This is a genomic window from Kitasatospora sp. NPDC087861, assembly GCF_044742585.1.
Classification (GTDB): domain Bacteria; phylum Actinomycetota; class Actinomycetes; order Streptomycetales; family Streptomycetaceae; genus Kitasatospora.
This window is the reverse complement of the sequence record NZ_JBIUUS010000008.1, coordinates 1-57,671: the sequence shown is the minus strand read 5'-3', so window position 1 is coordinate 57,671 and position 57,671 is coordinate 1. Positions and strand designations below refer to the sequence as shown.

The 57,671-nt window shown below is 70.6% G+C and carries 43 protein-coding genes (1 of these 43 running past the window's edge); 15 read left to right on the top strand and 28 right to left on the bottom strand.

Annotated features, from left to right (window positions below; translation table 11 throughout):
- Positions 1-1,711, bottom strand: partial view of a DUF4157 domain-containing protein gene (locus ACIOJE_RS14020; RefSeq protein WP_400776135.1) — the 5' portion only. 479 nt of this gene lie to the left of the window's left edge; the window shows 1,711 of its 2,190 coding nt (coding positions 1-1,711); the start codon lies at positions 1,709-1,711; the stop codon falls past the left edge of the window.
- 334 nt (positions 1,712-2,045) lie between these two features.
- On the opposite strand from ACIOJE_RS14020, the gene ACIOJE_RS14015 reads away from it, so the two are divergent.
- A complete protein-coding gene (locus tag ACIOJE_RS14015; RefSeq protein ID WP_280680414.1) occupies positions 2,046-4,541 on the top strand; it encodes an ABC transporter permease in 2,496 nt (831 codons plus the stop codon).
- 197 nt (positions 4,542-4,738) lie between these two features.
- Here the strand turns inward: ACIOJE_RS14015 and ACIOJE_RS14010 are convergent, their stop codons facing one another.
- Both ACIOJE_RS14010 and ACIOJE_RS14005 read right to left on the bottom strand, forming a co-directional pair.
- Positions 4,739-5,416, bottom strand: a complete 678-nt coding sequence (locus tag ACIOJE_RS14010) for an NUDIX domain-containing protein (protein ID WP_400776133.1) — start codon at positions 5,414-5,416, stop codon at positions 4,739-4,741.
- Positions 5,413-5,802: a DUF4406 domain-containing protein gene (locus ACIOJE_RS14005; protein WP_280680412.1), complete on the bottom strand. Its 390-nt coding sequence runs from the start codon at positions 5,800-5,802 to the stop codon at positions 5,413-5,415. Before ACIOJE_RS14005 ends, ACIOJE_RS14010 begins: the two co-directional genes overlap by 4 nt.
- Positions 5,803-5,851: 49 nt before the next feature.
- On the opposite strand from ACIOJE_RS14005, the gene ACIOJE_RS14000 reads away from it, so the two are divergent.
- Positions 5,852-6,610: a DeoR/GlpR family DNA-binding transcription regulator gene (locus tag ACIOJE_RS14000; RefSeq protein ID WP_400776130.1), complete on the top strand. Its 759-nt coding sequence runs from the start codon at positions 5,852-5,854 to the stop codon at positions 6,608-6,610.
- A 144-nt stretch (positions 6,611-6,754) separates the two neighbouring features.
- Here ACIOJE_RS14000 and ACIOJE_RS13995 read toward each other — a convergent pair whose 3' ends face one another.
- The 6 genes from ACIOJE_RS13995 to ACIOJE_RS13970 all read right to left on the bottom strand — a co-directional run bounded on the left by ACIOJE_RS13995 (position 6,755) and on the right by ACIOJE_RS13970 (position 15,356).
- Positions 6,755-7,939, bottom strand: a complete 1,185-nt coding sequence (locus ACIOJE_RS13995) for an MFS transporter (protein ID WP_400776127.1) — start codon at positions 7,937-7,939, stop codon at positions 6,755-6,757.
- Between the two features lie 303 nt (positions 7,940-8,242).
- The gene (locus tag ACIOJE_RS13990; protein ID WP_280680409.1) at positions 8,243-9,283 is read right to left on the bottom strand and encodes an ABC transporter permease; all 1,041 of its coding nucleotides are present in this window, start codon (positions 9,281-9,283) and stop codon (positions 8,243-8,245) included.
- Entirely contained in the window at positions 9,280-10,875 is a 1,596-nt protein-coding gene (locus tag ACIOJE_RS13985; RefSeq protein WP_400776125.1) for a sugar ABC transporter ATP-binding protein, read from the bottom strand. Before ACIOJE_RS13985 ends, ACIOJE_RS13990 begins: the two co-directional genes overlap by 4 nt.
- Before the next feature lie 47 nt (positions 10,876-10,922).
- Positions 10,923-11,837: a substrate-binding domain-containing protein gene (locus ACIOJE_RS13980; RefSeq protein WP_400776123.1), complete on the bottom strand. Its 915-nt coding sequence runs from the start codon at positions 11,835-11,837 to the stop codon at positions 10,923-10,925.
- A gap of 404 nt (positions 11,838-12,241) precedes the next feature.
- The gene (locus ACIOJE_RS13975; protein ID WP_280680406.1) at positions 12,242-13,048 is read right to left on the bottom strand and encodes a DeoR/GlpR family DNA-binding transcription regulator; all 807 of its coding nucleotides are present in this window, start codon (positions 13,046-13,048) and stop codon (positions 12,242-12,244) included.
- Between the two features lie 214 nt (positions 13,049-13,262).
- A complete protein-coding gene (locus ACIOJE_RS13970) occupies positions 13,263-15,356 on the bottom strand; it encodes an alpha-galactosidase (RefSeq protein ID WP_400776121.1) in 2,094 nt (697 codons plus the stop codon).
- 318 nt (positions 15,357-15,674) lie between these two features.
- Between ACIOJE_RS13970 and ACIOJE_RS13965 the strand changes: the two genes are divergently transcribed.
- The 4 genes from ACIOJE_RS13965 (at position 15,675) to ACIOJE_RS13950 (ending at position 21,942) form a co-directional block, all read left to right on the top strand.
- Positions 15,675-16,706, top strand: a complete 1,032-nt coding sequence (locus ACIOJE_RS13965) for a substrate-binding domain-containing protein (RefSeq protein ID WP_400776119.1) — start codon at positions 15,675-15,677, stop codon at positions 16,704-16,706.
- A gap of 419 nt (positions 16,707-17,125) precedes the next feature.
- Complete coding sequence (locus tag ACIOJE_RS13960; RefSeq protein WP_400776117.1) at positions 17,126-19,219, top strand: alpha-galactosidase; 2,094 nt, start codon at positions 17,126-17,128, stop codon at positions 19,217-19,219.
- A gap of 293 nt (positions 19,220-19,512) precedes the next feature.
- Positions 19,513-20,184: a TetR/AcrR family transcriptional regulator gene (locus ACIOJE_RS13955; protein WP_400776115.1), complete on the top strand. Its 672-nt coding sequence runs from the start codon at positions 19,513-19,515 to the stop codon at positions 20,182-20,184.
- Between the two features lie 318 nt (positions 20,185-20,502).
- Positions 20,503-21,942, top strand: a complete 1,440-nt coding sequence (locus ACIOJE_RS13950; protein WP_400776113.1) for an NAD(P)-binding protein — start codon at positions 20,503-20,505, stop codon at positions 21,940-21,942.
- A gap of 199 nt (positions 21,943-22,141) precedes the next feature.
- On the opposite strand, the gene ACIOJE_RS13945 is transcribed toward ACIOJE_RS13950, so the two are convergent.
- The gene (locus ACIOJE_RS13945; RefSeq protein WP_400776111.1) at positions 22,142-24,814 is read right to left on the bottom strand and encodes a glycosyl hydrolase; all 2,673 of its coding nucleotides are present in this window, start codon (positions 24,812-24,814) and stop codon (positions 22,142-22,144) included.
- 310 nt (positions 24,815-25,124) lie between these two features.
- Between ACIOJE_RS13945 and ACIOJE_RS13940 the strand changes: the two genes are divergently transcribed.
- Together ACIOJE_RS13940 and ACIOJE_RS13935 are read left to right on the top strand one after the other, a co-directional pair.
- Complete coding sequence (locus ACIOJE_RS13940) at positions 25,125-25,559, top strand: hypothetical protein (protein WP_400776108.1); 435 nt, start codon at positions 25,125-25,127, stop codon at positions 25,557-25,559.
- Positions 25,560-25,570: 11 nt separating this feature from the next.
- Complete coding sequence (locus ACIOJE_RS13935) at positions 25,571-25,993, top strand: hypothetical protein (RefSeq protein WP_400776106.1); 423 nt, start codon at positions 25,571-25,573, stop codon at positions 25,991-25,993.
- A gap of 111 nt (positions 25,994-26,104) precedes the next feature.
- Here ACIOJE_RS13935 and ACIOJE_RS13930 read toward each other — a convergent pair whose 3' ends face one another.
- The 6 genes from ACIOJE_RS13930 to ACIOJE_RS13905 all read right to left on the bottom strand — a co-directional run bounded on the left by ACIOJE_RS13930 (position 26,105) and on the right by ACIOJE_RS13905 (position 34,396).
- On the bottom strand, positions 26,105-27,859 hold the full coding sequence (locus tag ACIOJE_RS13930) for a beta-galactosidase family protein (RefSeq protein WP_400776103.1): 1,755 nt from the start codon (positions 27,857-27,859) through the stop codon (positions 26,105-26,107).
- Positions 27,860-27,896: 37 nt separating this feature from the next.
- Entirely contained in the window at positions 27,897-29,858 is a 1,962-nt protein-coding gene (locus ACIOJE_RS13925; protein WP_400776100.1) for a glycoside hydrolase family 5 protein, read from the bottom strand.
- A 96-nt stretch (positions 29,859-29,954) separates the two neighbouring features.
- Positions 29,955-30,800, bottom strand: a complete 846-nt coding sequence (locus ACIOJE_RS13920; protein ID WP_400776098.1) for a carbohydrate ABC transporter permease — start codon at positions 30,798-30,800, stop codon at positions 29,955-29,957.
- Positions 30,801-30,805: 5 nt separating this feature from the next.
- The gene (locus ACIOJE_RS13915; RefSeq protein ID WP_400776096.1) at positions 30,806-31,792 is read right to left on the bottom strand and encodes a carbohydrate ABC transporter permease; all 987 of its coding nucleotides are present in this window, start codon (positions 31,790-31,792) and stop codon (positions 30,806-30,808) included.
- Positions 31,792-33,063, bottom strand: coding sequence for a sugar ABC transporter substrate-binding protein (locus ACIOJE_RS13910; RefSeq protein WP_280680395.1), 1,272 nt, complete (start codon positions 33,061-33,063; stop codon positions 31,792-31,794). The genes ACIOJE_RS13915 and ACIOJE_RS13910 overlap by 1 nt, the downstream gene beginning before the upstream one ends.
- A 175-nt stretch (positions 33,064-33,238) precedes the next feature.
- Positions 33,239-34,396 carry an ROK family protein gene (locus tag ACIOJE_RS13905; RefSeq protein WP_400776093.1) on the bottom strand — a complete coding sequence of 386 codons (1,158 nt, stop codon included), beginning with the start codon at positions 34,394-34,396 and terminating at the stop codon, positions 33,239-33,241.
- 171 nt (positions 34,397-34,567) lie between these two features.
- On the opposite strand from ACIOJE_RS13905, the gene ACIOJE_RS13900 reads away from it, so the two are divergent.
- Positions 34,568-36,685: an alpha-galactosidase gene (locus ACIOJE_RS13900; protein WP_400776091.1), complete on the top strand. Its 2,118-nt coding sequence runs from the start codon at positions 34,568-34,570 to the stop codon at positions 36,683-36,685.
- Between the two features lie 139 nt (positions 36,686-36,824).
- On the opposite strand, the gene ACIOJE_RS13895 is transcribed toward ACIOJE_RS13900, so the two are convergent.
- A complete protein-coding gene (locus tag ACIOJE_RS13895; protein WP_400776088.1) occupies positions 36,825-37,208 on the bottom strand; it encodes a DUF6300 family protein in 384 nt (127 codons plus the stop codon).
- A complete protein-coding gene (dnaE, locus tag ACIOJE_RS13890; RefSeq protein WP_400776084.1) occupies positions 37,205-40,807 on the bottom strand; it encodes a DNA polymerase III subunit alpha in 3,603 nt (1,200 codons plus the stop codon). Before dnaE ends, ACIOJE_RS13895 begins: the two co-directional genes overlap by 4 nt.
- A gap of 657 nt (positions 40,808-41,464) precedes the next feature.
- On the opposite strand from dnaE, the gene ACIOJE_RS13885 reads away from it, so the two are divergent.
- Both ACIOJE_RS13885 and ACIOJE_RS13880 read left to right on the top strand, forming a co-directional pair.
- Positions 41,465-42,112, top strand: coding sequence for a response regulator transcription factor (locus ACIOJE_RS13885; RefSeq protein ID WP_280680390.1), 648 nt, complete (start codon positions 41,465-41,467; stop codon positions 42,110-42,112).
- 419 nt (positions 42,113-42,531) lie between these two features.
- A complete protein-coding gene (locus tag ACIOJE_RS13880) occupies positions 42,532-42,990 on the top strand; it encodes a hypothetical protein (RefSeq protein WP_400776080.1) in 459 nt (152 codons plus the stop codon).
- Here ACIOJE_RS13880 and ACIOJE_RS13875 read toward each other — a convergent pair.
- From ACIOJE_RS13875 to ACIOJE_RS13865, 3 genes are all read right to left on the bottom strand, one after another.
- Complete coding sequence (locus tag ACIOJE_RS13875) at positions 42,984-43,745, bottom strand: alpha/beta fold hydrolase (RefSeq protein ID WP_400776077.1); 762 nt, start codon at positions 43,743-43,745, stop codon at positions 42,984-42,986. The genes ACIOJE_RS13880 and ACIOJE_RS13875 overlap by 7 nt on opposite strands.
- Before the next feature lie 121 nt (positions 43,746-43,866).
- Positions 43,867-44,973 (bottom strand): phenazine antibiotic biosynthesis protein, encoded by a 1,107-nt coding sequence (locus ACIOJE_RS13870; RefSeq protein ID WP_280680387.1) that lies wholly within the window; start codon positions 44,971-44,973, stop codon positions 43,867-43,869.
- Positions 44,970-46,142 carry a CaiB/BaiF CoA transferase family protein gene (locus ACIOJE_RS13865; RefSeq protein ID WP_400776074.1) on the bottom strand — a complete coding sequence of 391 codons (1,173 nt, stop codon included), beginning with the start codon at positions 46,140-46,142 and terminating at the stop codon, positions 44,970-44,972. The genes ACIOJE_RS13870 and ACIOJE_RS13865 overlap by 4 nt, the downstream gene beginning before the upstream one ends.
- 206 nt (positions 46,143-46,348) lie before the next feature.
- Here ACIOJE_RS13865 and ACIOJE_RS13860 point away from each other — a divergent pair, with 206 nt between their 5' ends.
- Genes ACIOJE_RS13860 through ACIOJE_RS13850 form a run of 3 tightly spaced genes read left to right on the top strand, consistent with a single transcriptional unit; the run spans position 46,349 to position 49,354 of the window.
- The gene (locus ACIOJE_RS13860) at positions 46,349-47,110 is read left to right on the top strand and encodes a class I SAM-dependent methyltransferase (protein WP_280680385.1); all 762 of its coding nucleotides are present in this window, start codon (positions 46,349-46,351) and stop codon (positions 47,108-47,110) included.
- 22 nt (positions 47,111-47,132) lie between these two features.
- Entirely contained in the window at positions 47,133-48,557 is a 1,425-nt protein-coding gene (locus ACIOJE_RS13855; protein ID WP_400776070.1) for a carboxylesterase family protein, read from the top strand.
- The gene (locus ACIOJE_RS13850) at positions 48,554-49,354 is read left to right on the top strand and encodes a tyrosine-protein phosphatase (protein ID WP_400776068.1); all 801 of its coding nucleotides are present in this window, start codon (positions 48,554-48,556) and stop codon (positions 49,352-49,354) included. The genes ACIOJE_RS13855 and ACIOJE_RS13850 overlap by 4 nt, the downstream gene beginning before the upstream one ends.
- Before the next feature lie 67 nt (positions 49,355-49,421).
- Here the strand turns inward: ACIOJE_RS13850 and ACIOJE_RS13845 are convergent, their stop codons facing one another.
- From ACIOJE_RS13845 to ACIOJE_RS13835, 3 genes are read right to left on the bottom strand one after another with little or no spacing between them, the layout of a single operon-like run.
- Entirely contained in the window at positions 49,422-50,369 is a 948-nt protein-coding gene (locus ACIOJE_RS13845) for an LLM class flavin-dependent oxidoreductase (protein ID WP_400776065.1), read from the bottom strand.
- On the bottom strand, positions 50,366-51,631 hold the full coding sequence (locus ACIOJE_RS13840) for an LLM class flavin-dependent oxidoreductase (RefSeq protein WP_400776062.1): 1,266 nt from the start codon (positions 51,629-51,631) through the stop codon (positions 50,366-50,368). The genes ACIOJE_RS13845 and ACIOJE_RS13840 overlap by 4 nt, the downstream gene beginning before the upstream one ends.
- A 29-nt stretch (positions 51,632-51,660) precedes the next feature.
- A complete protein-coding gene (locus tag ACIOJE_RS13835) occupies positions 51,661-52,929 on the bottom strand; it encodes a cytochrome P450 (RefSeq protein ID WP_280680380.1) in 1,269 nt (422 codons plus the stop codon).
- A gap of 187 nt (positions 52,930-53,116) precedes the next feature.
- Between ACIOJE_RS13835 and ACIOJE_RS13830 the strand changes: the two genes are divergently transcribed.
- Entirely contained in the window at positions 53,117-53,962 is an 846-nt protein-coding gene (locus tag ACIOJE_RS13830; RefSeq protein ID WP_280680379.1) for a methyltransferase domain-containing protein, read from the top strand.
- Positions 53,963-53,976: 14 nt separating this feature from the next.
- Here ACIOJE_RS13830 and ACIOJE_RS13825 read toward each other — a convergent pair whose 3' ends face one another.
- From ACIOJE_RS13825 to ACIOJE_RS13810, 4 genes are read right to left on the bottom strand one after another with little or no spacing between them, the layout of a single operon-like run.
- Positions 53,977-55,026 carry an aldo/keto reductase gene (locus ACIOJE_RS13825; RefSeq protein WP_280680378.1) on the bottom strand — a complete coding sequence of 350 codons (1,050 nt, stop codon included), beginning with the start codon at positions 55,024-55,026 and terminating at the stop codon, positions 53,977-53,979.
- Between the two features lie 10 nt (positions 55,027-55,036).
- Positions 55,037-55,909 (bottom strand): aminoglycoside phosphotransferase, encoded by an 873-nt coding sequence (locus tag ACIOJE_RS13820; RefSeq protein WP_280680376.1) that lies wholly within the window; start codon positions 55,907-55,909, stop codon positions 55,037-55,039.
- A gap of 4 nt (positions 55,910-55,913) precedes the next feature.
- A complete protein-coding gene (locus tag ACIOJE_RS13815) occupies positions 55,914-56,108 on the bottom strand; it encodes a ferredoxin (protein WP_400776057.1) in 195 nt (64 codons plus the stop codon).
- 23 nt (positions 56,109-56,131) lie between these two features.
- Positions 56,132-57,337: a cytochrome P450 gene (locus ACIOJE_RS13810; protein WP_400776054.1), complete on the bottom strand. Its 1,206-nt coding sequence runs from the start codon at positions 57,335-57,337 to the stop codon at positions 56,132-56,134.
- Positions 57,338-57,671: the final 334 nt, after the last annotated feature.

Here is a 57,671-nt window from a genome sequence, read left to right as displayed (position 1 = left end):
GCAGCAGCGTGAAGTTGTGGGCGAAGGACGTGCGGGACATCAGACCGCCCGCGATCGACTTCGAGTTCGACCTGGGCCCCAGTTTGCTGCCGTACACCAGGTAGCTGCCGACCAGCGTGGTCAGTCCGACCAGCGCGGCCGTGGGCTCACCGCCGGTGACCTCCTTGCCGAGGCCCTTGGCCTGCTTCTCGGCCTGCCGGCGGACGCGGTCGACCTCGACGAGGGTGTCCACGTGCAGGTCCCCGCCGGCCTCCTTCCGCCGGTCGAAGGCGGAGCCCGAGGTGTGCCAGGGGCGCTTGGCCGGCACGCTGAGGTACTTCAGCAGCCGGGGCAGCTCGTCGAGCTTGAAACCGCCGGTCATCTGCGGCGCGTAGACGATCTCACCGCGCAGCGGGAACACCATGATCCCGGGGTCCGCCGTGAAGCCCCCGAGCTCCACTTCCTGGAGCGGGAAGGACTCCTGGTCCTTCCTGGCGTCCAGGGCCGCCGAGACCCGGGTGATCTCGCCCATCACCTGGAGGAGTTCGTCCTTCGTGGTGAGTGGTTCGGTCACCCATTCCAGGGCCGAGCCGCCCGTCGGGCTGACGTCCGAGGTGAGCTTGTAGTCCGCACCCCGGCCGACGACACCCATCTTGGGGACGTCACGGCCGCGGATGGGGGTCTCCCGGATCTCGCCGTTCGCCATCAGCGGGTAGGCGGCGTCCTCCACGCGCTTCGCGTACTCGGTGGGCTTCTCCTGCTGCGCCCGCTCCAGCCGTGCCCGGCCCGCGGCGGTGGCCGCGAACCGAGGGGCGTCGGTCGGCCGCGTCCGCGGCAGGGCCGTGAGCCACTCGTTCTGGAGCTCGTCGGGGGTCCTGGTCAGTTCGGTCTGGTCCAGGAGATCGCCGTATTGCTTGCGGGCCATGTTCATGAGGATCTTCGCACCGAGGAGGCCGTCACGCCGTGCGACCTCGTCCTGGTACGCCTGCTCGTCCTCGTCGGTGAGGTTGTCGTGGTCGCGCACCCGCCACTGCGACTCGAACTCGAAGCCGACGCGCCGTTGGATCGCGGCGCCCGGCCCGGCGCCGTCGTGCTCCTCGCCGTCGGCGGCGCAGCGTTGGACGCTCTCGCCGCGGGCGACCCGGGCGCCGATGTCGGCCGCCTCGCGCTCCCACCTGTCGTCGGGGTCGCTGAGGCCGGCGGGGGCGCCGCGCTGGGTGGTGTGGTGGATCTCGTGGGCCATCGTCTCGACGTCGCGCAGGACGCTCGCGCTCTGGACGACGATGTTGTCGCCGACGGTGTACGCCTTGGCGTTGATGCCCGCGGCGGCCTGCTCGTCGACCGAGACCCTGACGTGGTCGAGCTTGGTGCCGAAGGCGTTCTCCATGGTCCGGCGCACATCGCCCGGCAGCCGATGGCCGCCGCGCCCGGCCGATCTCGCGGCCTCCCGCACGGCGTCGGCCCCGCCCGCCTCGCCGCCCCCGGAGCGCTGCACGGCGCCGTGGCCGGGGTCGGCGCCGTGCCCGTGCCGCTCGCGCTCGACCATGCGCGCGACGGCCGCGTTCCCGATCGACCCTTGCAGGGCACCCGGCGCACCCGCCCGCAGCGGCCTGCCGCGTCCGGCGGCGGCCGTGCCGGCCGTCCGCGTGCCGGTCGTCCGACCGGCACCGCGGGGCTCGGCCCGTTCGCGGTCGCAACCGGTGTTCCGTTGGGACTCGGTGATCTGCCGCATGAAGGATCCGTTCGAACGAGATCTCTTGCATCGCCTTGGGAGTTGGGAGCGACCATGCCGCAGGAAGCGTCGCGACGGAAGAGCGCAGCGGGCAGACGGCGGCGCAATCCGGGCTGCCCGATCGGGCAGCCCGACGGCCCGGGACGGCGTGGCGGCCGGCTCGTTCGATCAGGGTCGTCATACATCCGGAGGAGGAGGGCGGATCGGGTGCGTACTACTGCAGGCCGAGCCGGGAACCCGACTGCGCGCCGACGGGAATCGCTCCTTCCGTTCCTAGGCTGACGAGCAGTCCTGACGGTGCGTATCCGATCAGGAGACGTGAACGCGAGGAACGATGACGACATACAGGTACACCGTGGCCGAGCTGCGCGGGCAGCTACGACAGCTGCTCCTCACCGGCCTGGCCGTCGCGGTCGGCGTGGCGTTCCTGATCGCGTCGGTCAGCGGAAGCGGTGCCCTGGTCGACTCCTACAGCCAGACGGCCGCCGCCGAGGTGGGCCCCGGGGATCTCCAGGCGGTCCCGGCCACCGAGGGCCGGTCCGTGCCGAAGCCCCTCAGCGACGCCACCGCCGCCCGCGCGCGCCAGGTGCCCGGCGTGGCGGCCGCATCGCTGCGGCTGGTCGGCCAGGGCGGTGTCCTCACCCCGGCCGGGCGCCCGCTCGACGACGCCGCCGTGGTCAGCTCGATCGCCGCCGACCCCGCCCTGCGCTGGCAGCTGCTGAAGGACGGCCGGTGGCCGGGCGCACCCGGCGAGGTGCTGCTCGACGCCGACACCGCCCGGCGGATCGACGCCCGCCCCGGCAGCAGCGTCCGGCTGGCCCGGGCCGACGGAAGCACCGACGACGCCGTCCTCGTCGGCACCCTGGACGGCCGGGGCGCGCCCGGCTTCGCCGGCCGTCCCGTCATCGGCGTCCCGGCCGACCGGGTGGACCGGTACGCGACCCGGATCACCGGCACCCAGCTCGACCTCCGGCTCGCCCCCGGCGCCTCCCGCACCCGGACCGCCGAGGCCCTGCGCCAGGCGCTCGACGGGCAGGCCGAGGTCCGCACCAGGGACGCCTCGGTCGCCGAGGCGACCAGGCAGAGCCGGACCGTCTACGGGGTCGTGCTGATCGCCGCGCTGTCCTTCGTACTCATCGCGCTCGCCGTCGCCCGGATGGTCGTCAGCAACACCTTCTCGGTCGTCCTCGCCCAGCGCACCCGCCAGCTCGCCCTGCTGCGCTGCATCGGCGCCGACCGCGCGCAGGTGCGACGGGTGATCCGCCGTCAGGGCCTGCTGCTGGGCACCGGCGCCTCCGCCGCCGGGGTGCTGCTCGGTACGGCGCTGTGCGCGGCGGGTACCGCGCTGGCGGGCCTGGCGGACCTCGGACCGGTGCACATCTCGCTCACCCCGGCTCCGGCCACCTGCGCGCTGGCCGCGCTGTTCGGCGTCCTGCTCACCGTCCTGGCCGTACGCGGCCCGGCGAAGGCCGCCTCGGCGGTGCCGCCGATCGCCGCGCTCGGCGGCGCGCACCAGGCCGCCGACCGGCCGAAGCGCCTGGGCAAGGCGGTGTTCTCCGGGCTGCTGCTGGTGTTCGGCGGCGCCATGCTGGCCGCCGGGGCCCTGGCCGGGCCGCCGCTGTCCCTGCTCGCCGCCACGATCGGTGCCATCGCCAGCTTCTTCGGCGTGCTGCGCCTGAGCCATCGGCTGCTGCCGCCGATCGTCGGCGTCCTCGGGGTGCCCGCACGGCGGCTCTGCGGGACGGCGGGGCGGCTGGCGACGCAGCAGCTGCGGCTCAACCCCGGGCGGACCGGCGCGACCGGTGCGGCGCTGCTGCTCGGGGTCACGGTGATGGTCAGCGCGGTCACCGCGTTGGGGATCACCGGCAACTCGCTGGTGCCGCTGGTCTCGGCCCGGCAGCCGGCCGTTTTCTCGGTGGCCGCCGAGGAGGGACCGGTGCCTGCCGGGGCGCTCGGCGCACTGGCCGGCGAGCGCCGGCTCCGGGTCACGCCCGTCCGCTCGGCCACGGTGGAGGTCGACGGCCGGAGCACGCTCGTGGTCACCGCCGATCCCGCAGCGCTCAACCCCGCCGCCGAAGGCGTGGCGCGAGCGCGCGGGCTGTCGGACGGCGCGGCGCTGAACGGGCTCGGCGGCGATCCGGGCGAGCACCGGGTGACGTCGGCCGGGCGCCCCGCAGGCGTGTTGCGGTTCGAGGACGGCCGCAGTGGGCTTCCGTTCGCCCTGCAGTCGGGGGCCGTGCTGTACGTGACGCCGACGACCCTGGACCGGCTGGCGCCGGACGCGGCCGTCACCACGGCGTGGGTCGGCCCTGCGGAGGGCACCGACCGGCTCGCCGCCCGGCAGCTGATGGACCGGGCACTGGCCGGCTACTCCCAGGTCAAGGTCACCGATACGACGGTGCAGGCCCAGACGCTGCGCTCGTTGCTCGACCGGATGATGCTGATCACGATGGCGCTGCTGAGCTTCTCCGTCGCCATCGCGGGGATCGGGGTGGCGGCCACGCTGATGCTCGGGGTCAGCGAACGGGCGCGGGAGATCGGGATGTTGCGCGCGATCGGTCTGTCCGGGCAGCAACTGCGACGGATGCTCACCCTGGAGGCCCTGCTGCTCTCGCTGGCGGGGGCGCTGGTCGGGACGGTGCTCGGGCTCGGGTACGGGTGGGTCGCGGCGCGGTCGGTGACCTCGACGGCGGGCACGGTGGGCGGGCCGCCGCTCCTCCCGGTGGCCGGCGTGCTGGCGCTGACCGTGCTGATCGGGCTGGGCGCGGCCGTACTGCCGGCCCGACGGGTACGGCGGATGACCATCGTGGCCGCGATGCGGACGGCGTAGCCCCGAGATGATCCGCACCCACCTGGCCAGGGCGTGTCCGCGCCGATCACCGGGACTCGCCGCGAGTACACCTCGCAGCGCATCGGGCCGCCGAACAGCAGGCGCTCGCCTTCGGAGACCGGCACGTGGTCCGCGTTCGCGGTGGGTGACGGAGCTCAGGGGCGTGCCCAAGGCAGGGCCGACCGAGGGCGGCGGTGTCAGCCTGTGCCGGCGGCGCGGGCGAAGGGTCCGTCCAGGGCAGCCCATTGCAGGAGCAGGATCGTTTTGCCGTCGGCGATGCGTCCGTCGCGAATCATGGCGAGAGCCTCCGTGAAGGGCAGTTCGAGTACTTCGATGTCCTCGCCCTCCTCCGCAAGACCGCCACCGGTTCCGGTGCGGTCGGCCGGGGCGTAGGGGGCGGCATAGAAGTGCAGGCGCTCGGTGACCGAGCCGGGGCTCATATAGGCGTCGACGACGTGGGCGATCGGGCCGAGCGTGACGCCGAGTTCCTCGGCGGCCTCGCGCCGGATGGCGGCGAGCGGGTCGTCGCCGTCGAGCAGTCCGGCGGCGGCCTCGACGAGCATGCCGTCCGGGTGGTCGTTGACGTAGGCCGGGTAGCGGAACTGACGGGTGAGTAGCACGCGGCCGCGCTCGGCGTCGTACGGCAGGACGACCGCGCCGTTGCCGCGGTCGTACGTCTCACGCTGCTGGGTTTCCCAACGCCCGTCGCGGCGGCGGTAGTCGAAGGTCGTGCGACGCAGGACGTGCCAGCCCTGGGAGGTGAGCTCCACGTCGCGGACCACGATGTCGGGGTTGCGGTCCAGGCCGCGACCGTCCCGGTCGAGGCCGGTGCGGCCGCGGTGGTCAGGGGTGTCGATGCCGGGGCGGGCCATCACGAGGCCGTGCCTTCCTTCGGGTTGCGGCGCGGGATCTCGGCCACGTCGTGGTAGACGGGCAGGCCGCGACGGCGGGCCGTGGCAACGTCCTGGTCGGCTCCGGTGGAGTCGCCGGGGAGCCGGAGCACGGCGTCGCAGTGGGCGAGCAGGCGCTCGGCGGTCGGGTAGAGCACCTGGTCGGCGAGTGGGTCCGTGGGGCCCGCGCCGGCCGAGCGCAGGACGGGCAGGGCCACCCACTCCCCGATCACGGGCACGTGGCCGGCGGCGAAGACCGGCCACGCTGCCGCTTCGAGGCGGGCAAGGTTGGCGGCCATGGCCCGCGGGTCGCCGCCGGTGCCGGAACGGTAGGGCCCGGCGATGAGGATGAGCATCGGTTTGTCGGTCATGGCGCGCTACGATACATGCAGAAACGTGCAAAACCATGAAGGAGTGTGGATGCTGGCCGCTCAACGACGTACTCACCTGTTGGACCTGCTCGCCCGACAGGGCAGGATCGTCGCCAAGGACGTGGCCGCAGACCTGGGCATCTCCGAGGACAGCGTGCGTCGCGACCTGCGCGACCTCGCCGCCGAGGGACTGTGCCAGCGTGTCTACGGCGGGGCGTTGCCCGTCTCCCCGGCCGTGGCCGACTACGCCGCCCGGAAGACGGTTACCCCCGACGGCAAGCAGAAGGTCGCCGCGGTGGCCGCCGCGCTGGTGCGGCCGGGCAGCGCCCTGATCCTGGACGGCGGCACCACCGCCCTCGCTGTGGCCCAGGCCCTTCCGCCGGACCTGGACTGCACCGTGATCACCCATAGCCCGACCGTCGCGGTCGCGCTGCTGGAGCACCCGCAGGCCGAGGTCTTCCTGCTCGGTGGCCGCATCTTCAAGCACTCCGCGGTCGCCTGCGGCGCGGCCGCGGTCGAGGCCGCCCAGAACATCTCCGCCGACCTCTGCCTGTTGGGCGTCACCGGCGTCCACCCGGACGCGGGGCTTACCACCGGCGACGCCGAGGAGGCCGCGATGAAGCGCACCCTGGCCGCACGGGCCGCGGACACCTACATCCTCGCCTCGTCCGAGAAGATCGGCACGGCATCACGGTTCCGCGTCCTGCCCTGGGAGGACATCAGCGGACTGATCACCGACGCCGACCCCCACCACGCCGTCGTCGAGTCGCTTACGGCGCGCGGTGTGGAAGTCCTGGCAGCCGGCTGAAAGCTACGGGCCGAACAGCAGGGGATCACCGGAGATTCAAGGCACCACCGCCCCCAGTCGCGCATGATCGGACAACCCCGCCCAAGGATGCGGACCGGGCCGACGACCGCGCCCCTCCGACGTCACCGCGAGCGCTTGACGTCGTCAGGCAACGGCAGTGTCGGGCCGGATCCGAGTGGCGTGGGTGAGCCAGCAGGCGGCGGCGAGGCAGAGGGCGGAGAGCGCGGTCAGGAGCACGGGGACGGCGGTGATCCCGAGGTGGTCGATGGCCGTGCCGAGGGCGGGGGTGGCGGCGACGCCGCCGGCCATGGAGGCCGCGATGACCCAGGCGCCGGCCCTGCTCGCCCGGGGGGCGGCCTGGTTGAGCCAGGGCAGTCCGGTGGGGAAGATCGGCGCGATGAAGAGGCCGGCTCCGGCGTACGCGTAGGGGGCGAGTGCGGACACCGGGGCGAGGGCGAGGCAGGCGGTCATGCCCGCGCAGCCGGCGGTGACGACGACGGGTGCCGACCAGCGCGAGACCAGCGGGGCGACGAGGAACCGGCCGACCGTCATCATCAGCCAGTAACCGGAGGTGGCGGCCACCGCGATCTCGCTCTGGTGGCCGACGGCCTCCAGGTGGGTGGGCTCCCAGCCGCCGATCGCGCTCTCGACGCCGACGTGCAGGACGTAGAGGAGGACGAAGACGGCGAGAACCGCGGTGGCGCGGCGGCCGGTCGCGGGCGCGGCGCCCTGCGGCGCGGCCGGCTCGGGCCGGTCGTCGCGCACGCCGCGTACGGTGAGGACGAGCCCGGCGGACAGCGCGGCGAGCGCGGCGAACACCGCCGGGTGGCGGTCGCCGCCGAACACGCCGATCAGCGCGGGGCCCGCGATGGCTCCGACCCCGAAGTGCGCGTTGAGCAGGTTCAGCATGGCCGTGCTGCGCGGGCCGAACCCGACGGCGAACAGCTGGTTGAGGCCGTAGTCGATGCCTCCGAAGCCGAGCCCGGTGACCAGCGCCGCGACCAGGGCGAGCGGCCAGGTCGGAGCGAGGGCGAAGCCCAGGCCGCCGACGGCCATCAGGGCGTAGGAGGCGCCGAGCACGGTCCGGTTGCCGACGCGGCCGTGGAGCCGGTCGAAGATGAGCACGCCGCTGACGCCGCCGACGAAGTGCGCGCCCAGGCCGAGCCCGGCACCGGATTCGCTGAGGCCGAAGCGTGTTCGGAGGGCGGGGATCGAGGGCCCGTAGAGCGCCTGTAGTGCTCCGATCAGGACGAAGCCCAGGCAGGACGCGACGACCGCGGTCCGGCTGAAGAGCACCTGGGCGGGGCGGGCGGTCTGCGCGGTGGACACGTCTGCTCCATCGGGGTCGGGCGCGCCGTCCGGCGCGGCGCATGAGCGGCCGCACGCCGCACCGGACGGCGCGGGCTCAGCGCAGGCGGTGGGCACCGGCAGCGGGGCGACTGCGGCCTCCAGTGCCGCGAAGGAGACAGGCCGCCGCCGCTGGGCACGTCACTGTCCACGTGGAGGTCGGCGGCGCCCATGGCGGAGGCCGCCTCCGGTGGGGGCGGAGGCGGCCTCCAGGGGGGGTTGCTGGGGCGTGTCCGACACTTCGCGCCCGGCGTCGCTCGCCCGGCGCGGACTGTCGGAGGCTCCTTAGGCTGGCAGGCCGACGGCCCGCTCGCGTCCGCGCCGCTGCTGGATGACCACGGCGGCGACCAGCAGGAGTCCCTGGGCGACGTTCTGCCAGAAGGTGTTGATGCCCTGGACGGTGAGGCCGTTCTGCAGGGCTCCGAGCAGGGCGACGGCCAGCAGGGTGCCGCCGATACCGCCCTTGCCGCCCTTGAGGGCGCAGCCGCCGAGGGCGGCGGCGGTGATGGCCTGGAGTTCCAGGCCCTCGCTGCCGGAGGTGGGCTGTCCGGAGCCGGTGCGCGCGGTGAGCAGGACGCCGGCGACGGCCGCGACCATGCCGGTGAGCGCGTACACCGAGAGCAGGTACTTGTTGAGGTTGATGCCGGCCAGTCGCGCGGCGGTGTCGTTGCCGCCGAGGGCGTAGATGTTGCGCCCGATGTCGGTGTACGTGAGCAGGACGTGCACGGCGGCGGCGATCAGGAGGAGGATCCACACCATCGTGGGCAGGCCGGCGATCCTGCCGCGGCTGAGGAAGACGAACAGCGGGTCGCCGAGCACGTAGCCCTGGGCGCGTCCGTCGGAGATCAGCTGGGCGACGCCCTTGTACGCGGCCAGTCCGGCCAGGGTGGCGATGGTCGGGTTGACCCGGCCGTAGATGATCACGGCACCGTTGAGCAGGCCGACGGCGGCGCCGACCAGCACGGCCGCGCCCATGCCGAGCAGCGCGCTGGAGCCGGTGGAGGTGAACACCATCGCGCTCACCACGGAGGCGAGGCCGGCTTGGGAGCCCACCGAGATGTCCAGGCCGCCGCAGATGATCACCACCGTCTGGACCACGGCGAGCAGCCCGGCGATGGTCGCCGCCTCGGCGATCACCTGGATGTTGTTCCAGCTCAGGTAGTTGAGGTTGAGCGAGCCGAACAGGGCGAGCACAGCCGCGAGGGCCAGCAGCAGGATGAGGTTCTGGCCACCGACGGCGTCGAGCAGCGCCCGCGGACCGGTCGGCCGCGCGCGCCCGGCCGGGGCCTGCGGCCGCTGGTCGGCGGTGGCGGAGGGGGTGGTCATCGGGCAACTCCGGTGGTGGCGTCGGTGTCGGTGGTACGGGGGCCGGTGGCGAGGTCGTCCGTCATGGCCAGGGCGAGGACGGCCTCCTCGGAGGCCTCGGCGCGGCCGAGTTCGCCGGTGACCCGGCCGTTCTGCATGACGAGGATCCGGTCGGCCAGGCCGAGGACCTCGGGCAGTTCGGAGGAGATCACCAGGACGGCGACGCCGTCGCGGGCCAGGTCGGCGATGATCTGGTAGATCTCGGCCTTGGCGCCGATGTCGACGCCGCGGGTCGGTTCGTCCAGGATCAGCAGCTCGGGGCGGCGGGCGAGCCAGCGGGCGAGCACCACCTTCTGCTGGTTGCCGCCGGAGAGCGTGCGGACCTCTGTCTCGATCGAGGGGGCGCGCACCCGCAGCCGGTCCGCGTACTCCTGGGCGAGCTGCTTCTCGGCGGTGCGCTTGACGAAGCGCCGGCGGCGCAGCCGGTCGAGGCTGACCAGAGAGGTGTTGTCCCGGATGGAGCGGTGCAGGAACAGCGCCTGGGCCTTGCGCTCCTCGGGGGCGAGACCCAGGCCGGCCCGGATCGCGTCCTTGGGGGAGCGCAGTCGCACCGCCCGGCCGCCGAGGAGGATCTCGCCGGAGCGGACCGGCGCGTCGCCGGCGAGGGCGAGGGCCAGTTCGGACCGGCCGGCGCCGATCAGCCCGGCGAGGGCGACCACCTCGCCGGCCCGGACCTGGAGGCTGACGTCGTGCACGTCGTCGGTGGTGAGGCCGCGGACATCCAGCACCACCCGGTCGGTGGCGACGTCCTGACGGACGAACAGGCCGGCCAGGTCTCGGCCGACCATCAGCCGGACCAGCTCGCGCTCGTCGGTCTCGGCGGCGGGCAGGACGCCGGTGAGGGTGCCGTCGCGCAGGACGGCGATCCGGTCGGCGAGCCGGAAGATCTCCTTCATCCGGTGCGAGACGTAGACGATCGCGATGCCCTGGTCGCGCAGCCGGCCGATCAGGGCGAACAGCGCCTCCACCTCGTTCTCGGAGAGGGAGGAGGTGGGCTCGTCGAAGGCGATCGCCCGGGGCGGTACGGTGCCCGTGATCGCCCGCATGATCTCGACCAACTGGCGCTGTGCGGCCGTGAGTTCGGATCCGAGCAGGTCAGGGTCGAGGACCTGGTCGAAGCCGAGTGCGGCGAGATCGGCGGTGATCCTGCGGCGTAGTTCAGCGCGGTCGAGGCGGCGGCCGGCTCGACGCGGGAGGCTGCCGGCGTAGACGTTCTCGGCGACCGACACGTGCGGGATGATCTCCGGCTCCTGGGGGATGATCCGGATGCCCGCGCGGCGCGCGTCGGTCGGCGAGGAGAGGTCGAGGGGGACGCCGTCGAGCAGGACCTCGCCCTCGGTGGGTCGGTGATCGCCGCTCAGGATGCGCAGCAGGGTCGACTTCCCCGCGCCGTTCTCGCCCATCAGGGCGGTGACCTGCCCGGGCGGGAAGGCGACGGTGACGCCGTGCAGGGCCCGGACGCTGCCGAAGGTCTTGCCGACGTTCTCGGCGGCCAGGCCGAGGGCGGGTTGCGGGGACGGTCCGGCGCCGGGCGGGGACTCGGGTGCGGTCATGTGTGCCTCGCTGGAGGTGCGGATCGGACGGTTCTGGTGCGGGACCGTCAGCTGCAGGTCATGCCGGTGGCCTGCCAGGTGGCGGCGTCGACCATGGTGGTGGGGGCGAAGGCCTCGGCGGGGAAGTCCTTGCTGTTCTTGAGCTTGTCGTACATGGTCTGGACGGCCAGTGCGCCGACGTCCTTGCCGTTGATGAAGAGCGCGGCCTTCATGCCGGTGGGCTTGCCGCTGGTCCAGTCCTTGCAGGCGAGGTAGGCGCCGAGGCCGACGCCGGCGATGTCGTCGGGGCTGACGCCGGCGTTCTGCAGGGCGGTGACGGATCCCTGGACGTTCTCGTCGTTGCAGCCCCAGACGATCCAGTGCTTGACGCCGGGGTTGGCGGTGAGGGTGGCGGCGGTCTTGTCCTGGGCGCCGGTGGGGGTGTTGTCGGTGGCGACGTCGATGTTCTTCACCCCGTCGCCCGCGGCCTGGGCGAAGGCGTCCTTGGCGGCCTTGACGCGGTCGCCGCAGACGGTGACGTCCTGCTTCCAAGCGGAGATGATCCGGGTGTCGGCCGCGTTCCAGCCGGCCTTCTTGTACTCGGCGGCGGCCCGCTTGCCGACCTCTCCACCCATCTGCTCGCCACTGAACCCGACCCGGGCGACCAGATCACCCTTCGCACAGGCGCCCGGGGCCGGGCCGGAGGCGCAGATCTGGTCGTCGGAGGTGAGGAGGGCGACCTTGGCGTCCTTGGCGGTCTGCACGACCTGCGGGCCCACCGCCGGGTCCGGCACGACCACGATCAGCCCGTTGCTCTTGCGGGCGATCGCCGACTGCACCTCGCCGACCGTCTTGTTGGCGTCGTTGCCCAGGTTCACGACCTTCAGGTCCACCCCCAGCTCCGCCGCCTTCGCCTTCGCGCCCGCCGCCTCGCCGACGAAGTACTCCTGGTCCCCCTGCTTCTGCAGGTACGTCAGCGACACCTTGCCGTCGACCTTTGCGGTGTCACCCGCACCCGACGACGACTGCTGACCCGTCGAGCACCCCACCGCGCCCACGAGGGACACACAGCCCAGCAGGGCGACCGACAGAACCCGACTACGACGACGCATGAACATGCAAAAGCTCCCGGTAAGGAGAAGAGGGTGGGAGAAGATCCCGCGGCGGATCCCGCGGAACTGGCACGGATTGAATCAAACACAATCGATCAGAACCGAACTTGATCCAACGTGCTCGCACAGGAAACTCCCCAGCCGGGCGTTCGTCAAGAGCCTTCGTTGCGCTCGCGTCAATTCGAGACGTTCCCGTTATCCATCGGAGCTATGCGGCTCCGCCCCACCCGCTCTCCCGGCCGGGAGTCGATTTCCCAACTTCCTTCATGCGATGATCAGTTGACGGCCTCCGCCACGATCACCTCGCCCACCCGCTCGCCCGCGGCGGTCCGGCGCTCGGCGGACAGCCCGTCGTCGGTGACCAGCACGTCGACCTGGTCCAGGGTTGCGAAGGTGGCCAGTCCGACGGTGTCCCACTTGGTGTTGTCCGCGACCACGACCACCCGGCGCGCGGAGCCGATGAACGCCCGATCGGTCTCCGCCTCGGCGAGATTGGGCGAGGTCAGCCCGGCCTCCACGGAGATGCCGTGGCAGCCCAGGAAGAGCACGTTGACGTGCAGTGAGCGGATCGCCTGGTCGGCGAGCGGGCCCACCAGGGCGTCGGAGGGCGTGCGGATCCCGCCGGTGCGCAGCACGGTGGTCCCGACCCCCGCCCCCGGGCCGACCTGCTCGAACACCTCGGCGATCCGCAGGGAGTTGGTCACCACGGTCAGCCCGTCCACCGACGCCAGCTCCCGGGCGACGGCGTGCGTGGTCGTGCCCGCGCCCAGGCCCACGGCCATTCCGGGCAGGACCAGTTCGGCGGCGGCCCGGGCGATCGCCTGCTTGGCCGACAGCTGCCAGGACGACTTCGCCTCGAAGCCCGGCTCCTGGCTGCTCGGGGCGCCGGCCGGGACGGCACCGCCGTGCACCTTGTCCAGCAGTCCCTGCCGGGCCAGGGCGTCCAGGTCCCGGCGGATGGTCATGTCCGAGACGCCCAGCTCGCGGGTGAGTTCGTTGACCCGCACCCCGCCGCGCTGCCGGAGCCGTTCGAGGATCATCTCGCGCCGCTGCCGCGCCAGCAGCTGTGCGTTGTCAGTCACGTGGCACTCCTAGGTACGCACGCGGACGCGGCCGGTCCGCAGGCGGCACGGCCCGACCGTTCGGGTGCGTCTGTTGGTGGTGGAACTTGTGACTATACGTGTGCGAGTCGTTGTCCTTCTCCTGGTGCTCGACGGGTGGTCGACCCGTGACCGCTGGGTGGACACGACCGGGGCCGGGCCCACCCAGCGGGGTGTGGACGGTGGCGGTGTCGGGTCAGGACAGGATCGTCCAGGCCTGCCCCGCAGCGGAGTTGGGCTGGTCCGTGACCACCGCGGAGGTGGCCGCCGAGTGCGGGGAGTCCAGCACCAGGCCGGTGGCGACGTTGGTGACGGTCAGCGCGCCGGTGGTGGTGTTCTGGACGATCCGCCACTTCTGGTAGGCGTTGTTCGGGTCGTAGCCGTTGGTCACGTACGCCGCCGCGCCGGCCGAGCCGGGTGCGGTGAGGGTGCCGTGGACCTGCGTGCCGGTGTCGCAGTTGTCGGTGACGTGCACCGTGCCGTCGGCGTTCGCCGCGAACTTCCACTGCTCCGAGGTGTGCGTGTTCCACCACGTGTTGACGTCGACGATCGCACCGTCCGCCGCGCTGCAGGTGCCCTGGACCTCCAGGGCCTCGCCGCCGGTGCCGCCCGCGCCGATCCCGTGGTATGTGCCGTCACCGATCACCGCCGCCACCGGGGCGGCCTGCGGGGTGAGCCGGAACATCGCGACGCCGTGCGCGGCGACCCAGGTGCCGCCGACCGTGCCGCCTGCGGCGACCGTGCCGGTGGCGCCGGTCCACAGGTCCTTGTACGTGTAGCCGTTGCCGGTCAGGCCGAGCGAGGCGAGGCTGCTGCCGATCGTCTGCCAGTTGTTCGGGTCCTGGTTCACCAGCAGGACGGCCGTGTCGCCGCCCGCGAGTTGGCGCTTGAGGATCACCGGGGCGGTGCTGCTGCTGGGCGCGGCGCCGACCAGGGTGGCGGGCTTGGCGAGCGCGTCCTGGTCGATCCGGATGACGTCGGCGTTCTTCATGATCGCCAGGCTGGAGGCGGTGATGCCGGTGGACCAGGTGGTGCCTCCGTCGGTGTGCTGGGCGTCGGCGGAGTTGCGCAGGTCGGCGCCGGACATGAGCGGCGAGGCCATCATCGACAGGATGGACATCTCGGTGCGGGACTCGTCGTCGGTGAACGGCTTGTGGCAGGCGCAGGTGTCGGTGACGCCCCAGGAGCCGTAGACGTCCTGCCAGCCGGCGAACATCATGTCCAGGTCGTTCCAGCTGCCCGGGCGGACGTTGCCCGGGTACTGCAGCGCGGTCTGCAGCTGCCCGCCGTAGAGCACGCCGTTCAGGTCGCTGGCGCGGTCACCGCCGATCCGGCACAGGTTGGCGACCTGCCCGCACCAGACGCCGGTCGGCGCGTAGCCCGGGGACTGGTACTGCGGGGTGCCGGCGGCCCGGATCACCGGGTCGGTGCGGGCCGGGTCGCTGGCGTTGAGCAGGTACGGCACGCCGGTGTGCACGGGCTGGGCCGAGACACTGAGCGCGACCTTCGGCCTGCCCTGGGCGGCGGAGGCGGCGTCGAGCGCCCGCTGGAAGGTCTGCACCCGGGCGTACATGGACTGGGTGAGTTCCCTGCCCTCGCCCTGGGTCCCGTAGTTGTGGCCGTCCGGGCCGACGATCTGCGGGCCGTACGGGCAGTCGTCGTACTTGACGTAGTCCACGCCCCAGGACACGAAGTCGGCGGCGTCCGTGGACTCGTGGCCGAGGCTGCCGGGGTGCATCTGGCAGGTCAGGTAGGTGTCGGTGCCGTACAGGCCGAACTTCATGCCCTTGCTGTGGGCGTACCAGGCCAGGTACTGGATGCCGTTGACGGTCTGCCCGTTGACGGTCTGCGAGGGGAAGGTGTCCGGGCGCGGGATCAGGTGGCCGGAGGTCGGGTCGTTGCCGGTGCCGTCCGTGCCGGCGACCGGGTTGCCGGCGGCGTCGTAGAGCTGCATCGAACCGTACGAGGTCCGCACCAGGTCTGTGGTCTGGCCGTCGCGGTGCCAGAGCGACCAACCGTCGTCGATGGTGACGGTGTTGTAGCCGGCCGCCACCAGGCCGTTGGCGGACATGAAGTCGATGGTCTGCTTGACCTGCTGCTCGCTCACGTTGGTACCGAGTGAGTTCCAGGAGTTCCAGCCCATCGGCGGGGTGCGGGCGGTGCCGTTGTCCAGGGCGGCGGCCGGGGTGGCCGTGCTCAGCGCGACGGCACCGAGGCTCGAGCTCGCCAGGGCGAGCGACAGCAGGGCGCCGGCGAGGGCACGAGGGGATGGGCGCAGGCGTAGGCGCATGGGTGCTCCACAGTGGAGGGCAGTGGGGGATGCCAGAGCGAGCCCCTGGTGCGAGATGTTCGGTAATGTCGGATATTGACAGAACCTGCACAGGACTCAACAGAGGCAGGCGCAGGCTAGTGGCTCGCCCCGGCCGACTCAAGTCGTCGGACATGCGCCCGTAACGAGCGGGTATCGGCCCGCAGCTTGCGGGCCGCCAGATCTTGACCGCCGGGTGAACGTGGCGTTTCCTGTCACCATCGCGTTCGACTCCGTTCGGTTCTGGGTGTTTTGAACGTTCAAACACTCAGGCTCTTGTCCTGCCCTTGGAGCGTTTCCGTGTTCTTCCGCCGTCGCAGCCGGGTCGCCCCCCTCACCACGGCCGGTGCGACCGCCCTCGCCCTGGCGCTGGCCGGGTGCTCGGCCGAGGGGCCCGGCACCACGAGCCAGGGCCCGCTCGCCATCACCTTCCTGCAGAAGCAGGGCGACCAGGGGTACTTCATCGACGAGGCGGCCGGAGCCAAGGCCAAGGCCGCCGAACTCGGTGTCGACCTGACCGTCGTGGACCTCGGCAACGACCGCGACCGCGCGCTCAAGGAGGCCAGGACCGCCGTCGCCAAGAAGGCGCGCGGCCTCATCGCCGTCGTGCCCGACCCGTCCGTGGGCCCCGAACTCGTCGCCCTCACCCGCCAGGCCGGCATCCCGCTGCTCTCCACCGACGACCAGATCTGCGCCGACTACCCCGATCCCAGCGCTTGCTTCCCCAACGGACTGGTGCCCCGGGTCGGGTTCAACGGCGCCACCATGGGCGCCTCGGTCGGCGAACGCGCGGCCACCGAGTACGCCAGAGCGGGCTGGAAGACCGCCGACACCTCGATGCTCTCGATCTGGAACAACGACATCCCCGTCTGCCGGGACCGCGTGAACGCGGCGGCGGACGCGTTCTCCGTCCACGCCGGTGCGGTGCTGAAGAACACGAAGGTCGGGACGGCCAACACCGTCGAGGACGCCCGCCGCAGAACCGCCTACGCCCTCGCCTCCAGCCCCGGCGTCAAGCACTGGGTGGTCTGGGGCTGCAACGACGAGAACGTGGAAGGCGGAATCAAGGCCCTGAGCGACGCGGGCTTCGGACCGGACAACGTCATCGGCGTCGGCATCGGCGCGTACCTCGCCTGCAAGGACTGGCTGCCCGGCAAGCCCAGCGCGATGCGGGCCGCGCTGCTCATCAAGGGGACCGACGTCGGCGCACTCGCCGTCCAGCAGATGGTCGACCGGCTGAAGGGCCACAAGGACCTCCCGCGCGAGACCATCGTCCCCGCCATCATGGTGGACCCCTCCAACTGGCAGGCCTCCGGCGCGCTCTGCACATGACGTGCCGGCGGTCCTGGTGGCATGCGCACCGCGGATCACCTCGGCCGAGCCACGGGGAATCCTGATTGAAGTCGATTGATTGTGTTGACTCTTGTTGACCATCCACCAGTGCAATATCGTATGGCACTACCGCTGACGTTTCGTCGGCACGCCCAACCACCCTCGTGCTGTGCCCCGTCGGCTGCGACGCCCCGCGAAGCAGCACTGTCGGCTCGCCCGCCCCCGCCACATCCGGCCGTACCGGCAGGTGCCGATTCGGGGCCGGTCACCCGACACCCGCTTCGAGCGCATGCGACTCGCCCCCCTCTCCGGAGTCGCGCCGTGATCGACGACGCCTCAGCGCACGAGGAATCCCGCCCCTCCTGGCCCGGCACGCGCAAGGGAACGCCCGGCCAGATCCCCCACGTTGGAGCCCCCACATGCGCATCCCCGTTCACCGTTTCGCCGGTGCCCTGACCGCCATGGCGCTGGCCGCCTCCGGTCTCGGCGCCCTCACCCTGAGCGGCGCCACTTCGGCCGCCGCCCTCGGCAACGGCAACGCCCTGACCCCTCCGATGGGCTGGAACTCCTGGAACAGCCTGGGCACCCAGGTCAACGAGCAACAGGTCAAGCAGACCATCGACTTCATGTCCGCCAACGGCCTGGTGCAGGCGGGCTACAACACCGTCACGATCGACGACGGCTGGTCGATGCGCCACCGCGACGGCCAGAGCGCGGACTTCGCGAAGACCGCCGACAACGCGATGCAGCTCTACGACAACAACGGCAACCCGGTCTCCGGCACCGACGGCACGGGCAACGACACCACCAGCGGACACCTGGCGCCCGACCCGCACAACTTTCCCGCACAGGCCGTCAACGGCGCGACGGTGAACGGCATCCAGTACCTGTCCTGGTACGCCCACAGCAAGGGCATGAAGCTCGGTCTGTACGCCACCGACACGTACACCACCTGCCAGGGCCACCCCGGCAGCCTGGGCCACGAGGCCACCGACGCCACCGACTTCGTCTCCTGGGGCGTCGACTTCGTCAAGTACGACGACTGCCCCTACGGCCCCACCATCACCGGCCCCGACGGCTACGCCTACTACCCGCAGGGCGAGGGCAAGGAACTCACCCAGTCCATCTACGCCCGCACCCAGACCTTCCAGCACGCCCTGGACGCCGCCACCACCGCCCAGGGCAAGCCGAAGGTCACCCTCAGCCTGTCCGCGCAGCCCGCGCACACCGGCATCCCGTACCTGCTGAGCGCCAACGACCCGGCTCGCACCGACCCGCTGATCCAGGCCGCCGGCACCCAGCCGCACCAGGCGCCCGGCTACTCGCCCACCGGCGTGTGGTGCGGCCAGGTCGCCAACATGTGCCGCATCGGCGGTGACCGGGACAGCGAACTGGACGGCGTCCTCTACAACGGCCAGCTGCAGACCGCCCTGAAGTACCCGGGCAACGTCCACCCCGGCAGCTGGAACGACCTGGACATGATGTTCGCCGGCTGGCAGGACGTCAACGGCATCTGGGGCGTCACCGACACCTACAAGGGCAACAAGCCGTTCACCGACGACGAGTCCCGCACCGAGCTGTCCATCCTGTCGATGATGGCCGCTCCGCTCATCTCCGGGGCCGACCTGCGCACCACCGCGGACTCCCAGCGTTCCGGGAACGGCTACACCTGGTCCACCGGCATCAGCGCCTCCGCCCTGGCGATCATGAAGAACCCCGACGTGATCGCCATCGACCAGGACAGTCTCGCCAAGCCCGCCACCCTGGTCGGCAACCCGCCCTCCTCCGCCACCGCCCCGGTCATCCTCAAGCGCCGGCTGGCCAACGGCGACCTCGCCGTCGCGCTGGTCAACCAGGACCCCAACAACTGGGCCATGCCCAGCGCCACCTTCGCCGATCTCGGGCTGACCGGCAGCTCCTACACCTACCGCGAGATCTGGAGCGGCGCGACCGGCACCACCACCGGCACCATCGGAGGCAACTGGATCCCCGCCCACGGCACCGCGCTCTACCGGATCACCGGCGGCGGCAGCGGCAGTAACGGCGGCAGCGGCAACACGCAGACCGGCATCGTCGGCGACGGCCGCTACCACGCGATCAGCGCGAGCGGCACCGGCGGCCTCGCACTCCAGGTGCAGGGCACCTGCAGCGCGGCGGTGGGCGGCAACGCCGTCGTCAACACCTACGCCGGCGGCCAGCCCGCCGAGCAGTGGCTCTTCACGCCCAACGCGGACGGCACCGTCCAGATCACCGACAACTGCACCACCGGCACCCAGGTGCACACCGTCCTCGCCGCCGGCGGCGGCGTCGGCAGCGCGTACCTGCTCAACCCCTCGGCCAACAACCCCTGGCAGAAGTGGAAGGTCACCCAGAACGGCTCCGGCGCACTCACCATCACCAACGTCGGCAACGGCCTGACCCTGGACGCCTCCGGCACCGGCGCGGGCTCGACCGTGATGACCGACCCGGCCAGCTCCACCGCGGCCGGACAGAGCTGGACCGTCCTGTCCTGAGCACGTGGCCGGGGCCGAAGCGGAGCGGCAGTACGCCTCCGCTTCGGCCCCGGCCACGCCCGCACGACGCCTCTCGGCGGCCTCCACTCCATCGGCGTCGATCCGGGTCGCCCTGAGCGGCAGCTGCGGCGACCGAACCGGCGACCCGGCCGGGCGACCGGTGATGACGTCGACGACCACGAATGGTCCGCCTGACCATCCGTCACGCTTCCGCCGAGCACCCGCTGTTCGGGAGGGCAAGGCGGCACAAAATAAGTGGAGTTGCCAACTCCAAATGGTGCTAGTGTGGGTTCATGGACGGAACGGATTCATCCGCGCCCCGTGGCGCACGGCGCCTGAGACGCGATGCCGAGGCCAATCGGCAGCGCACGCTCCAGGCCGCTCGGGAGGTGTTCGCCGAGCGGGGGCTGGGGGTGAACCTCGACGACATCGCTCGCCATGCCGGCGTCGGAGTGGCGACTTCCTACCGGCTCTTCGGCAACAAGCAAGCACTGATCAACGAGCTGTTCGAAGAGCGTGTCGATGCCTTGACAGTGGCCGCCGAGCAGGCCCTGACGAATGACGACCCGTGGGAGGGGTTCGTCGGCCTGCTGACCATGACGTTGGAGCAGATGGCAGCCGACCGCGGACTGCGCGAAGTAGTGTTCTCCGAGGTCGGGGGCCGTCCCCTGGTGGCGCAGGCTCGCCGCAAGTTCGTTCCCGCAGCCGACGCGGTCATGCGTCGTGCCCAGCAAGCCGGCCTGCTGCGGCCGGACTTGGCGACGACCGATCTGCCTCTGATCTTCTACATGGTGAGCTGCGTGATCCAGCACACCGAGCCGGTCTCGAGCGCGGTGTGGAGGCGCTGCCTGACGATCGTCCTGGACGGCCTGCACGTCCGCCCCGGGCTGACGGACATGCCGGTGGTCGCCCTGACGACCGTCGAGGAAGAGCGTGTTGCCGGCTTGAACCCCTCCAGTTCCTGAGCGTTTTCGTAAACCCCGAGGTGCTCCTCTCCGGGCCCGATGTCCCACTCCTCGCCGGGCCCGGAATCCACGCATGGCCCTGACCGCAGTGGCGTGCCGAGCCACCGCGCGCGGTCAACGGCCCCTGCTGTCATGCCATTTCGCTGCGGTCCTGTCCACCGGGTCCGCCTCGTGCGCCGGGCCTGACGGCCGGACATCGCGCGAACGAGACGTCCTCACCCGTCGTGGCTCTGCTGCGGCGTTCCACCAGTAACCGCGGGCCGCGCCGGGCACGGTCGGCTCCCACCTTCGAAAAGCACCACGGAAGGACGACATCCGTTGAATCCGACAGCTCTCGAGGTCGACTACCTGATCATCGGCGCCGGGGCCATGGGCATGGCCTTCGCCGACACCCTCGTCGCCGAAACCGACGCGACGGTGGCCATCGTCGACCGCTACGACCAGCCCGGCGGTCACTGGACGGTCGCCTACCCCTTCGTACGCCTGCACCAGCCGTCGGCCTTCTACGGCGTCAACTCCAGCGAGCTGGGCAGCGGCGCGGTGGACCAGGACGGCTGGAACGCCGGAATGCACGAACTGGCCTCGGCCGGCGAGATCCTGACCTACCTCGACCAGGTGATGCGCAGGACACTCCTGCCGACCGGACGCGTCTCCTACTTCCCCAAGTCGTGCTACGACGGCCCCGATCCGCAGCGGCCCGACGTCCACTGCTTCCACTCCACCGTCAGCGGCGCCGAGTTCGAGGTGACCGTCAAACGGCGGACCGTGGACGCCACCTACATGAACGTCACGGTGCCGGCCATGGTGGCGCCCACGTACGAAGTCGCCCCTGGCGTCCGCCTGATCACCCCCAACCAGCTGCCCGCCCTGCAGCACCAGCCGTCCCACTACACCGTCGTCGGAGCAGGGAAGACCGGCATCGACGCCTGCCTGTGGCTGCTCAGCCGCGGCACCGATCCGGCCGACATCACCTGGATCATGCCGCGCGATTCGTGGCTACTCGACCGCGCCAACCTGCAGCCGGGGAATTCCGACGGCGAAACGGAAGCAGCCCGTCGCGAGGCCGTGGCCGGCGCTGACACGATCCAAGAGCTGTTCACCCGGCTGGAGGACCGCGGCCTGCTGCTGCGGCTGTCGCCCGACGTCGAGCCCACCGCCTACCGCTGCGCGACGGTCGCCCGCGCCGAACTCGACCAGCTGCGCCGCATCGGCGACATCGTCCGCCACGGCAGGGTCAAGCGCATCGACGAGACCGCGGTCGAACTCGACCAGGCCACCATTCCCGCGCAGGCCGGCACCCTCTACATCGACTGCACCGCCGACGGTCTGGAGCGACGGCCGAAGGTGCCGGTGTTCGACCGAGCGCGCATCACCTTGCAGGCGGTGATTCCCTGCCAGCAAGTGTTCAGCGCCGCAGTCACCGCCCACGTCGAGGCGAGTTACGCTGACGACGACACCAAGAACGCGCTGTGCGCACCCTCGCAGCACCCCGACTCCGCCCTGGACTGGATACGGTCCTTCGGCGACATCCAGGAGCGGATCGTGCAATGGACCGCCGACCCCGCACTCGTCGAATGGCTCCGCACCTGCAGGCTCCTGGGCCGGCGGCTCCCCGAGTTCTCACCCGAGCAGCGGACCGCACTCCTCCCCGTGTTCCAGGCCCAGAAACTGAAGCTGGAAGATCTGCTGCACCAGGCTCCCCGGGCACCGCGTTCACCTACCTCGCGGCCTGGACGCTCCTCGCCCTGGCCGGCCTGACGGCCGCCGCCCGCCGTTGACCGTCAGTCGATCTCACGGCTCCGGCGCTCCCGCTGACCAGCCGCCGGGCCACGTGGGAAGACGGTGTGCCCTCCGCACGCCGTCGGGCTCCACTGCCCGAGATGCGAACCGCCGGTGTGCGAACCGGTCGGATGACCGGACCGCACGCCGGCGGTGTCGCGCAGCGAGGCGAAAAGGATCAGTCCTCGTCGAACCCATGGCCTCGGCCGAGGCGGCGCAGGTCGAAGGACCAGATGCCGCGGCCGAAGGTGGCGGCGTAGAGCTTGCCGTCGGGGCCGATCTTGAGCTGCTGCACCGAGGTGGTGGGCAGGCCCTTGCCGAGCACCTTGAAGTCGGTGGTGCCGGGCGCGCGGTAGAACGCGGCGAGGTCGGTGCCGAGGGCCAGGCCGCCGTTCGGCAGCAGCTTGATCGAGGTGGCCGGCACGTCGGGCAGGTTGGCCGAGACGTCGGTCCAGGTCGTGCCGCCGTCGCGGGTCTCGAAGAGGTGGCCGATCCCGGCGCCGGGGCCCTCCGTCCAGCTGCGGGAGAAGCCGCTGAACGAGACGAAGACGTGCTGGGCGTCGTTCTCGTCGACCGCGAAGGAGGAGACGTACCGGTTGGGCAGGGTGCCGTCGACGGGCAGGTTGAGCTGGTGCCAGCCGGCGCCGTCGGTCTTGCCGACGGCGATGCCGCGGCTGAAGCCCTGGTTGTTGCAGGGGCCGCACCAGCCCGCGTAGACGGTGCCGTTGACGGTGGCGACGGCGGTGGCGACGTGGCCCTCGCCGAGGTCGTAGGCACTGGTCCACTCGCTGCCGCTGCGGATCGCGTAGCCCTTGTGCTGGACCCAGACGTGCCGGCCGCCGGCGATCCAGGTGTTGCCGTCCTTCGGGTCGGCGGTGATCGGGGCGATGAAGCGGGCCCCGGCGCCGCCGAGGTCCTTGTCGGGCGGGGCCACCTCGTAGGAGGTGGCCTTGCTCGGGTCCTTCGTCCAGCCGCCGTTGTTGACGGCGCAGTTCTGGGTGACCCACATGTCGAGGTAGACGTACTCCTCGGCGATGTTGCAGCCGTTGGCCGGGTCGACGAGGGTGTCGGCGCCGTCGCCGCCGAAGTTGGAGCCCATCACCTTGTCGTGGGCGCGCAGGATGGACTCGCCGTTGTCCTGGAGGCCGCCGCTGACGATCACACCCTTGCCGGAGCGGTCGGCGGGGTCCTTGCCGACGCCGACCGAGTAGTACTGCAGGGTGTCGATGGTGCCGTCGTTGAGGGACTTCCAGTCCTTGGCGTGGCCGCCCGCGTCCAGCTGGCCGTTGACCGGGCGGGTGTAGATGCCGCCGTCGTTGCCCACGTACACCGAGGCCTGGCCGTGGTTGCTGCCGATGGCGACGGCGTGCTGGTCGGAGTGCGTGGTCGGCGAGCAGTCGCCGGTCTGCTTGGTGGGGTCGATGCTCCAGCACGGGAACGGGTTGTTCCAGTACGGGGCGATGGTGGCCCACTTGGCGCCGCCGTCGGTGGTCTCGAAGACCTCCTCCAGGCCCGCCCAGACGTGGTCCGGGTTGGCCGGGTCGACCTGGAGGAACTGGTTGTACCAGGACTGGATGCCGGGCTGGTAGCCCGCGTCCTGGAGCGCGGAGCCGGAGCCCTTGAGCTTGTCCTTGTCCGCGACCAGGGTCCACGGGCCGGCCGGGGAGCCTGACTTGGAGACGTAGACGCCCTTGAGGCCGGTGTCGGGGTTGTGCGCCATGACGTCAGGGGACTGGTCGATGGCGTAGTAGCGCGAGCCGTCCGCCGAGCGCGCGAAGGTCACGTTGCCGACGTTCGCCGCGTCCGTCGGCAGGTCGCCGAGCGAACCGGCGCGCTGCCAACTCCCGTCCGTGGCCTTGCTGTAGAAGCCGTTGTAGGTGTCGCCGCCGCGCCAGCCCACGGCAAGGATCACCTTCGACGGGTCCTTGGGGTCGATCGCGACGTCGTTGGCGATGTTCTTGTACGGCGCGGACGGGTCGGCCGCCTTCGAACCACCCGGCAGGTAGTCGGGGTTGGGCGCGAACTCCAGCGTCCACGGGCCCGACAGCGTGGTGGTGGAGTGGCTCCACACGCCCCGGTTGGTGGCCGCCCACACCTTGTCCCCGGCGAACCGCAACTGGTGGATCGTGGTGGACTCCAGCTCGGCCCCGCCAACCCGGTTCCCGGGCTGGAACTCGCCGTGCTCGGGGTCGGAGAGCACGTACACGCCGGTGCCGACGTACGAGGTCGCACCGGTGTTGGACTCACCGGTGGCGTACCAGAGCCGGCCGCCACCGTCGAGGTTCAGGGTGCCGGTGGACAGCGTCGGCAGCTTGTCGGCGATCGCCTCCCAGTGCCCGCCACCGGTGCGGGAGCGGAACACCCCGCCGTTCGCACCGCCCGCGTAGACGTACCCGTCGCTGTCGGCCGCCAGGCCGGTGATCCGGCCGGTGACGTAGCCAGCGCCGCCGCTGGAGTTGGAGTTGACGTCGCGGTAGCGCGGGTCGTCCCCGTTGTACGGCTTGTCCGTGACGTGGTCCCAGCTGCCGCCGGCGTGCGGCAGCGATTGCAGCTGGGCCCAGGCCGCGCCGTAGGCGCCGGGTGCGACCACGCCGGGGGCGGTGCGGGCCTCGGTGTACTGCGCGGTGCCCTCGGCGGAGTTCTCCGCCTCGCCGCCCTCGTCCGCTCCGGACTCGGCCTTGGCGGCGAAGGCCTGACCGGTCGCCGTCTTGCCCTTGACCTTCTGCGCGTGCTTCTGGCCGATCTCGGTCAGGTGCTGTACCGGGACCGGCTGGGTCCCGGACTGTGCGGTGGGTGCGGCGATGGCCTGAGTGGTGGTCAGGCTGAGCGCGGTGAGCGTGACAGCGCTCATGAGCAGCCGTCGTCGTTGCCTGTTCGGCACGGGTGCGTCCTCCCCTGGGCGTCCGGGATGCGCGGTCGCGCGCCCCGACTTGAGCAGACCGAAGCCTGGCCGGTGCAATGGCACGCTGGGAAGGGAATCGGCGTAACGAATGATTAAAGCCAATTCTGTGAAATCAGTTCAGGACAACGGAATGTCGGCCGGCCGTTGGTGGTCAAGGCATCGCCGACCGGGGAGGGTTGGGGCCGCGCCGACGGAACCGATTGCGCAGGGAGGTCGTCTCACGGCCACACCGTCCGCCAGAATCGGGAGATCCCACCGCATGCACCGACACAGAGCCGTGGGAATCGTCGTCCTCATCCTCGCCGCGCTCGGAACCGCCTCGGCCTGCGACGCGGACAAGGGCGGCGACAACCAGCCCGCCAGCCCGACCACGGCTCCTACCACCGCCGCCACGGCAACGCCTTCGACCGTGTCCCCGACGGCCACTGAGACGAAAGCGTCCACCACGACGGCCGCTTCGCCGAGCGCCCCGGCGGCTCCGGGCACGGCCACCCCTGCACCGCCCCGAACGGCCCCGGCCGCCACCGCGCCGCCCCGCACCGAGACTCCACCCCCCGCGGCCGCCACCTCGTCGCCCGCGCCGATGCCGTCCCTCGACGTCGAGAACCCGACCGACCTGGTCCACGACTCCGCCGCCTCGCCCACTCGCCCGGCCAGCGGTGTGGCTGCTCGGACGGGCGTGGGAGGCAGTTGAGTCCGTGGTGTGTGCGCCTGTCGGAGGAGCCGGATCACGGCAGGTGGACGTACGCCGTCGACCTGGCGCGGGAGGACGGCTGGCGCCGTACCCGCCGTCGGGGCGGGTTCGCCGGCCGGGCCGAGGCGGCCCGGGAGATGAAGGCGGTGCTGGACGGTGAGCTGCGCGGGGTCCCCGAGGACCGCCGCACCACCGTCGCGAGCTTCCTGCGGGAGTGGCTGGCGGCAAGGAAGGGGTCGAGGCGCTGGTGCGTAGACGCCTGGGTGCCGAGGTGCCGGAGGCGGTCGACTGGCGGCGGCCTCGGGCGATCTGTGTGGCGGGCGAGTTCTCGCGGCACGACCGGGCCGCTGCTTCTCCTCACCAGCGGGACCATCACGCCGGTGTTCGGCAACCGGCCGACCTGGGACAACTGGAACACGCAGGGCACGAGGTAGCCGCCCGCGGTGCCGGGCCCACACAGCTGCGGGCCTGGCACCGCGGTCGTGGGCTCGTCGGACGGCGGGCCGGTCGTCGGGCGAGGTGCGGAATCCAGGGCGTCGTCGGCCTCAGTCCTCGGTGGGGCCCAGGTCGGGAGTGCCCCGCAGTTCGACCGTGCGGGTGCTGGAGCCGTGCATTTCGAAAACGGTGATCTCGTTCCAGCCGGCCTTCAGGACCGGTGCGGGGACGTAGAGCGTGGTCTGCGGGCCCCGGGACCAGTACCGGCCGAGTGCGAAGTCGTTGATCCAGACCTGACCCTTGGTCCAGCCGTCCAGGGAGATGAAGCCGTCGGCCGGCTGTTCGATGTCCAGGTGCCCCCGGTGGAAGGCCGGGCCTACCGGGGGCGCGGCGGGCTCGAACGCGGTGAAGGACAGTCCGCCCAGCTCGTCGAGCGGCAGCGGCCGGCTGTCCCAGCTCTCCGGGGCCCGCCCGTTGACGGTGACCTCGCCGAGCAGCCCCTTGCGGTCGTGCATGCCCTGGCCGTAGTTGACCCTGCCCTGGTTCTCCACCAGTACGGACAGCCGCGCGCCGCGGCGGGGGGCGTGGAAGGAGAGCGTGTGCTCGTGGCTCTCGCGTTCCAGGACGCCGACCGGCTGGCCGTCGACGAAGACCTGGGCGCGGTCCCGTACCTCGGCGATGTGCAGGACGGCCGGTCCGGCCGCCGGGAGCGCCGTCTCGTAGAGGGCGAAGCCGACGGACTGGCCGAGCTGTTCCATGGTCTGCGGTCGGTCGGCGTGCACCGCGTCGCCGAGCCGCTCGCGCTGGTCCAGCAGGCCTGCACAGGCGGTGAGTTCGGCGGTGGTCGGGGCGAGCTTGGGGGCGGGCCCGGGTGCCGGCTCCTCGGGGACGGGTGCGTACCGGGCGATCACCTCGCGGAAGGCGGTGTACTTGGGGGTGGTGTCGCCGGCCTCGTCCAGCGGCGCGTCGTAGTCGTACGACGTGACGGTGGGGCGGTACGTGCCCTTGTCGTTGGCGCCGTTGGTGAAGCCGAAGTTGGTGCCGCCGTGGAACATGTAGATGTTCACCGACGCGCCGGCCGCGAGCAGCCGGTCGAGGTCCGCCGCGGCGTCGGCGGCACTGCGGGTGACATGGGTGCCGCCCCAACGGTCGAACCAGCCGATCCAGAACTCGCTGCACATCAGCGGCCCGGACGGCTGTCGCGTGCGCAGTTCGGCGAGCCCGGCGTCCACCCGGCTGCCGAGGTTGACGGTGCGCAGGACGCCGTCGAGGCCGCCGCGGGCCAGGTCGGAGGGCTGGTCACAGGTGAACAGCGGCACGTCGACTCCGTGCCGGTCCAGCATCTCCGCCAGGTCCTCGAGGTAGCCGGAGTCGTCGCCGTACGCGCCGTACTCGTTCTCCAGCTGGACGGCGAGGATCGGGCCGCCGCGGGTGGAGAGATACGGGAGAACGGGCGGTAGCAGGGCGCCGAGGTAGGCGTCGACCGCCTTCAGGTAGCGCGGGTCGCGGCTGCGCAGTTCGATGTCCTCGTCGGCGAGCAGCCAGGAGGGCAGGCCTCCGCCCTCCCACTCGGCGCAGATGTACGGGCCGGGGCGGAGCAGCACGTGCAGGCCTTCGGCGGCGGCGAGGTCGAGGAATCGGGGCAGGTCGAGACCTGCGTCCAGCCGGAACTCCCCGCGCCGGGGCGCGTGGAGGTTCCAGGGGACATAGGTCTCGACCGTGTTCAGCCCCATCAGGCGTGCCTTGTGGAGCCGGTCGGCCCACTGCTCCGGGTGGACGCGGAAGTAGTGCAGCCCGCCGGAGATGATCCGCAGCGGTCGGTCGTCGAGACGGAAGCCGTCTGCGGCGATCTCCAGTCGTGGCATTGCCGTGGTGCTCCTTGCGATTGAGACGGTTGTCAGGTCAGCTCAGCGGGCGGCAGAGCAGGGCGTCGGAGACTCCGCCGTGGTTCCACTTCCAGGTGTAGGCGACGCCGGCGAGGTACTCGTTGTCGGCGCACTGGCCCTTGTAGTAGCCGGGTGCCCAGTCACTGGCGGTGGAGCCGCCGGTGGCGGGGCGGTTGTCGCCGTGGTCGAACCAGGCGTTGCGCCCGGTGGTCGACAGCGGAGCTGCGGCCGGCGCACAGAGCAGGGCGGACATCGCGTTGCTGTGGGCGCTGTAGCCGACGGCGTAGGTGTTGTCGGGGCACTGGAGCTTGTTGTAGCCCGGGGCCCAGTCACCGTGGGTGACGTAGCGTTCGTCGGTGACGGTCACCCAGTCGCCGGCTCCGGCGGCGGGCTGGCCGGCGTCGGTGCACAGGCCGCGGCTGTCGCCGCGGCCGAGGCCGACCAGGCGCTCGGTGTCGGGGCAGTTGCCCTTGCGGTTGCCGTTGGACCAGTCGCCCTGGGCGAGCATGCGGGTGGAGACGTTCTGGTCGCCGAAGTCGAGGTCGAGCATGTTCCAGTGTTGGACCGGTGCCACCGGGCCGGTGAGGCTCGGCGCGTTGATCAGCTTGTTCCAGTCGGCGGCCCGCCAGTCGCCGGAGTCGCCCAGGCCGAGCCGCTTGCCGGTGGCGTCGTAGGAGAGCAGGGCCCAGTTGTCCTGCGGGTTGCCGTTGGCGTCGCTCCAGCCGACGGCCGGCCACTGGGCGAAGTCGGTGTCGTTCTTCACCAGGATGTCGGTGAAGTTGTGGAACCAGGCCTGCTCCTTGGCGTTGGTCGAGCCGCGGCCCGCCGCGCCGAACTCGCTGATCCACACCGGCGCGGTGAAGTGCTGGCCGGACTGGGTGACGAACAGGGCCTCGTCGTTGACGACCTGGGCGAGCTGCTCGGGGGTGAAGTCCTGGTAGCGGGGGTCGCTGGTGGAACCCGGGCCGCTCTCCGCCCCGGTGTTGGCGGGCCCGGTGTAGGCGTAGAAGTGGGCCGCGTAGACGAGCTTGTCCGACCGGACCAGCGTGTTCGAGAGGGTGCGCACCGGGGTGAGCATCGGCCGTTCGTGCCAGGTGATCGCGGTCGGGATCCCGGACCAGTTGATGCCCTCCATGACGATCAGCAGGTCGGGGTCGGCAGCCAGGATCCGGTTGCCCGCCTCCTCGAAGGCGGCGTACTCGTCGTGGGAGTCACCCCAGCCCCAGTTGGGGTTGTCCCAGGTGTCACGGCGGACCTCGTTGCGCAGGTCCGCGCCCACGACACGCTTGTTCGCCTGGTACCGCTGCACCATGAACAGCCAGTCCGCCTCCCACTGCTCGGTGGACTGGCTGCTGTTCCACCGCTCGTTGCCGTCCAGGCCGCAGCAGAAGCGGTAGGTGGTGGTGTGGTTGTTGAGGATGACCGCGAAGCCGTCGGCGGTCAGCGCGGCGACCACCGCGTCGTAGACCTGCAGCGGGGTCTTGCCCTTCAGTTGCGGGTTGGCGGCCACCGCCGCGTCCGGCACGGTGCTGGTGTCGTGGATCAGCGCGTTGGCGAAGGGCAGCCGCATGCTGTTGAGGCCCAGGCCGTGGAAGTCGGCCAGGATCTGCGTCATCGGTGTCCGGTCCAGGCCCAGCGGGATGTTGTGCGACACCTGTCCCGCCTGGTTGTTGGCGGGATCGTTGACGTCCCCGCTGCCCTCCCAGGTGCCCTGGGCGCCGGCCCAGTTGCCGGCCTTCAGCTTGAAGCGGTCGCCGTTGGCGTCGACGATGTACCGGCCCCGGGTGCTCAGCGGACCGGTCCACGAAGCCGCGAGCTGCGTCCCCGTCATGGCGGACGCGGTGGTCGAGGCGGTGGTGAGGGGCGCTGCGGAGGAAGCGGATGTTCCCCCGAGGACGAGGGTCACCGCGGCGGCCGCGGCGGGCAGGATTCGGACGAAGGAGCTTCGGACGGTGGGAGGCGAACTGTCTGATCTCATGGTTTCCCCTCCAGGGGTGGGGTGGGGCCTCGGATCTTCAGGTGGTGCGGCCCGGACCGGACGGTCCGGAGTCAAGGGGGGCGGACCGGGGGCGACTCAGCCCTTGAGTCCGCTGGTGGCGATGCCTTCGACGATGTAGCGCTGGGCGACCAGGAACATGGCCACCAGCGGTGTGATGGTCACGACGGCTCCGGCGAACAGTCCGGGCAGGTTGACGGTCTGTGAGGTGAGGAAGGTCGACAGGGCGATCTGGGCCGTCCACGCGGACGGGTCCTGACCGATGACGAGCGGCCACAGGAAGGAGTTCCAGCTGTCGATGAAGGCGAGCGCGCCGAGCGAGGCCAGCATCGCTCCGGACGACGGCAACGCGATCCGGCGGTAGAGGCCGAACCAGCCGAGCCCGTCCAGGCGTCCGGCTTCCTCGATCTCGGTGGGGAACTGGAGGTAGAAGTTGCGGAAGAGCAGGACGGCGAAGGGGTTGAACAGCCCGGGTGCGATGATTCCCCACAGCGTGTTGACCCCGCCCATGGAGCCCACGAGGACGAAGGTGGGCACGAACGTCACCGAGCCGGGGATCATCAGCGTGGCCACCACCAGGGCGAGCAGGACGCCGCGTCCGGGCACCGGTATCCGCGCGAGGGCGTATCCGGCGGCCGAGGCGAGGATCGTCGACACCGGGGCGGTGATCGCGGCGATCAGCAGCGAGTTGCCGAGGGCCTGGCCCATGTGCAGGGCGGGGTCGCTGAAGAGCGAGCTGAAGTTCTCCCAGTGCATGGCCGACGGCCACCAGGTCCACTGCGGTGACGTCAGGCCCCGGGCGTCCATCAGCGCGTTGCGCAGCATCAGGTAGAAGGGGGCCAGGAACGCTGCCGTCAGCAGGCCCGCCAGCGCCCCCCGCGCGCACCGGCGAAGTACCTGCGACAGCTCTCGCGTGCTTCTCATTCCGCTCACTCCTCACCCTTGCCGAAGCCGGTGACCCGGCCCTGGAGCAGGGTCACGCCGACGATGAGGGCGGTGAGCACGAAGGCTCCGGCCGATCCGAGACCGTAGTTCTGGGCGCCCATCGCGGTGTCGTAGAGATAGACCAGCGGGGTTCGGACCGGGGCCGTCGCCGCCCCGGCAAGCCCGCTGTTGAACAGGTTGTAGAACTCGTCGAACGCCTGGAAGGCGGCGATGAACTGCAGCATCAGGACGGCCACCGAGGTGTTGCGCAGCATCGGCAGGGTGATCCTGCGCAGCAGGCGCAGGCCGGTGGCGCCGTCGAGTGCGGCGGCCTCGTGGATCTCCTTGGGGATGCCCTGGAGGCCGGCCAGGAAGAGCACCATGTAGAAGCCGACCTGGAGCCAGAGGCGGAGGGTGACGAGGACGACCCAGTACAGCGGCGGCGACGTGGTCTGCAGCCACGGGACGGCGGACATGCCGAACCATCCGCCGACGGTGTTGGCGATCCCGGCCGGCAGACCGTTGAACAGGCACATCTTCCACACCAGGGACGCCGCGACGTAGGAGACGGCGGCCGGGATCAGGAAGGCGGTGCGCAGCAGGGCCCGGCCGCGCCGGATCCGGTGCACCAGCAGCGCGAGTCCCAGCGAGGCGGCGAACGTCACCGGCACGATGAACAGCGTGAACAGCAGGATCTGGACGAGCGATGTGCGGAACACGGCGTCGGAGAGCAGCGCCCGGTAGTTGTCCAGGCCGACCCAGTGGCCCAGGGCGATGGTGCCGCGGGCCTCGCTGAGGCTGAGCAGGAAGCTCCAGCCGATCGCGACGTACTTGAAGAGGCCCACGCCGATCAGCAGGGGCCCGGCGAGGAGTGCGAACGCTCCCCAGGCACGCCAATCCGTGCGGGGCCGGCGGGTGGGGGCGCCCCGCGGCCGGGCCGTGGGGCGCCGGGCACGCTCGTCGTGCAGCGTGGTCGAGGGTACGGGCTTCATCAGGCGCGCTGCTTGTCGATCTCGCTCTGGGCCTGCCTGGCCGCGTCGGCCAGAAGCGAGGACGCATCCCCCTGCCCGCTGACGATCTTCGCCGCGGCGGCGTTGAACAGGGAGCTCACCGCGCTGTTCCAGGCGCCGGGGTTGTGCCGGCCGTACTTGGCGGCCAGTTCGACCGTCTCCTTGGCGGTGCCCTGGGCGACCTTGTCGGCGGAGGCGGCGACGGACTTGCGCGGCGGAATATGGAAGCCGTAGCTCTCCGACCAGTCCTTCTGCAGGTCGGTCTGCTGGATCCAGAGCCACTGGACGAACTTCTTGGCCGCGTCGACGTTCTTGCCCTTGGCGTTGACGCAGCTGGTCCAGCCGCCGACGCGCACGACGGGCGTGCCGCCCGGCTTGTAGGCGGGCCAGGGCAGGACGCCGAAGTCGTCGCCGAGCGCGGTCCTGATGGCGGGCATCGACCAGAGGCCGCCCCACTGCATCGGAACGACGTTCTGCACGAGGGCGGCGGGATCCCACCAGTCGGTGGTGAAGCCGAGCAGCAGGGACTGGTCGTCGTGAAGACGCTTGAGGCCGGCCACGGCCTCGGCGGCCTGCGGGGAGCCGAAGACGGCCTTGCCGTCGGCCACCAGGTCGCCGCCGTTGGACCACACCGCCATGATGGCGCTGTCGCCCAGGCCGTCGTTGCCGAGGAACAGGCCCTTGGTGTTCTTGGTGGTCAGGGCCTTGGCCGCGGCAACGAGTGCGTCGAAGGTGTCGGGCGGGGTGATGCCGGCCTTGGACAGCGCGCTCTTGCGGTAGTAGAGCATCATGACGTCGTCGATCATCTTGACGCCGTAGAGCTTGCCGTCGACGGTCGCCGTGTCGAGGTCGCCCTGGTTGAAGTCGGGCTTGGCGCTGCCGTAGAGGTCGTCCAGCCGGGCTATCTGGCCGTGCCAGGCGAGGCTGTCGTTGAAGTCGCCGATCTCGAAGACGTCCGGGGCCGCGTCGGTGAGCAGGGTCGCGTTGAGCTTGCCGGCGTAGTCGCCCGGGGTCCAGGTGACCTTGACCGCGATGTCCGGGTTGGCCTTGGTGAACTCGGCCGCGTAGCGGGTGAGGGCCTGCTGGGTGCCGGCCTCGCCGTAGGCGTGGGACCAGACGTTCAGGGTGGTCTTCGCCCCGCCGGAGGCCCCGCCGGTCGGGTTGCTGGTGCAGCCGACCGCTGCTCCGGCGACGAACAGGACGGATCCGCCGAGGAATCCTCTGCGGCTAAGCTGGGATGTCTGTGCGCTCACTTCGCATCCTTCGGGCTGAGGGTGTGGAGGTGCGGGTGGTTGTCCGGCGTGGCCGGTGTCCGACGTTCACGACTGGCAGGCGGTGACGGACATCGGTCGTGCCGGAGGCTCGGGTTGGTGATCGGCGGATCCCGGGTTGCCCGGGGGCGACGTGGTGGCGATTCGTCAGGGGCCTTCAGGGCAGGAGGGCCTGGATGCCGACGACGGCGGCTCCGCGGGCCCACTCCTCCCAGGGGAGTGGACGCAGGGTCAGCGGGCACCTCGCCGCCGCCTTGAAGCAGTGTGCGGCGTAGGCCTCCTTGATGTGCGTTCCGAAAAGGTCGTAGGTGTCGAGCCCTTCGCCGGTGACGACGACGCGCTCGGGGCCGAGCAGGTTGACCAGGGTGGCGATGCCGGTGCCGATCGCGTGGCCGGCCCGGGCGAAGGCGTCGCGGGCGGCAGGTTCTCCGCCGCGGGCGAGCTGGACGGCGCCGTCGAAGTCGAGGTCCGGGTCGTCGGTGGCGCGGCGGACGGTGGCGAGGATGGCGTCGCTGGAGGCGACGGCCTCGACGCAGCCGACCTGGCCGCAGTGGCACCGCGGCCCGACCGGGTCGATGCTGATGTGCCCCATCTCGCCGGCGACACCGTACGCGCCGGTGACCAGCTCACCGTTGACGACGATCCCCGAGCCGATCCCGGCTCCGATGGTGACCAGCGCGAAGTACTCGGTGCCGATGCCCTCCCCGTACCAGTGCTCGGCGGCGGTGAGGGCCTTGACGTCGTTCTCCACGGTGACGATCAGGCCGGTCGCCGCGGCGACGGTCTCGGCCAGCGGCACGTCGCGCCAGCCGGGGAGCACGGAGTAGCGGACGCGCCCCCTGGGGCGGTCCACGTCGCCGGAGACCGCGATGCCCAGGTGCCGGGTGCGGGCCCGGTACTCGGGTCTCGCGTCGAGGAGTTCACCGACGAGGTCGGTCAGTAGCGCGCACACGGCGGCAGGGTCGCGCTCGCCCAGCGGCCGGACGGCGGTGGTGCGCATCCGGGCCCGCAGGTCGCAGACCGTGCCGAAGAGGGTGTCGGCACTGATCTTCACACCGACGAAGAACTCCCGGTCGGGAGTGACGGCAAGCGGGTTGACGGGACGTCCGGCCCCTGGAGCGGTGCGCTCCGGGGGGAGCTCGTGCAGGTAGCCGTCGTCGATGAGTGGTCGCGCGGCCTTGGTCACAGCGGTCGAGGACAGGCCCGTCCGGCGGGCCAGCTCCACCCGGCTGAGCGGGCTCTCGGCCAGCAGCAGGGCGAGGACGGCGGTTTCGGCCGGTGCGGTGACCAGTGGCCGCGAGTGGTTTGGAAACACGGCGGCAACCTACCGGTAAATAAATAACTTCGTCCAGTATTGATTTCCCTTCCGGGCGGTCCTACGCTCTGGCCCAACTCCGGGCGCTTCCAGCGTCGTTCACCATGGCGACCGGCTGTTTCCGGTCCGCGCCTGACCCCCAGCGTCGCTCGACACCCCTCAGGACCTCCTGTGCCTACCACGCCCTCATCCGCTTCCTTCGACCCCGCCCGCGGGCTGGCGGTCCTACGGACCCCGAACAGCGTCTACGCCGTACGCATCGGCGTTGACGGCAGCCCCCGGCATCTGCACTGGGGGGCACCGCTCGACACCGACGCCCTCGGTGGACTGCCGGCGGCCGCCTCACCCGCCGCGAGCAGCTTCGAGGCAGACCCCGCGCCGGACGAGCTGGCCCCGCAGACCGGTGCGCGGTTCGGGCCCACCGGCCTCCAGGTGCGATTCGCCGACGGCACCCGCGGCGCACAGTGGTCCTTCACCGGGCACACGGTCCACGGCGGGGAGCTGCGCCTGCGCCTGGCGGACCGCCGCCACCCGCTGGCCGCCGAGCTCTGCTACCGCGTCCGCCCCGACAGCGACGTCATCGAACGATGGGTGGAACTCACCCACACCGGTGCCGACGACTCGGGCCCGATCAGCGTCGACCGGCTGGACTCGGCCTCCTGGACGGCGCCGGCACTGCCCGACTACCGGCTCAGCCACCTCGTGGGCGGCTGGAACAGCGAGTTCCAGCTGCACCGCGACCGGCTCCCGGTCGCCGAGACCGTGCTCACCAGCCGACGCGGCATCACCAGCCACCACGCCAACCCCTGGCTCGCCCTCGACGACGGCACCGCCGACGAGGAACACGGCGAGGTCTGGAGCACCGCCCTGGCCTGGAGCGGAAGCTGGCGCATCACCGTGCACCGCGACCCGGTCGGCCGGACCACCTGGACCGGCGGCTTCGGTCACGAGGGACTCACCTGGGCCCTCGGGCCCGGCGAGAGCCTGCACACCCCCGTCTTCGCCGGCCTCCACACCCGCGACGGCTTCGGCGCCGCCAGCCGCGCCTGGCACACCCACGTCCGCACCGCCGTCCTGCCCGACCCCGAGCGTGACCGACCCGTCGTCTACAACTCGTGGGAGGCCACCGGATTCGACGTCGGCCAGGCCGGCCAGCTGCGCCTGGCCCGACTGGCCGCCCGCCTGGGCGCCGAACTCTTCGTCCTCGACGACGGATGGTTCGGCGGCCGTACCAGTGACCGCGCCGGCCTCGGCGACTGGACACCCCGGCCCGAGGCGTTCCCCGACGGGCTGCGCCCACTGGCCGACGAGGTGCACCGCCTGGGCATGGCCTTCGGACTGTGGGTCGAGCCGGAAATGGTCAACCGCGACAGCGAGCTCCACCGCGCCCACCCCGACTGGGTCGTCCACTCCCCCACCCTGGACGCCACCGAGCTGCGCAACCAGCTCATGCTGAACTTCGCCCGCCCCGACGTCGAGGCCTGGGCCCACCGCACCCTGGACCGACTGGTGCGCGAGAACGACGTCGACTGGCTCAAGTGGGACGCCAACCGGGTCGTCACCGAAGCCGGGTGGGCCAGCCACCCGGACCCCGACCGGCTCTGGATCGACCACACCCGCGCCGTCCACCGGATCATGGACCGCCTCCGCACCGACCATCCGGGCCTGCGCATCGAGGCCTGCGCGGGCGGCGGCGGACGGGCCGACCTCGGCATCCTCGCCCGCACCGACCAGGTCTGGACCTCCGACAACACCGACCCCGTCGACCGGATCGGCATCCAACACGGCTTCAGCCAGCTCTTTCCCGCCCAGGCCATGGCCGCCTGGGTGACCGACAGCCCCAACGTCGCCACCGGCCGCACCACCCCGTTGCGGTTCCGCTTCCACGTCGCCATGGCCGGCGCGCTCGGCCTCGGCGCGGACCTCACCGCCTGGTCCGAGGAGGAACTCGACGAGGCCGCCGCATTCGTCGCCCGCTACAAGGAGATCCGCCCGCTGGTCCAGCACGGCCGCCAACACCGCCTGACGGGCCCCGGCGGAGTGACGGCCGTGCACTACGCGTCCCAGGACGGCGCCGAACACGCCGTCCTCGCCTGGCGCCCCACGACCCGGTTCGGCCACCAGCCCCCTGGCCTCGCCCTGCCGGCCCTGGACCCGGCGGCCCGCTACCTCGACGTCGACGAGGGCACCGCCCACAGCGGCGCCGTCCTGACCCGGCGGGGCATCGACCTCCGGCTGCCCGCCGGCGACTACGCCAGCCGCCTGATCCGGCTGCGCCGGACGATCTGACCCCCGCCCCCTTCGTTCACCCTCCGCACGAAGGACCGGAGCACATGGCCACACCCCGCGTCCTGGTCGTCGGCATCGACGCGCCCCACCACCGCCGCCTCAAATGATCCATTGGCCGGTCGGTCCGGTCCCAAGACGATCAGAGGACCCCTCGCAGCCACCGGTCGTACTCAGCGGTAAGGAGCTCTTCGTCAACGTGTGCCCGGCGCAGCGACTCAACCCACGCGGCGACCATTTCGCCGAAGACATCGACGTTCTCGGGACTCGCCCTTTCCTCCACGGCGAAGAACGCGATCAACTCGGCTGCGGCCCTGTTGCCGGCAGCGCACTGAGGACAGAGCAAGGTCTCGCGGATTCCGACCACGTCGTCACCGCTCTGGTTCTTCCAGGAGTGCTGATAGCGGACCAGCAGCAGCCCTGGAGTGCCGCACGCCGGACATGCCGGCACATCGGCGATGGCGATGCATAACTCATCGTCACTGACGAGTTCGAAAGCGACAGTCGTCGGGGCCTCCTCCGTCACGCCACACCGCTCCAGGCATCCGGTCCGAAGGTGCCCTTGATGTCGGATGCCAGCGAGGAGGCGTCGACCTGTGCCGCCAGGGCGTAGACGGTCGTCTTCTGCGGGCCGCGCACGCTGAGGTGCACGGGACTGTCGCCGGGGTGCGCGTGCAGGATGCGCTTCAGATCCGCGACGGCCTGTTCGGACACCCGGTGGAAGGGCAGAGCCAGGCGCACCGGAGGCTTGCCACCGTGCTCGGCGCTGGAGACGTCCAGCACCGACAGCTCCCTGCCGAAGATGTTCAGGGTGCCGTCACGGTCCTCGATCTTGCCCTTCACCGAAATGACGGTGTCCTCGGTCAGCACATGAGAGACGAGTTGGTAGACCGCCGGGAAGAACAGCACTTCGATGGACCCGTCACGGTCCGCGAAGTTGACGATGGCCCAGTTGTTGCCCTGCTTGGTCATCTTCCGCTGGACGCCGGTGATCAGGCCGGCCAGCTGAACGTCGCCCTTCGTACGTCCTGATGCCAGGAGTTCGGCGACCGTGGTGTCCCTGGCTCCGGAGAGGATGTGCTCGGCGCCGTCCAAGGGATGGGCCGACACGTAGAGGCCCAGCATCTCCCGTTCCACCGCGAGGAGCTGGGAGCGGGGCCACTCCTGCTCCTCCACGGAGAAGTCGAGACCGAACCCGGGCGCGGAGCCTTCGTCGTCACTGCCCCCCAATCCGGCGAACAGGTCGTCCTGTCCGTAGGAGGCGGCCTTCTTGACGGGCACGACGGCGTCGATCGCGGCCTCGTGGATCTCGACCAGACCGCGCCGGGAGTGCCCGAGGGAGTCGAAGGCACCAGCCTTGATCAACGACTCGATGGCCCGCTTGTTCAGGGCCGGCAGCTCGCACTTGTCCAGCATGTCGGCGAAGGAGATGAACTTGCCCTTGGAGCGTCGTCCGGCGACGACCGCCTCGATCACCGCGTCGCCGACGTTGCGCACGGCCCGCATGCCGAACCGCACGTCGTCGCCGACGGCGGTGAACTCGGCCGTCGACTCGTTGACGTCGGGCTGGAGGACCCGGACGCCGTTCGCGCGGGCATCGGCCAGGTAGACGGCGGCCTTGTCCTTGTCGTCCCCGACCGATGTCAGCAGCGCCGCCATGTACTCGGCCGGATAGTTGGCCTTGAGGTAGGCCGTCCAGGCGGAGACCAGACCGTAGCCTGCGGTGTGGGACTTGTTGAACGCGTAGCCGGAGAACGGCAGCATGACGTCCCAGACGGCTTTGATCGCCTCTTCCGCGTAGCCGTTCGTGCGCATGCCGCCCGAGAACTTGTCCCACTCGGCGGCCAGGACCTCGGGCTTCTTCTTGCCCATGGCCCGGCGCAGCATGTCGGCGCCGCCCAGCGTGTATCCGGCGAGCTGTCGGGCGATGGCCATGATCTGCTCTTGATAGACCAGCAGGTGGTGGGTGGATCCCAGGATCGGGTCGAGTGCTTCCTTCAGGTCCGGGTGGATCGGTGCGGGCTCCTGCTTGCCACTCTGCCGCAGCGCGTAGTTGGTGTGGGCGTTGGCGGCCATCGGCCCGGGCCGGTAGAGCGCGAGCGCTACGGCGATGTCCTCGAATCGGGTGGGCTGCATCAGCTTCAGCAGGGCGCGCATGCCGCCGCCGTCGAGCTGGAACACACCGAAGGTGTTGCCGTCCGACAGGAGCTGGTACGTCCTGGGGTCGTCCAGGGGGATGACGACCGTCTCCGGGTCGCCGTCCATCGGATCGACCGTCGCCAGTTTGATGCCGCGGTTCTCCCGGATGTTCTGGATCGCCTGATCGATGACGCCCAGGTTCCGCAGTCCCAGGAAGTCCATCTTGATCAAGCCCATGGACTCGCAGCTGGGGTAGTCGAATCCCGTGATCTTCACGCCGTCCGAGGCGCGCATGTGCAGGGGAATGCGATCTGTCAGGCGGGTCTTGGAGAGGATCACCGCAGCCGCGTGCACACCGGTGCCGCGCATCAGGCCTTCGACACCCTTGGCGGTGTCCATGACCCTCTTCACATCGGAGTCGTTCTCGTACAGCGCCCGGACCTCGCCGGCTTCGCCGTACCGGGGGTGGGAGGAGTCCCAGATGCCCGACAGGGGGATGGTCTTCCCCCCCTGGTCCGGCGGCAGTGCCTTCACGATCCGCTCACCGTGGGAGAACGGGTAGCCGAGGATGCGCGAGGAGTCCTTAATCGCGTTCTTCGCCTTGATCTTGCCGAATGTGTTGACCATGGCGGTGTACGGGTCGCCGTACTTCTCGGTGACGTAGCGGACCATCTGGTCACGCTGGCGGTCGTCGAAGTCGAGGTCGACGTCCGGCGGGTTGATGCGCTCCGGGTTGAGGAACCGTTCGAACAGCAACCCGTGCTCCAAGGGGCACAGTTCGGTGATCCGCGTGGCGTAGGCGACGATGGAGCCGGTCGCCGATCCTCGGCCCGGCCCGACCGGGATGCCGTTGTCGCGTGCGTGCCGGCAGATGTCCGCGACGACGAGGAAGTACGAGGAGAAGCCCATCGGACCGATGACGGCCATCTCGGTCTCGAACCGTTCCATGGCGTGAGCGGGGATCGGGTCGCCGTAGCGCATGGCGAGCCCCTTGAGGACCTCCTTGCGCAGAAAGGCCTCCTGCGTCATGCCCTCGGTGACGTCCGGAAAGTGCGGCATCTCGTCGACGTAGTCGAAAACGTCGTCATACGAGCCGATTCGCTCGGCGATCAGCAGGGTGTTGTCGCACGCCTCCGGCAATTCCGAGAAGAGCTCGCGCATCTCGGCCGCCGTCTTCAGGTAGTACCCGGTGCCTTGGAACTTGAATCGGTTGGGGTCGTCCTTGTTCTTGCCGACGCCGATGCACAGAAGGTTGTCGTGGGCCTCCGCATCGGTCGGACGGACGTAGTGGGCGTCATTGGTCGCGAGCAGCGGAATACTCAGTTCCTTGGCGAGCCGGAGCAGTCCGTCCCGCACTTCGCGCTCGATGGAGAGGCCGTGGTCCATCAATTCGAGGAAGTAGTTCTCCCGGCCGAAGATTTCCTGGTACGCGCCGGCGGTCGCGCGGGCTTCGTCGTACTGACCCAGGCGCAGACGGGTCTGGATGGCTCCCGACGGACAGCCGGTGGTGGCGATGATCCCCTGCGCATGGCCACTGATCAGTTCCATGTCCATGCGCGGCTTGCCGGACGGGAACTGGCCCGTGTAGGACGCCTCGGTGGAGAGATAGAAGAGGTTGCGAAGGCCTTGGACGTTCTCCGCCCACATCGTCATGTGGGTGAACCGGCCACCGCCGGAGACGTCCTTCGAACCCTCCCCGTTCTCACCCATCGCCCGCTGGCCGCCGGGCCCCCAGAACTCCTGCTTCCGGATCCCCCGCGAGGACGGAGCAACGTACGCCTCGATGCCGATGATCGGCTTGACTCCGTCGAACCCCTTGGCAACTGACTGGAATTCGTAGGCACCGAACATGTTGCCGTGGTCACTCATGGCGATGGCCGGCATCCCCTGACGGGCCACCTCCTCGAACATCGGCTTCATCTGCTGCGCACCGTCAAGCATCGAGTACTCGGTGTGATTGTGCAGATGGACGAACGAATCCGACACGACTGAGGCACCTCCGGGCGTGGCTGAAGGCCTCAGCTTAGCCCCATCGAAGCTTCTGACGGCGAGCCAGATCGGCCGGGGGCAGTGCTGATCCCGGGTCAACACCCGGCGAACGAGCGGGTGTTCCGACGAGGCGATCCAGGCGGTGCAACGGGTGGCCCGGGGCCGAAACCGGCAGGTCGGACGAGATCGGCCGAAACACATCGGCCGCATCCGCCCTCGGCTGCACGCACCGGAACGTGGCCGACGCCGACACGGTTCACTTCGACCGGTCAAGGGATCCGTACCGGACCGCCACGTCCCCGAGGCGGAAGCGGTGGGACCGCTTCCGCCTCGGGGGACGTGCGTTCCCGACCTTCCCTCCGAAGACCGTTCGGAGCGCCCGAACCGCACTTCTCCCGCTGTCCGGAAAGTCGATCAGTGCGGTTCCCAGATCAAGCCCCCATCACACTGGTTGCCTGGACAGGTTTTCGGCCATCCCGGCTCCGGAGGGCTGTGCGACCCGTCACTGCCGTCCGAGCAGGCATTGAGGGTTTGTCATGTCATATGACGGCAAATCTGGCCCTGTGGATCACTGACGTGGCCCGACCATGGGTCTTGCGGGTCACGGCCGTCGGTTGATTGGCTGACCTTCCGATCGCCAGGAGGGGGACAGATGTGGCCACGGACGGGAAAGTGTCCGAGTCGGATTACCTGAAGTCGCTGATCATCAGCACCGTGCAAGAGCTCTGGGAAGACAAGGAAGCCCTGGCCAAGTTCCTGAACGTCGTCCGCCGGAGCAGGGGGTTCGGCAACCTGGCCGATACCCTGGAGCAGTCTCCGGTCCGACCCGCGACCATCGATGAGCGCATGGACGAAATATGCGGTGCACCCAAGCACCCGATGGCGTCCACTATTCAGCAGGAGCTGTCCTGCACGGTGTGGCAGGTATCCGAGGTTCAGCAAGAGGCCCGCGGGCAAGCCGTGAAACCGCGCACCTGGGACAGGGAAACGGAAAGGGCCGTACTGCTGACACCCCGAGAGATCGAAGTGTTCTTCCTGCTCGGCGTGGGATCCTCGAACCGGACGATCGCGACGAAGTTGGGGATCACCGAGCGGACCGTCAAGGCGCATGTCGCCCGGATCATGAGCAAGATCGGCGTGGAGTCCCGGCTCCAGGCCGGGCTGGCCGCGTACGCCTACCAGAAGGCCTCACCGGGTGCGACGGCTTCCGATGCGCATCAGGTGAGGAGCATGGCCGAATTCGGGGAGCGCGCAGAAAACACCATGGACCCCGTTCCCGTGGGCGCCCTCCGCTCCAGGTGATCGTGGCGCCGGCGCTCGGCCGGTGATCCCCGAGCCCGGGACCGGCAACGCCTCACGGCCGAAAGCGCAGGGGTCGCCGCAGGACGGGCTACTGCACCGGTCCGCCCGGGCATGAAGACATTCCGACCCACCCCTGACCGCAGCAAGTTCACCGAAAACTCCCCGCACTCCTTCTACCATTCGGAAGTCGACCGGGGAACTGCACCTTCGTACACGCCACCTATTCACCTGTACGAAGGTGCAGCTTTCGCCGCTGGCGGATTCTGCATAGAAATGGGTCCGATAGAATCCGCTCCCGATGGGCGGCATCTCTACACGTGGCTGCCGGTCGACAGCGCCGCGCGAATCGATTTCGACGGCGCGACCGGATCACACAACGACGAAAATCGTGAAGTCTGCTATGCGCAAGCGGAGGATACATGGCTGAGATTACTCCGGAACTGGTCGCTGCCGCGTACGAGGCGGTGACGTGCGGCGACCGGGAAAAGACCGCACTGTACTGGTCCGAGGACCTGCGTTTCTTCGCACCGGGCAGCCACGCCGGATCCGGCTGGCGAGTGGGGCTTGACGACTTCCTGTCCTACGTGCAGGACATGCTCAAGGCGTCCGGCGGTTCATGGACCATGCAGCCCGTCACGTTGCTCATCAACAACGAGGACGGCTACTCGGTCGACGCCAACAAGATCCACGCCGTGCGCGAGGGCGCTCCGGAGGGCAGCACCTCCCCGTTCGACGTGCTCGACATCTCCGGCGTGCAGATGCTCAAGTGGGAGAACGGCAAGGTGGTCGAGGGGTACGGCGGCATCTTCGGCGACGGCGGGACGAACTACACCCAGTGGTGGTCGCCGGTCGACGGCAACGGAGAGCGTCGCTACTGATCCGCGAGGAAGCCCGCGACCGTCTCCGCCAGCTCCGGCGCGGTGATCGCGGTCGTGTGGTTCCCGGGCACCACCGCGTGCGTTCCGTCGGGCAGGGCCCTGGCCAGGGCGTCCGCGGAGCCGTCACGATCGTCGTCGGCACCCACCACCACGAGCGCCGGCACCCTGATCCCGGTCAGAGTGCCGGCGCTGGTGTCGACGACCGAGTCCAGGACGTGCAGCAGCGCCCGGGGATCGCCTCCGGTCGAGATCAGCCACTGCTCGGCCTTCCATTCGGCCGAGCCGGGTTCGAACGTGCCGAGATGGCCGAAGACGTGCCGCAGGTACCGGGCCACCGTGCCGCCGTGACCGGTGACCTCGCGCAGCCCCTGCCCGGCGATGACCGCCCGGCCCGGCACCGCTCCCCGCACCAGCATCCGGACGACGGCGCGGGCGCCCAGGGAGTAGCCGCCGAGGTCGTAGTCGGTGAGTTCCAGGTGCTCGATCAACGCGAAGGCGTCGTCGGTCAGCACGTCAGGTGGGTAGTGCGCGGCGTCGCGGGGTGCGGCGCTGTCGCCGTGGGCCCGCAGGTCCGGCATGATCAGCCGGTGACCACGTTCGGCGAGGGCTGCGGAGAACCCGGACCGCACCCAGTTCTGGGTCCCGGACGAGAAGAAGCCGTGCAGCAGCACGAAGGGCCGCCCGGTGCCCGACTCCCGGTACGCGAGCCTGGTTCCGTCCCGGCCGGGGAAGTGACGCACCGGAAGATCGGCCATGTCGTCGACGGTACCCCAAAGGTCCGCCACCGCCCGAGCCCGGGCAGCGGCGGACCTCGCCGTATCGCCCGGTACCCCGGATCGGCCGTCGGGCCGCCCGGACCGGTGCGCACGGGAGGGGTCAGTAGACACCCTCGATGACCTGCTCGCCGGCGAAGGTGTCGACCGGAGCCGGGGAGGACACCGAATCGCCGATCTGTCCGGTCCGTCCCGGCACTCGGATCACCGTGTCGCGTTCGAGGTTGTTGGGCAGGAACATGCCCTTGCTGACGTGGTTCATCACGATCTGCCCGCGTTCGCCGTACCCCACCGGTTGGCCCGTACCGGGGTTGACGACCCGGAAGGTCACCACGGGGCTCCGCGGGTCGTACACGATGTCCTCGTCCGGGCTGAGCCCCGGGCGCTCGGTCGCGCTCTCCAGGATCATCAGACTGCCGTACCGGCTGATCATGCGAACGTTCGGGAAGTGCTCGTGGCGCAGGACGAACCGCTCGTCGACGGTCATGTGGGCGCCGCCCCAGAAGATCAGTTCCACCTTGGCGTTGATGAGCTCGACCAGCCGCGGCCGGCGCGCGCACGCGCGCAGCACCGGCGGGGTGACCACCAGGAGCCCGACCCGCTGGGTGGCCAGGATGTGCTCCGCCTGGTCGAGGATGTGCTCGACGTACGCCTCGGCCTGGTCCGCCTGCTTGCTCGCGATGACCTTCTTGACCCACCGAGGATCCATGTCGATGCAGAACTTGATCGTGTTCTGGCGTTCGGCGATGTAGTCGTACATGCAGCCGATCTTGTGCGGTCCAGTCGGTGTGAGCACCAGAATGTTGGACGGCTCCCGGTCCGCGAACTGGGGCCCCTTCAGCATCCGGTCCACGGAGTCGGCGATCCAGTCCGGCATGAAGATCGCCCGCTTCGGCGCGCCGGTCGTCCCGCCGCTCTCGAAGACCCGTGGGGCGGGCGGGTTGGGGCCGTAGCCGCGCGGTATCAGGTCCTCGACCGGCACGCTGCGCAGCTCGTCCACCACGTTCGGGAAGCGCTGCAGGTCGTCGTAGGTCCGCACCTCCGTCAGCGGATCGAAGTCCAGCTGCCCCATGCGCCGCAGCCAGAACGGGGACCCGGTCTCCGCACCGAAGTGCCAGCGGACCGCGGTCCGCAGGTATGCGTCGGGGTCGGTCGGATCGGTTGACGGGTCCAGCACGTTCCAGCGCTGGTCCTCGACGGTCGTGGTCATCGGTGGTCTCCGTTCAAGACGTCGTCGGTGTGCTCGCCCAGTTGCGGGCCCGGCCAGCGGATCCGCCCCGGTGTCTCGGAGAGCCGGAATGCCACGTTCGGCATGCAGACGCTGTCGAGTTCGCTGTCGGGTACGGTCACCGTGGCCTGCCTCGCCCGGAAGTGCGGGTCCTGCAGTACGTCGTCCACCTCGTAGATCGGCGCGACCGCGGCCCCGGCCTCCTCGAACGCGACGATCACCTCGTCCCGGCGGAAGCCGCCGATCCATTGTCCGAGTGCGTCGTCCAGCACCTCACGGCGTGACACCCGGCCACGACCGGAGGCGAACCACGGCTCGTCGGCCAGCTCGGGCCGGCCCACCAGGCGGACCACCCGCTCGGCCACCGACTGGGCGGGCGCCGACACGGCCACCCACCGCCCGTCGGCGCACCGGTAGACGTTGCGGGGCGCGTTGTTGTCCGAGCCGCTTCCGACCCGCCGGGGTTTGACCCCGAGCTTGTCGTAGGCGGTCACCTGGGCGCCCATCGCAGCGATCATCGCCTCGGTGATCGAGACGTCGGCCACCTGCCCCCGGCCGATCCGCTGCCGGGCGTGCAGGGCGATCAAGGTCGCGCAGGCGGCCTGCAGACCGGCCATCACGTCCGCCAGCGGGAACGCCGGGAGCAGCGGCGGACCGTCGCGGTCTCCGGACATCGCCGCGAGACCGCTCATCGCCTCCGCGAGGGTGCCGAATCCGGGCCTGCTCGCGTACGGGCCGTCCTGGCCGAACCCGGTCACTCGCGTCACGACCAGGTCCGGATTGGCCTTCTGCAGCACTTCGGGGGAGAACCCCCACCGCTCCAGCGTGCCGGGCCGGAAGTTCTCGATCAGGACATCGGCACCCGCCACCAACTCGATGAAGCGGTCGTGGTTCTGTGGGTCCTTCAGATCCAGGACGACGCTCTTCTTGTTGCGGTTCACGACCTTCCACAGCAGCGGAACGTCGTCGCACTGGTAGCCGTACCTGCGGAGCGGATCTCCGGTGGGGTGCTCGATCTTGATCACGTCGGCACCGAAATCACCCAGCATCGCCGCCGCGAACGGAGCCGCCAGCAAAGTCCCGATGTCGATGACCTTCACATCGGCGAGGGGCGCCGGAGCACCGTCCGGCACCAACTCTTGCTCCGGCATTGAACCATCCTCCGGCATCGGCAGAATACTGGACACTGCCCACTTCTATCGATCGTCCGACGCCGGTGTGAAGTGGACCTTGGTACACCGGTGGTTCTGCACGAAGGTTCACTTCACCTCCCACAGCGATACCGGTTACATGGGGAACCTCGGCATACTGACTGCCGAACTTCAGCCGGTCCGAGTGGCGGGGGGAAATAAATACCATGTCCTTCAGCACACGTCATCTCGACCGTGCACGTGCCGAATCGTTCGGCGCCACGGCCGAGGACTACGATCGTTACCGCCCCGAGTACCCGGTCGACCTGGTGGACGACCTCGTGCACCTGCGCGCGACGGACGTCCTCGACGTCGGGTGCGGCACCGGGAAGGCGTCCGCGGCACTGGCCGCGCGGGGGCTGTCCGTATCCGGGATCGAGCCTGACGACCGCATGGCCCACGTCGCGCGGCGCCGGGGCCTGCCCGTCGAGACCACGACGTTCGAGGCCTGGCATCCGGGCGGGCGGCGGTTCGACCTGATCATCAGCGCGGACGCCTGGCACTGGGTGAACCCGGCGCAGGGTGCCCGGAAGGCCGCGCAGATCCTGGCGCCCGGCGGGCACATCGCCCGTTTCTGGAGCTTCCACGTACTGGACGACCCGATACTCGAGGAACTCGACGGGGTCTACCGGAAGCACGCCCCCGGAGTCCAGGTGGGCGGCGCCCGGCAGAAGAGCACGGCCGGTGTCCGGGATCCGCTGGCGGACGGCGAGGACTTCGTCGCGGTGGCCCAGCGGGACTACCGGTGGAGCCTCGCCCTGAACGCGGACGAATGGATCGGGCTGATCAGTACGTTCAGCGACCATCACCGCATGGCGCCCACGGACCGGTCCGCCCTGTTCGACAGGGTGCGCGAGGTGATCGAGAGCCGCGGCGGAACCGTCCGCACCACCTCGGGCACATTCCTTCAGTTGGCTCGACGCGTGTGAGTTCGGCAGACGAGGAGACAGCGTGTTAGCGATCGAGACCACCTCCGGACCTGTCCGCGGATTCCTCGATCGCGGCGTCCCGAATTGGCGCGGAATACCGTACGGGCGGATTCCGGGCCGATTCCGCCCCGCCCTCCCGGCCACGGCCGGGGACCCCGTCGACGCCGATCGGTGGGGCCCGGTGAGCTGGCAGGTGCCCATGTCCCCGACGCCGCAGCGCTGGAGTCCGCTGTACCCGGACGCCGTGCAGCACGAGGACTGCCTCAACCTCAACATCTGGTCCGCGCGGCCGGAACGCCCCGATCCCCAGCCGGTGCTGGTCTGGTTCCACCCCGGCCGGCACATGGTCGGCGGAACGATGCGGACCGTCGACCCGTGGGCCTACGCGGCCCGGCACGACCTGGTCATCGTGACGGCCAACTACCGCCTGGGGCCGTGGGGTTGGCTGTCACTGGCCGACCTCGACCCGGAATTCGCCGACAGCACCAACCTCGCGGTGCGCGACCAGCTGCTGATCCTGCGCTGGGTTCGGGACAACATCGCCGCCTTCGGGGGGGACCCCGGCAACGTGACGATCTTCGGGCTGTCGACCGGCGGAACCGACGTGGCGACCCTGCTGGGCGTCCCCTCGGCCGTGGGGTTGTTCCACAAGGCCGCCATCTACAGCGGCAACGCCGAACTCGCGCAGTCGCGGGAGGAAGCGGCCGGGCTCGCGGAGCGTTTCCTGAGCGCCGCGGGCAGTCTCGCGAACGACGCCGGCGCCCTTGCCGAGCTGTCGAACGTGGCGCTGCGGTACGCGCATTCGCAGACCCTGCGCGCCGGACAGGTCCGGTACCACGCGGTGGTCGACGGTGACCTGATCCCGCGGCCGCCGCTTCCGGCGGTGGCGGATCGCGCGGAACCGATTCCCGTGCTGGTCTCGGTCACCTCGGAGGAAGCGGGAATCCTGGAGATCGTCGAGGAGGGGGCGGCCGTCGACGCGAAGTACTCCCGGCTGATCGGCGGCCCCGACGGCACGACCCGCGGGGAGAAGGTCAGCCGGCTGTCCGACGAGCTCTACGTCCGTCCGGCCGAGCGACTGCTGTCCGCGCTGAACACGCCGGACCCGGGTGCGGCCGGCAGCGAGCCCTGCTGGGCCCAGGTGTTCGACTACCACCCGACCACCTCGCATCTGGCCGGGTACCCCGGGATCGCCCGCCGCGCCGTGCACGCCGCCGACACCGCGGCGCTGTTCTGCGACACGGACGGACCGGAGGGCACCGCGACCGACCGCGCGGTCGGGGCCCAGGAGCAGAGCGGGCTCGTGCGCCTGGCGCGCGACGGTGATCCGGGCTGGCCGGCGTACACCTCGCAGGCACCCCTCGCCCGCTGGATCGGACCGCGTTCCACGGACCGCGCCGACCTGCGGCCGTTGCCCCTGACCGAGAGTGCGGAGGTTGCGCGATGAGCTCGAGCACCCGGCGGATCGCGTTGGCGGGCGCGCTGAACGTCCGTGACCTGGGCGGACTGACCACCACGACGAACGGCGTCACCCGGTTCGGCCGGCTGATCCGGTCGGGCGGCCTCCAGGACCTCACCCCGGCGGACGTCGAACACCTCACGCGGACGCTGGGCGTCCGCGAGGTCATCGACCTGCGCAGCACCGCTGAGGTACAGCGCGAGGCACCCGGGCCGCTGGCCCGGGTGCCCGGTGTCACGATCCACAACCTGTCGCTGCTCGCCGAGTCTCCCCCGGGCTCGGCCCAGGGCTCGGACCGGGTGGACACCGAGCGGGCGATGCCCTGGAACCGGGCGGGCGCGGACGGTCGGTCCAAGCCCGCGGGCTCGACCGGGCACTACCTCCGCTACTGCGCCGAACGGCCGGACTCCGTGGTGACGGCGCTGCGCGTCATCGCGCACAGCACGGGAGCGACCGTGGTGCACTGCGCGATGGGCAAGGACCGGACCGGGGTGGTGTGCGCGCTGGCCCTCGACGCGATCGGGGTGAGCAGGGAGGCCGTCGTCGCGGACTACGTGCGCTCCGGCGAGCAGATGGCCGAGATCGTGGAGCGGCTGCGCGACAACCCCCTGTACGCCGCCGACATCAGCTCCCGGCCGTTCACGAGCCTGCTGCCGCGCCCCGCCTACCTGCAGGATCTGCTCGACACGTTCGACGACCGGTTCGGCGGCGTCCGCGCGTGGCTCAACTCCCACGGCTGGACGGAGGACGATCAGCGGGCACTGGCCGGCCGCCTGCTCGACTGAGCGACGGGTGACCTGCGCGATGGGCCTGACCTCCACCTCGGTGGCGGTCAGGCCCATCATCGGTCGGTCAGCGGCCGGCCGGGCGTGGCAGTCCCAAGCGGGCACGCAGCGTGGTACCGGAGCCCTGGGGAAACTTCTGCCGCACCGCGCGGGCCGTCTCCAGGACCGTCTCGAACCCGGCGTCGGCGGACGGGACCAGGACGAATCCGTCCGCAGGTCCGGCTTCCGCCTCGCGCAGCAGCTCGTCCACGGGGGTGTCGGCCTTCCGCTCCAGGAGCAGCCGCACGTCCTCCCGGCGCCGCCCGGCCGCACCGCACGCGTCGTTCAACGCACGCGCCACATCCGCCGCGGCATCGGAGACCTCCAGCGGCACGATCGCCAGGTCGCCGAACGCGGCGGCGGAGGCGGCGTCCTCGGCGCAGGACACGCGCCGGACCAGCACCGGGTGTCCCTGCGGCGGGCGGGCGATGTTCAGCGGGCCGGCCACGGTGAAGTACTCGCCGCGGTGGTCCAGGCTGCGCAGCCGCTCGGGCAGGAAGTACACGCCCGATGCGCGGTCCCGGAGGAAGGCGTCGTCCTGGAAGCTGTCCCAGAGCCCGGCCATCACCTGGGCGAACTCGTCCGCGCGGGCCCGCTGCGACGGGAGCGGGGCGGGAGCGTCGGTGTGGTGGTTCGCGGCGTCCGCCGCCACCGCGGGCGGGGCGATCGCCCATCCCGCCCGGCCGCCAGCGAACTGGTCGATCGTCGCGAGCAGCCGGGCGACGTGGTACGGCGCCGAGTACTCGGTCGCGATCGTGGGCACCAGGCCGATCCCCTCGGTCGCCACCGCCAGTGCCGCGGCGAGCGTGCCCGCCTCGAAACCGTCCGGGCCGTCCGGGCCGACCGAGCGCCGGTCCGGCAGGATCAGGGCGTCGATGCCGCCGTCCTGCGCGGCGCGTGCCCGGTCGCGCGCCTGCGCGAATCCGCCGTCCCCGTTGGGGCCGGCGGGCAGCGGGGTGAACAGCGCGATCGTCATTTCACACCTACCCGTGACGCGGTGGTCAGACCGAGATTGTCCCGCAGGGTGCCGTCGGTGTAGGCCGTGCGCACCAGGCCGCGCCGGCGCAGCTCGGGCACGACGTGGTCGACGAAGTCGTCCAACGATCCCGGCAGGTAGGGGAAGTCGACGATGAACCCGTCGGCCGCTCCCTGGGTGAACAGGGACTCCATGTGGTCCGCGAGCTGTTCGGGGGTGCCGGCGACGATGTCGCCGGCCGTGCGCAGGGAGAGTTGACGCAGCGTCAGGTTCTCCCGCCGGGCCAGCTCGATCCAGCGCTGCGCGGTGCTGTGCGAGTGGTTGGACACCGGCAGGTCGGGCACCGGTCCGTCCAGCGGATAGCCGGTCAGGTCCACGTCGCCGAGCTGGTCCTGGAGCGCCCGCAGCGCGACGATGTCGGGCATCAGCTCCTGCAGCTCCCGCAACCGGTCCCGGGCGGCGGCCTCCGTGTCGGCGACGATCGGCTGCAGACCGACCCAGATCTGGATCGACTCGGGATCACGGCCGTACGCGGCCGCGCGGTTCTTGAGGTCGGCGTAGAACTCCTGGGCGTCCGCCAGCCTGGTGTGCCGGGTGAACAGCACCTCGCCGTGCCGGGCGGCGAAGTCCCGCCCGACCGGGGACGCGCCGGCCTGGAAGATCACCGGTCGGCCCTGTGGCGGGGACGGCACGTCGAGCGGGCCGCGCACGCTGAAGAACCGCCCCGTGTGGTCCACCGGTTCGCGACCGTTGGACCAGAGCCGGTTCGTCACCGAGATGAACTCGTCCGCCCGGACGTAGCGCAGATCGTGCTCCATGTGTTCGTCGAAGCCGAAGTTGCGCGATTCCCAGGGCGCGGCCGAGGTCACCACGTTCCATCCGGCCCGGCCACCGCTGAGGTGGTCGAGGGAGGCGAACTTGCGGGCGATGTCGTAGGGCTCGTTGTACGTCGTGGTCGCGGTCGCGGCGAGACCGATGTGGTCGGTGACCGCCGCGAACGCGGACAGCAGCGAGAGCGGCTCGAAGTGCTCGTTGCGCGCGGTCCTGCTCAGATGCTCCACGTCGGTGCCCCACAACGCCACGACGTCGGGGACGAAGAGGCAGTCGAACACCGCGCGTTCGAGCGTGCGCGCGTTGCGGCGGTGGAATTCGAAGTCGAGCTGGGCGTCAGGTCGGGTCAGCGGATGCCGCCAGGCGGCGATGTGCCCTCCTGGACCGTCGATGATCGCTCCCAGCCGCAGCACTCTGGGCTGCCGTGCCATGTCGCCTCCCGCAGGTGTTCTCCGGCCGGTCACTCGGACAGTGCCGCCGGCAGTGGGTTGCTCGCCGATTCCGAGCCGATGCGCTCGCCGGGGGTGAACCGCACCGGCATCCGCAGGTAGCCGTGGATCTGGCCCACGGTGGGGTACTTCTCGGCCTCGCCCGTGATGATCTGGTAGTCCGGCATGCGCGCCAGGACCTCGCCGATCACGACCTCGAAGTCCATGCGGGCGATGTGGCGTCCGATGCACCGGTGGATGCCGACGCCGAACGCCGCCTGCCGGCCGGCGTCCCGGTCCAGGTCGATGACCTCCGGCTGCGGGAACACCTTGGCGTCCAGGTTGGCCGCGGCCCACGACAGCAGCACGCGCTCGCCCTTGCGAATCGGGCAGCCGTCCACCGTGGTGTCCGCCATCGCGGTGCGTCCGGCGCCCATGACCGGGGTGAAGTACCGCAGGAACTCGTCGCACACCTCGGGGATCCGCTCGGGCGAGTCGACGAGCGTCTTCCGGGCGTCCCGGTTGCGGTCGAGGTAGTCGAGGGTTGAGGCGAGCAGGGCGGTCGTGGTGTCGACCCCGCCGGGGATGACGGCGTTGCAGACTCCGACGACGTCCTCGTCGGAGAGCTTCTCCCCCCCGATCTCGACCTGGGTCAGGAAGCTGATGAAGTCGTCGCCCGGGTGGGCGCGGCGCTTCGGAACCAGGGCGCGCACCTCTTCGATCAGCCGCGCGAAGTCGGCCTCCACGCGGTCGAACTCCGGGGTTCCCGGGTGGGTGTAGACCAGCGCGTGCAGGACGTCGGCGTAGACCCGCCAGTCGTCCATCGGCAGTCCCACGAGTTCGAGGGTGATCAGCGCGGGCACCGGGTTCGACAGGTCGAGCACCAGGTCGATCTCGCCGCTCTCGATGAACTTGTCGACGCACCAGGTGGCGTACTGCTGGATGCGCGGGCGCAGCCGTCGAGCGGCCGGCGGGGAGAAGAAGGTGTTGAGCGCCTTGCGCCATTCCGTGTATTCGGGCGGGTCGATTTCGAGCGGCAGACCGCGGAACGACGACGCCGGAACGACGGTCCCCTGCGGCCGGCCCGGCACATTGGGAAGTTCGTGCGCGGATGAGAACAGTTCGGGCTGGTGCGCGACCCGGGACACCTGCTCGAATCCGGAGACTAGCCAGAAGCCGCCGTGCTTCCGGCTGTAGGACACCGGGCAATGGGTGTTCATCGCGATGTTCGCGGCCCAGGGGTCGGCGGCGTACTCCGCCGAGTGATGATCGAAATCTGTTTCAGTCCGCTCTTCGGACATCGCCCCATCCTTCCACCCGGCACGCCGGAATACTCATTCGGTTCTATCGGATCCGCACAGGCGGGGTGAATCATACCTTTGTACATATATGTGCGCGTGTACGAAGGTCCACTTATGGTCGCTCCCCGGGGCCATTAAATTCTACCGAGACCTCAGACGTATCCGAATCTCGCAAGGAAGTGACGCCATGACGGTCGGACCATCCGGCGCGAACAGCGACGTCGCGAATTTCTACAACGGCAGTGGAAAAGTTCGCGTAGCAGGAAAGATACGAGACCGCTGGGGCGGTAACCTGCACAACGGGTACTGGCACGACGATGACGACGACGCGCCCCCGGAGGTGGCGACGGACCGGCTCACCGATCTGATGATCGAGCGCCTGGCCCCGCAGCCCGGACAGCGCGTGCTCGACATCGGCTGTGGCATCGGCAAGCCGGCGACCCGGCTGCTCCGGACCCACCCGGTGGACGTGGTCGGGATCACGATCAGTGAGTCCCAGGTGGCGCAGGCCCGGGCCGGCGTATCCGAGGCGGGTCTCGCGGACCGTGCGACGTTCGAGTACGCGGACGCGCAGCGGATGCCGTTCCCGGATGACTCGTTCGACGCCGCGTGGGCGCTGGAATCGCTGTTCCACGTCCCGGACCGGGACCGGGCGCTGGCCGAGACGGCGCGGGTGCTGCGGCCGAAGAGCCGGTTCGTGATCGCGGACTTCGTGCTGCGGACGCCGATCAGCGAGGAGGGCCTGCAGGCCGTCCAGCGGATCTGCGAGACCTTCGGCGTGCACACGGTCGGCCCCCTGGACGACTACCTCGCCCAGCTGTCCTCGCACGGCTTCACCGGCTTCGACGTCCTGGACATCAGCGACAACGTGGCGCGCACGGGGAACCTCCTCGCCGACGCCTGGGAGGACGTGCGGGAACAGCTGGTGGAGGACGGGAACTCGGACAAGGTCGACGCCCTGATCACGGCGACCCGCGACTTCTCCAACACTCCGGAGTTCGGTTACGTCCTCGTCTGCGCGACGCTGGGCTGACCCGTCCGGTCGGTTCATTCGATCGTCCGGCTCCGCTGCATCGCGCCGAAGGCGCCGTAGGGGTAGCCGGCCGGCCGCGGGTCGCTCGCCTCGGTGAGGCGAGCGACCTCGTCGTCCGCCAGGGTGATCCACCGGGCCTGGAGGTTGTCCGCGAGCTGCTGCGCGTTCCGCGCGCCCAGGACGGCCCCGCTGACGCCCGGTCGGGCCGTCACCCACGCCAGCGCCACGGCGCCCGGGGTGACGTTCCGCGCGACGGCGATCTCGTCGAGGATCTTCAGGATCTCCCACGTGCGGTCGCTCGCGGCGTGCGAGCGGTACAGGGCGTTGACGTAGGCGGCGTGCATCTTCCCGCGCTCGCGCTGGTCGGCGAACCTCGCCGGGCCGTCCGGCGCGGCGTGCGGTGCGTACTTGCCGCTGAGCAGGCCCCCGGACAGCGGCGACCACGCGAGCAGCCCCAGGCCGTTGGCCCGGCCCGCCGGGACGATCTCCCATTCGACCTCCCGGCACAGCAGGCTGTACTGCGCCTGGAACGTGACCGGCCTGGCCAGCCCCATGGAGTCGGCCAGGCCGACGGCCCTCTGCAGCTGCCAGCCGGTGTAGTTGGAGATGCCGACGTAGCGGATCTTTCCGGCGCGCACCGCGTCGTCGAGGAACCGCAGGGTCTCCTCCTGCGGCGTCAGGGGGTCCCAGGTGTGCGCCTGGTAGAGCGTCACGCAGTCGACGCCGAGGTTGCGCAGGGACGCCTCCAGCGCGCGGGTCAGGTTGTGCCGCGTGTTGCCCCACTGGTTCCGGCCCGCCGTGGTCGTGAAGCCGCCGCCCTTCGTCGACAGCAGCATCCGCTCGCGCACCTCCGCCGTCTGGGTGCGCAGCCACCGGCCGACGAGCACCTCGGCCTGGCCGTCGGCGTACGCGTCCGCCGTGTCGATCAGCAGGCCACCGGCGTCGGCGAAGACGTCCAGCATCCGGATCGCCTCGGACTCGTCGGTACTGCCCCCGAAGGTCGCGGTGCCGAGCGCGTAGATCGAGGTGGCGAGTCCGCTCGCGCCGAGGGGGACATACTTCATGGGTTCGTCCTCACTGACCTGCCGGGCCGGCGGACCGGCGGTATGCCGCCCATCGCGCGCTCGCGTCGCGGAGCTCGCCGGTCATGCGGTTCGGATGGTGGACCGCGACGTACTGCCAGTACCTGGCCAGCACGCCCGCGAAGGCGTCGAGCACGCCGGGCTCCGCGGACCGCCAGGCGGGGACCCGGGCGGCCCACTGTTCCGCTGTGCGCGGCGAGTTGCCGGCGTAGACGAGCCACACGACCCAGCAGGCCGGGTCGATCCACGCCGCGCCCCGGATGGCGGTGGCCCAGTCGACCAGGCGGGCCTGCCCGGACGGCGTGACGAGCACGTTCGTGTGGTGCCAGTCGGTGTGCAGCAGGGTGTCCCCGTGCAGCATCCGGGCCGACGCCGGGTCGTCCAGGTACGGCGCCCAACGCTGCTCGGCCCGGGGAACCGGGGCGTCCTGGCCGGCGACCGCGCCGAGTTCCGCCATCACGTCGACCACCAGCGGCAGGTCGCGGGATCCGGCGTGGTAATCGGCGCGGCGGCCCTCCAGGTACTCGAAGCCGAGCACGTCCCAGCCGTCCGTCTCGATGCGCCACAGCAGTTGCGGCCCGAGCGGAACGACGAACGGGTTGACCGCCACTTCGCAGCCCTGGGCGAGCGCCGCCGGGTGGTCCGTGCGCAGCCCTTTGACGAACACGCGGTCCCGGCCGCTCCACACGGTGGCCGCGACGTGGCTGCTGTAGCCGTCCCGTGCCGGCTGAACCCGCTCGACGGGTCCGACGTTCGACTCGATCGCGGCGACGACGGCCGCGGGCAGGTCCTCCCAACTGCCTCTCAGGGAGACGGCGCTGGGTGACAGGTCGGCGAGATCGCCGGCTACGGGCTCCACGGTCATCCTGTTATTCCGAGTCCAACGAAATGGCCAGCGCCGGGCAGGTGTAAGCCGCCTGGTGCACGTCTTCCGAGTCCTCCTCGGATGCCGCGCCCTCCAGGACGATGGCGATTCCGTCCTCGTCCTGGTCGAACCAATCGGGCGCGGCCAGGACACACTGGCCGGAACCGATACATTTTTCCCTGTCCAGATTGATGCGCACGAAGCCTCTCCCCGCGTCGACGGTCACCACTTCACCGGAAGTTCATTCACCCCGTAGATGGCCAGATCGAGTTTGTACGAGATCTGGTCCACCGGGATCGCGAGTTCGAGGGTCGGAATGCGCCGGTAGAGCGTTCCGTACACCACCTGTAGCAGAACCCGCGAGAGCTGCTGTCCGAGGCACTGGTGCACACCGAACCCGAAGGCGAGATGGTGCCGGGCGTCACGGTGCAGATCGAGTGCGTCGGGATCCCCGTCGAATGCCCGCGGATCGTGGTTCGCCGTGTCGGTCGCGACGATGATGCCCTCGCCCTTGCGGATGAGCACACCGCCGACCTCCAGGTCCTCCTTGGCCACCCGGCGCCTGCCCAGGTGCGCGACGCTGAGGTAGCGCAGCAGTTCCTCGACGGCGTTCGCGATGAACACCGGATCGCGCGATTCCCGGACGAGCTCAAGCTGGTCGGGGTGGGTCAGCAGGGCCATCGTCCCGAGCGTGGTCATGTGCGCGGTCGCGCCGTGTCCGGCGGCCATCACCAGCAGGGCGGTGGCGACGATCTCCTCGTCGGGCAGTTCGCCGGCGCGCACCAGGTGCCCGATCACGCCGTCGCTCGGATCGGTGTGGGCCTGCTGCACGAGCGAACTCAGCAACGCGCGCATGTCCTCGACGACCCGGGCGTGCACCGAGTCGGGCGAACCGGGCACCGCCATGATCCTGCCGAGCGCGGCGAACCGCTCGCCCTCGCTGTGGTGCACGCCGAGGACTTCGCAGATCGCCTTGGACGACATCGGCACGGCGAGGTCGGCGAACAGGTCCGCGGTGTTCCCGGCGGCGAGCATGGCGTCGACCAGCTCGTCCATGGTCCGCTGGAAGACCGGGCGCAGGGCCTCCGCCTTCCGGTTCGAGAAGTCCGCGGTGACCATGCGCCGCAGGTACGCGTGCTCCGGGTCGTCGACGGTGGGCATGGAGCGGTTGCGGGTGTGGAACGCCTTCGCCTGCGGAGCCGCGAACGTGTATCCCGGCAGCCTCTGGTCGGAGCTGGCCCGTGCATCGGTCAGCACCTCCCGGGCCTCGGCGTACCCGGTGATCAGCCAGGGGGTGCTGCCGTCCCAGATCCGCACCCGGGATACCGGGGCGGTTTTGGCGAGTTCACGGAGTTTCACCGGCAGATCGAGCGGGCACCCGGGCGTCCGGTCCATCGGATAAAATGGATCCTCGAGCTGGGTTGACATGCCTTCAGTTTCACCCAGCCGGTGGATATGCGTAAAGTGAACCTTGGTACATCACACTTTTTCTCACACGAAGGTTTACCCGCGGATTCACGACACGCGGCACCCGAACCCGACCAGAAGCGCATTTCCCACGACTCGGACGCACATTCCGATACGGTCGTGCCGGCACCGGAAAAACACCCCGTGAAATGACCTCAGGAAACGGCGCACAGAATTAAATGGCGGCGGGGGGGGGGGCCCCCGGGGCGGGGGCGCCCCCCCCCCCCCCCCCCCACACAACCCCCCCCCCCCCCCCCCCCCCCCCCCCCCCCCCCCCGCCCCGCCCCCCGCCCCC

Coding starts and splice junctions, on each gene's coding strand:
- ACIOJE_RS14015 (WP_280680414.1), top strand. CDS start 2,046: ATGACGACATACAGGTACACCGTGGCCGAGCTGCGCGGGCAGCTACGA.
- ACIOJE_RS13985 (WP_400776125.1), bottom strand. CDS start 10,875: ATGACCGCACCCGAGTCCCCGCCCGGCGCCGGACCGTCCCCGCAACCC.
- ACIOJE_RS13825 (WP_280680378.1), bottom strand. CDS start 55,026: ATGAAGTATGTCCCCCTCGGCGCGAGCGGACTCGCCACCTCGATCTAC.
- ACIOJE_RS13915 (WP_400776096.1), bottom strand. CDS start 31,792: ATGAAGCCCGTACCCTCGACCACGCTGCACGACGAGCGTGCCCGGCGC.
- ACIOJE_RS13930 (WP_400776103.1), bottom strand. CDS start 27,859: ATGCCACGACTGGAGATCGCCGCAGACGGCTTCCGTCTCGACGACCGA.
- ACIOJE_RS13970 (WP_400776121.1), bottom strand. CDS start 15,356: ATGCGCCTACGCCTGCGCCCATCCCCTCGTGCCCTCGCCGGCGCCCTG.
- ACIOJE_RS13860 (WP_280680385.1), top strand. CDS start 46,349: ATGTCCTTCAGCACACGTCATCTCGACCGTGCACGTGCCGAATCGTTC.
- ACIOJE_RS13960 (WP_400776117.1), top strand. CDS start 17,126: ATGCGCATCCCCGTTCACCGTTTCGCCGGTGCCCTGACCGCCATGGCG.
- ACIOJE_RS13990 (WP_280680409.1), bottom strand. CDS start 9,283: ATGACCACCCCCTCCGCCACCGCCGACCAGCGGCCGCAGGCCCCGGCC.
- ACIOJE_RS13865 (WP_400776074.1), bottom strand. CDS start 46,142: ATGCCGGAGCAAGAGTTGGTGCCGGACGGTGCTCCGGCGCCCCTCGCC.
- ACIOJE_RS13835 (WP_280680380.1), bottom strand. CDS start 52,929: ATGTCCGAAGAGCGGACTGAAACAGATTTCGATCATCACTCGGCGGAG.
- ACIOJE_RS13875 (WP_400776077.1), bottom strand. CDS start 43,745: ATGGCCGATCTTCCGGTGCGTCACTTCCCCGGCCGGGACGGAACCAGG.
- ACIOJE_RS14000 (WP_400776130.1), top strand. CDS start 5,852: ATGCTGGCCGCTCAACGACGTACTCACCTGTTGGACCTGCTCGCCCGA.
- ACIOJE_RS13830 (WP_280680379.1), top strand. CDS start 53,117: ATGACGGTCGGACCATCCGGCGCGAACAGCGACGTCGCGAATTTCTAC.
- ACIOJE_RS13850 (WP_400776068.1), top strand. CDS start 48,554: ATGAGCTCGAGCACCCGGCGGATCGCGTTGGCGGGCGCGCTGAACGTC.
- ACIOJE_RS13920 (WP_400776098.1), bottom strand. CDS start 30,800: ATGAGAAGCACGCGAGAGCTGTCGCAGGTACTTCGCCGGTGCGCGCGG.
- ACIOJE_RS13820 (WP_280680376.1), bottom strand. CDS start 55,909: ATGACCGTGGAGCCCGTAGCCGGCGATCTCGCCGACCTGTCACCCAGC.
- ACIOJE_RS13845 (WP_400776065.1), bottom strand. CDS start 50,369: ATGACGATCGCGCTGTTCACCCCGCTGCCCGCCGGCCCCAACGGGGAC.
- ACIOJE_RS13870 (WP_280680387.1), bottom strand. CDS start 44,973: ATGACCACGACCGTCGAGGACCAGCGCTGGAACGTGCTGGACCCGTCA.
- ACIOJE_RS14005 (WP_280680412.1), bottom strand. CDS start 5,802: ATGACCGACAAACCGATGCTCATCCTCATCGCCGGGCCCTACCGTTCC.
- ACIOJE_RS13945 (WP_400776111.1), bottom strand. CDS start 24,814: ATGAGCGCTGTCACGCTCACCGCGCTCAGCCTGACCACCACTCAGGCC.
- ACIOJE_RS13925 (WP_400776100.1), bottom strand. CDS start 29,858: ATGAGATCAGACAGTTCGCCTCCCACCGTCCGAAGCTCCTTCGTCCGA.
- ACIOJE_RS13810 (WP_400776054.1), bottom strand. CDS start 57,337: ATGTCAACCCAGCTCGAGGATCCATTTTATCCGATGGACCGGACGCCC.
- ACIOJE_RS13940 (WP_400776108.1), top strand. CDS start 25,125: ATGCACCGACACAGAGCCGTGGGAATCGTCGTCCTCATCCTCGCCGCG.
- ACIOJE_RS13880 (WP_400776080.1), top strand. CDS start 42,532: ATGGCTGAGATTACTCCGGAACTGGTCGCTGCCGCGTACGAGGCGGTG.
- ACIOJE_RS13840 (WP_400776062.1), bottom strand. CDS start 51,631: ATGGCACGGCAGCCCAGAGTGCTGCGGCTGGGAGCGATCATCGACGGT.
- ACIOJE_RS13955 (WP_400776115.1), top strand. CDS start 19,513: ATGGACGGAACGGATTCATCCGCGCCCCGTGGCGCACGGCGCCTGAGA.